The 57,671-nt window shown below is 48.1% G+C and carries 39 protein-coding genes (2 of these 39 cut by a window edge); 20 read left to right on the top strand and 19 right to left on the bottom strand.

Annotated elements, in window-relative coordinates:
- A protein-coding gene (locus L0659_RS14155; protein ID WP_235126778.1) for a glycosyltransferase family 4 protein crosses the window boundary here: on the top strand, window positions 1-1,140 show its 3' portion. It extends 1,104 nt beyond the left edge of the window; 1,140 of the gene's 2,244 nt are visible here — the last part of the coding sequence; its start codon lies off the left edge, out of view; its stop codon occupies window positions 1,138-1,140.
- On the top strand, window positions 1,137-2,147 hold the full coding sequence (locus tag L0659_RS14150) for a glycosyltransferase family 4 protein (protein ID WP_235126775.1): 1,011 nt from the start codon (window positions 1,137-1,139) through the stop codon (window positions 2,145-2,147). The genes L0659_RS14155 and L0659_RS14150 overlap by 4 nt, the downstream gene beginning before the upstream one ends.
- On the opposite strand, the gene L0659_RS14145 is transcribed toward L0659_RS14150, so the two are convergent.
- Window positions 2,136-3,617, bottom strand: a complete 1,482-nt coding sequence (locus L0659_RS14145; RefSeq protein ID WP_235126773.1) for a glycoside hydrolase family 130 protein — start codon at window positions 3,615-3,617, stop codon at window positions 2,136-2,138. The genes L0659_RS14150 and L0659_RS14145 overlap by 12 nt on opposite strands.
- Before the next feature lie 228 nt (window positions 3,618-3,845).
- Here L0659_RS14145 and L0659_RS14140 point away from each other — a divergent pair, with 228 nt between their 5' ends.
- Together L0659_RS14140 and L0659_RS14135 are read left to right on the top strand one after the other, a co-directional pair.
- Window positions 3,846-6,482: a cation-transporting P-type ATPase gene (locus L0659_RS14140; RefSeq protein ID WP_235126772.1), complete on the top strand. Its 2,637-nt coding sequence runs from the start codon at window positions 3,846-3,848 to the stop codon at window positions 6,480-6,482.
- 24 nt (window positions 6,483-6,506) lie between these two features.
- Window positions 6,507-8,900 carry a phosphoketolase gene (locus tag L0659_RS14135; protein WP_235126771.1) on the top strand — a complete coding sequence of 798 codons (2,394 nt, stop codon included), beginning with the start codon at window positions 6,507-6,509 and terminating at the stop codon, window positions 8,898-8,900.
- Here L0659_RS14135 and L0659_RS14130 read toward each other — a convergent pair.
- Complete coding sequence (locus L0659_RS14130; RefSeq protein WP_235126770.1) at window positions 8,897-9,571, bottom strand: BON domain-containing protein; 675 nt, start codon at window positions 9,569-9,571, stop codon at window positions 8,897-8,899. The genes L0659_RS14135 and L0659_RS14130 overlap by 4 nt on opposite strands.
- 296 nt (window positions 9,572-9,867) lie before the next feature.
- Here L0659_RS14130 and L0659_RS14125 point away from each other — a divergent pair, with 296 nt between their 5' ends.
- The 4 genes from L0659_RS14125 to nhaA all read left to right on the top strand — a co-directional run bounded on the left by L0659_RS14125 (window position 9,868) and on the right by nhaA (window position 13,399).
- Window positions 9,868-10,428 (top strand): AraC family transcriptional regulator, encoded by a 561-nt coding sequence (locus tag L0659_RS14125; protein WP_235126769.1) that lies wholly within the window; start codon window positions 9,868-9,870, stop codon window positions 10,426-10,428.
- 120 nt (window positions 10,429-10,548) lie between these two features.
- Window positions 10,549-11,742, top strand: coding sequence for a PAS domain-containing sensor histidine kinase (locus L0659_RS14120; protein WP_235126768.1), 1,194 nt, complete (start codon window positions 10,549-10,551; stop codon window positions 11,740-11,742).
- Window positions 11,735-12,127, top strand: coding sequence for a response regulator (locus tag L0659_RS14115; protein ID WP_310590704.1), 393 nt, complete (start codon window positions 11,735-11,737; stop codon window positions 12,125-12,127). Before L0659_RS14120 ends, L0659_RS14115 begins: the two co-directional genes overlap by 8 nt.
- A gap of 66 nt (window positions 12,128-12,193) precedes the next feature.
- Complete coding sequence (gene nhaA, locus L0659_RS14110; protein WP_235126766.1) at window positions 12,194-13,399, top strand: Na+/H+ antiporter NhaA; 1,206 nt, start codon at window positions 12,194-12,196, stop codon at window positions 13,397-13,399.
- 120 nt (window positions 13,400-13,519) lie between these two features.
- Here the strand turns inward: nhaA and L0659_RS14105 are convergent, their stop codons facing one another.
- From L0659_RS14105 to L0659_RS14075, 7 genes are all read right to left on the bottom strand, one after another.
- A complete protein-coding gene (locus L0659_RS14105) occupies window positions 13,520-13,915 on the bottom strand; it encodes a response regulator (RefSeq protein ID WP_235126765.1) in 396 nt (131 codons plus the stop codon).
- Between the two features lie 115 nt (window positions 13,916-14,030).
- On the bottom strand, window positions 14,031-15,275 hold the full coding sequence (soxC, locus tag L0659_RS14100; protein ID WP_235126764.1) for a sulfite dehydrogenase: 1,245 nt from the start codon (window positions 15,273-15,275) through the stop codon (window positions 14,031-14,033).
- A gap of 2 nt (window positions 15,276-15,277) precedes the next feature.
- Window positions 15,278-15,889, bottom strand: a complete 612-nt coding sequence (locus L0659_RS14095; RefSeq protein WP_235126763.1) for a c-type cytochrome — start codon at window positions 15,887-15,889, stop codon at window positions 15,278-15,280.
- Entirely contained in the window at window positions 15,870-17,522 is a 1,653-nt protein-coding gene (locus L0659_RS14090; RefSeq protein ID WP_235126762.1) for a hypothetical protein, read from the bottom strand. Before L0659_RS14090 ends, L0659_RS14095 begins: the two co-directional genes overlap by 20 nt.
- Before the next feature lie 23 nt (window positions 17,523-17,545).
- The gene (locus L0659_RS14085) at window positions 17,546-18,922 is read right to left on the bottom strand and encodes a DoxX family protein (protein WP_235126761.1); all 1,377 of its coding nucleotides are present in this window, start codon (window positions 18,920-18,922) and stop codon (window positions 17,546-17,548) included.
- 18 nt (window positions 18,923-18,940) lie between these two features.
- The gene (locus tag L0659_RS14080; RefSeq protein WP_235126760.1) at window positions 18,941-20,275 is read right to left on the bottom strand and encodes a RagB/SusD family nutrient uptake outer membrane protein; all 1,335 of its coding nucleotides are present in this window, start codon (window positions 20,273-20,275) and stop codon (window positions 18,941-18,943) included.
- Window positions 20,276-20,287: 12 nt separating this feature from the next.
- Window positions 20,288-23,341, bottom strand: coding sequence for a TonB-dependent receptor (locus L0659_RS14075; RefSeq protein ID WP_235126759.1), 3,054 nt, complete (start codon window positions 23,339-23,341; stop codon window positions 20,288-20,290).
- A gap of 500 nt (window positions 23,342-23,841) precedes the next feature.
- On the opposite strand from L0659_RS14075, the gene L0659_RS14070 reads away from it, so the two are divergent.
- Window positions 23,842-24,441 carry an HD family hydrolase gene (locus tag L0659_RS14070; RefSeq protein WP_235126758.1) on the top strand — a complete coding sequence of 200 codons (600 nt, stop codon included), beginning with the start codon at window positions 23,842-23,844 and terminating at the stop codon, window positions 24,439-24,441.
- Between the two features lie 18 nt (window positions 24,442-24,459).
- Here the strand turns inward: L0659_RS14070 and L0659_RS14065 are convergent, their stop codons facing one another.
- Window positions 24,460-28,431: a two-component regulator propeller domain-containing protein gene (locus L0659_RS14065; protein WP_235126757.1), complete on the bottom strand. Its 3,972-nt coding sequence runs from the start codon at window positions 28,429-28,431 to the stop codon at window positions 24,460-24,462.
- Window positions 28,432-28,680: 249 nt separating this feature from the next.
- Here L0659_RS14065 and L0659_RS14060 point away from each other — a divergent pair, with 249 nt between their 5' ends.
- The 3 genes from L0659_RS14060 to L0659_RS14050 are packed head-to-tail and all read left to right on the top strand — an operon-like array spanning window position 28,681 to window position 36,501.
- Window positions 28,681-31,695, top strand: coding sequence for a SusC/RagA family TonB-linked outer membrane protein (locus L0659_RS14060; protein WP_235126756.1), 3,015 nt, complete (start codon window positions 28,681-28,683; stop codon window positions 31,693-31,695).
- 19 nt (window positions 31,696-31,714) lie between these two features.
- Window positions 31,715-33,442 carry a RagB/SusD family nutrient uptake outer membrane protein gene (locus L0659_RS14055; RefSeq protein WP_235126754.1) on the top strand — a complete coding sequence of 576 codons (1,728 nt, stop codon included), beginning with the start codon at window positions 31,715-31,717 and terminating at the stop codon, window positions 33,440-33,442.
- Between the two features lie 11 nt (window positions 33,443-33,453).
- On the top strand, window positions 33,454-36,501 hold the full coding sequence (locus L0659_RS14050; RefSeq protein ID WP_235126752.1) for a PA14 domain-containing protein: 3,048 nt from the start codon (window positions 33,454-33,456) through the stop codon (window positions 36,499-36,501).
- Between the two features lie 85 nt (window positions 36,502-36,586).
- Here the strand turns inward: L0659_RS14050 and L0659_RS14045 are convergent, their stop codons facing one another.
- Together L0659_RS14045 and L0659_RS14040 are read right to left on the bottom strand one after the other, a co-directional pair.
- Window positions 36,587-39,829 carry a DUF4347 domain-containing protein gene (locus L0659_RS14045; protein WP_235126751.1) on the bottom strand — a complete coding sequence of 1,081 codons (3,243 nt, stop codon included), beginning with the start codon at window positions 39,827-39,829 and terminating at the stop codon, window positions 36,587-36,589.
- A gap of 44 nt (window positions 39,830-39,873) precedes the next feature.
- The gene (locus L0659_RS14040; RefSeq protein WP_235126750.1) at window positions 39,874-40,806 is read right to left on the bottom strand and encodes a D-2-hydroxyacid dehydrogenase; all 933 of its coding nucleotides are present in this window, start codon (window positions 40,804-40,806) and stop codon (window positions 39,874-39,876) included.
- Between the two features lie 243 nt (window positions 40,807-41,049).
- Between L0659_RS14040 and L0659_RS14035 the strand changes: the two genes are divergently transcribed.
- From L0659_RS14035 to L0659_RS14025, 3 genes are all read left to right on the top strand, one after another.
- The gene (locus L0659_RS14035; protein WP_235126749.1) at window positions 41,050-42,294 is read left to right on the top strand and encodes a condensation domain-containing protein; all 1,245 of its coding nucleotides are present in this window, start codon (window positions 41,050-41,052) and stop codon (window positions 42,292-42,294) included.
- A gap of 200 nt (window positions 42,295-42,494) precedes the next feature.
- Entirely contained in the window at window positions 42,495-42,818 is a 324-nt protein-coding gene (locus tag L0659_RS14030; RefSeq protein ID WP_235126748.1) for a nuclear transport factor 2 family protein, read from the top strand.
- 93 nt (window positions 42,819-42,911) lie between these two features.
- Window positions 42,912-43,841: a hypothetical protein gene (locus L0659_RS14025; protein WP_235126747.1), complete on the top strand. Its 930-nt coding sequence runs from the start codon at window positions 42,912-42,914 to the stop codon at window positions 43,839-43,841.
- A gap of 14 nt (window positions 43,842-43,855) precedes the next feature.
- Here the strand turns inward: L0659_RS14025 and L0659_RS14020 are convergent, their stop codons facing one another.
- Entirely contained in the window at window positions 43,856-44,764 is a 909-nt protein-coding gene (locus L0659_RS14020) for an NAD(P)-dependent oxidoreductase (RefSeq protein WP_235126746.1), read from the bottom strand.
- A 491-nt stretch (window positions 44,765-45,255) separates the two neighbouring features.
- Between L0659_RS14020 and L0659_RS14015 the strand changes: the two genes are divergently transcribed.
- Both L0659_RS14015 and L0659_RS14010 read left to right on the top strand, forming a co-directional pair.
- Window positions 45,256-46,191 (top strand): helix-turn-helix domain-containing protein, encoded by a 936-nt coding sequence (locus L0659_RS14015; RefSeq protein ID WP_235126745.1) that lies wholly within the window; start codon window positions 45,256-45,258, stop codon window positions 46,189-46,191.
- Between the two features lie 164 nt (window positions 46,192-46,355).
- On the top strand, window positions 46,356-46,817 hold the full coding sequence (locus tag L0659_RS14010) for a transposase (protein ID WP_235126744.1): 462 nt from the start codon (window positions 46,356-46,358) through the stop codon (window positions 46,815-46,817).
- Window positions 46,818-46,884: 67 nt separating this feature from the next.
- Here L0659_RS14010 and L0659_RS14005 read toward each other — a convergent pair whose 3' ends face one another.
- From L0659_RS14005 to L0659_RS13990, 4 genes are all read right to left on the bottom strand, one after another.
- Window positions 46,885-47,838: a cytochrome-c peroxidase gene (locus L0659_RS14005; protein WP_235126743.1), complete on the bottom strand. Its 954-nt coding sequence runs from the start codon at window positions 47,836-47,838 to the stop codon at window positions 46,885-46,887.
- 15 nt (window positions 47,839-47,853) lie between these two features.
- Window positions 47,854-48,309 carry a protein-disulfide reductase DsbD domain-containing protein gene (locus L0659_RS14000; RefSeq protein ID WP_235126741.1) on the bottom strand — a complete coding sequence of 152 codons (456 nt, stop codon included), beginning with the start codon at window positions 48,307-48,309 and terminating at the stop codon, window positions 47,854-47,856.
- A 435-nt stretch (window positions 48,310-48,744) separates the two neighbouring features.
- On the bottom strand, window positions 48,745-49,719 hold the full coding sequence (locus tag L0659_RS13995) for a peroxiredoxin (RefSeq protein WP_235126740.1): 975 nt from the start codon (window positions 49,717-49,719) through the stop codon (window positions 48,745-48,747).
- Window positions 49,720-49,728: 9 nt separating this feature from the next.
- On the bottom strand, window positions 49,729-50,061 hold the full coding sequence (locus tag L0659_RS13990) for a hypothetical protein (protein WP_235126739.1): 333 nt from the start codon (window positions 50,059-50,061) through the stop codon (window positions 49,729-49,731).
- An 823-nt stretch (window positions 50,062-50,884) separates the two neighbouring features.
- Here L0659_RS13990 and L0659_RS13985 point away from each other — a divergent pair.
- Window positions 50,885-53,638, top strand: a complete 2,754-nt coding sequence (locus L0659_RS13985; protein WP_235126738.1) for a TonB-dependent receptor — start codon at window positions 50,885-50,887, stop codon at window positions 53,636-53,638.
- Between the two features lie 28 nt (window positions 53,639-53,666).
- Window positions 53,667-54,461: a DUF4397 domain-containing protein gene (locus L0659_RS13980; RefSeq protein ID WP_235126737.1), complete on the top strand. Its 795-nt coding sequence runs from the start codon at window positions 53,667-53,669 to the stop codon at window positions 54,459-54,461.
- Window positions 54,462-54,522: 61 nt separating this feature from the next.
- Here the strand turns inward: L0659_RS13980 and L0659_RS13975 are convergent, their stop codons facing one another.
- Together L0659_RS13975 and L0659_RS13970 are read right to left on the bottom strand one after the other, a co-directional pair.
- Complete coding sequence (locus tag L0659_RS13975) at window positions 54,523-54,990, bottom strand: RES family NAD+ phosphorylase (protein WP_235126736.1); 468 nt, start codon at window positions 54,988-54,990, stop codon at window positions 54,523-54,525.
- Between the two features lie 2 nt (window positions 54,991-54,992).
- Window positions 54,993-55,427 (bottom strand): antitoxin Xre-like helix-turn-helix domain-containing protein, encoded by a 435-nt coding sequence (locus L0659_RS13970; protein ID WP_235126735.1) that lies wholly within the window; start codon window positions 55,425-55,427, stop codon window positions 54,993-54,995.
- A gap of 216 nt (window positions 55,428-55,643) precedes the next feature.
- Here L0659_RS13970 and L0659_RS13965 point away from each other — a divergent pair, with 216 nt between their 5' ends.
- On the top strand, window positions 55,644-57,671 hold the 5' portion of the coding sequence (locus L0659_RS13965) for a TonB-dependent receptor plug domain-containing protein (protein WP_235126733.1). The gene runs 444 nt beyond the window's last position; 2,028 of the gene's 2,472 nt are visible here — the first part of the coding sequence; its start codon is at window positions 55,644-55,646; the stop codon falls past the right edge of the window.

Raw genomic sequence — 57,671 nt, 5'->3', positions numbered from 1 at the left:
AAGTATGCAGAACTCGCGGAGCAAATCGTAGCCGAGCAACCCGATGTGCAGGTTGAAACGGAAACCATACTGGACCTGCTGGCATTGCCGCCGTTTTTGTTAGACCACGTGCAACGGCTTACCGACGACACGGGCATTATTCAGCATGCCAAGTACGGCATTCCCAACCTGAAAGAAGGCTATTGCCTGGATGATAATGCTCGCGCGCTGCTCATGGTGCTGATGACCTACAAAAGGAATAAAAATCCGCTTGCGCTTAAACTGTCGCCGACTTACCTTAGCTATATCAATTATATGCAGAACCCGGACGGCGCATTCCGGAACTTCCTCAGCTTCAACCGAAATTTTCTGGATGAAGTGGGATCGGAAGATTCGTTTGGCAGGACGATCTGGGCACTGGGTTACCTGCTTGGAAATGCACCGAATGATGCCTATTACCAAACCGGAAGGGAAATTTTCTTCGACGCATCGCCCAACTTTGTGAAACTGCAATCCATCCGCAGCATTGCAAATACAATGGTAGGGATTTGTTATTATCTGAAAAGCAACCCGACCGACGATGGGATGATCGAGGTGCTCCGGCAATTGACAAACCGGTTAATGGCAGACTATAAGCTAAACCGCACCGATGAATGGCATTGGTACGAGTCGCTGCTAGCCTATGACAATGCTTTTTTACCACTCGCGATGCTGCATGCTGCCGAGTTTCTGAACAATGAAAATGTCAATCAGATTGCATTGGAAAGCATGGATTTTCTTTCGGGAATCACCCTGAAGAATGGTTATCTTTCTATTGTAGGGAATGAAAAATGGTATCAAAAAGACGGAGAAAGTTCCATGTTTGCTCAGCAGCCGCTGGATGCGCTGGCCATGGTGCTCATGTTCCATCAGGCGTTCCGGCTTACGAGCGACCAAGCTTATGTTCAGCAGCTTAACACCTGTTTTATGTGGTTTTTAGGTGAAAACGATCTTCGGATCAGCCTGTACGACTTTGAAACAAAAGGTTGCTGCGACGGCCTGGAAAGATATGGTGTAAACCGCAACCAGGGAGCAGAGAGCACACTGGCTTACCTTATTTCACATCTGAGCGTTCTGGAAGCCTTCGAAGAGCTGACCAAGTTGAAATCAGCGCATTCATGAGGGTAGCGATCTTATCTTCGATTGCCTGGCGAACGCCGCCGCGTAATTATGGGCCGTGGGAGCAGGTTGCGTCCTACCTGGCCGAAGGCCTGGTGGCAAAAGGCGTTGACGTCACGCTGTTCGCCACCGCGGATTCAATCACCGATGGAAAACTGGATGCTACATGCACTGTTCCCTACGCAGAAGATCCAAATGTCGACCCTAAGGTGGTCGAATGCTTGCATATCAGCAATTTAATGGAAAAAGCAGATCAGTTTGACCTGATTCACAACCATTTTGATTTTCTGCCGCTGACCTATTCCAGGCTGATTAATACGCCGATGCTCACCACGATACATGGGTTTTCTTCGGATAAGATCAAGGAAGTTTACCGAAAATATAACCAAAACACACATTACGTTTCCATCAGCAATGCCGACAGGGATGCGGACCTGGACTACGCGGCAACGGTTTACAACGGGATTGACGACACCGCATTTCCCTACATCTCGGTCCCAGATGACTATCTGCTATTTTTTGGAAGAATTCACCCGGACAAAGGCGCAAGCGAAGCCATACAGATCGCCCGCGAGAGCGGCCGAAAACTGCTGATCGCCGGATTGATCCAGGATGAAGGTTATTTCAAACGCGAAATTGAACCGCATATCGATCTCAAAACCGTGTTTTACTGCGGAAATGTGGGCCCGGAAAAAAGGAGCACCTTACTGGGAATGGCCTATGCGATGCTGCATCCGATCAGTTTTGAAGAGCCGTTCGGACTTAGTGTGGCAGAATCAATGCTCTGCGGAACACCGGTAATCGCTTTTAACCGTGGTTCTATGCCCGAATTGATACAACATGGCAAGACAGGGTTTCTGGTCAATTCTGTAAGTGAAGCCGTTGAGGCTGTGGAACTTGTGATGCAGATAAATAGAAAGGACTGTGCCGATTGGGCACAGTCCATGTTTTCAAAGGATAAAATGGTGGAAGGTTATCTCGCTGTTTACGAATCCATTTTACGCAGGTAACCCCACATTCTTAGTCAATTCCTGCAACAGATCTTTCAGGTCAACAACCACATAGGTGGATGCATAGTCAGACATGGCATACGGGATGATCAGGCTTTCGTTGTGAATCAGCGCACCGCACGAATACACGACATTGGGTACATAACCTTCCCTTTCCTGGCGGTTCGGGATCAGCAGGGGCTGGCTGAGCCGTCCGATCTCGATCTCAGGATTGTCCAGTTCAAAAAGCGATGCGCCCAGCACATATTCACGCATAGGCCCGACGCCGTGGGTTAAAACAAGCCAGCCGGCTTCCGTTTCCAGTGGCGACCCGCAATTTCCGATCTGCACGAATTCCCAGGGATATTTGGGCGACTGGATCATGGTTGCCTGCCGCCAGACGCTGATGTTATCGGAGAAAGCAATGTAATTGTTGACGCCGTCTATCCGGCAAAGCATCGCGTATTTACCTTTGATTTTCCTTGGAAAAAGCGCCATGCCTTTGTTCTGGGCAATTTCTCCATGAATGGGCAAAACTTTGAAATGATAAAAATCGCTGGTCATCAGGATTTTCGGCAGGATCGAAGTTCCGTCATAGGCTGTGTAAGTGGCGTAGTAGATCGGCTCGTTGTCGTCCTGCTGAAACCGGACAAAACGGGCATCTTCAATGCCCCGCTTTTCGGTGTCGGCTATTGGAAAAATAACCCTTTCCGAAATATCCGTGTCCAGGGAAAAATCCATTTCGTAATGCGATGACGCCAGCCACATGGTCTCACGCAGGAAAATGCGGCTCGGCATGTCGAGTTCAATGGCCTTACTCGTTTCATCCACATAGCGTTTCAGCTCTTCGTAGGTAAAAGTCTCTGTAAGCTTTTCTTCGATCACAGGATATGCAGCATTTTCCGGGTTCTGCATTTCCCCCAGCTTGGCCAGGAATGATTTCTTTTTGTAAATATGGTTGCGGACATGCGCAGGCGAATCCAGCATTCTGCCGGGAGGTTCTACGGTGATCAGGTTATCCCGGTCAATGATGGCGGACCTGAAAACTATGGAAGAAATATGGCCTTCACCCGTTGCCCTGAAACTTAAAATAACCCGTCGTTCGTCGGATCCGGTGCCCGACTGGTCCGGATCTTCTACGATGGATGGATTGAAAAAAGCAGCGGCTTCAATGGAATATTCCATCGTAAAATAAGAACCTATCAGCATTTGCTCTGTAGTTCCCACTTTCTTGGAATCAATGCCCATGGACCTGAGCACAGGGTGAAGCTTGTGAAAATGACGCTCGAATACTTTCAGGATATTTCTGTGCCGCTTTGCGTATTTGCGTAAAACATTACTTAACACCTGCTTCTGTTCCTGCTCGGAGAGGTTAAGTATCGCAGTAATTAATTGTGTAGCCCTTTCATCGCTGCTAAACAGAAACCGCGCGATCACGCGGCTTGAATCGGGTTGAAAGACAATGTCCTTCCTCGTAATGTTAATTGACATTTTAATTTTTTTGGTAGGATCCACCGATTGACTCACAGACCTGGAATCGCAAACTTTTAGTGTTGAAGCAGATTGTAGAACAAGTTAGGCAATTGAATCCATGGGGTAAGCTAATAATTACGAAATACCGTCATGCATTACAGTGAATGGTTTTTGAAATTGGATTAAAACAAAAATTAAGGTTTCTAATTGCCTACCTTTAAGTAGAAGACATCCCGCGATCAATATATGACTGAGAACACCGGCAACCTTGACCGCACCGATCCGAAGAACGGCTTATCCAGCGAAGAAGCAAATGAAAGGCTCCGGCAATTCGGATTAAATGAATTGGAACAGGTAAAGCCCGAAAGCGTCTGGTCCATTCTGCTGCGGCAGGTTAACAGTGTGATCGTGTGGATCCTGGCAGCCGCGGCCGTCGTATCTTTTTTCCTTGGTGATGCCCTGGAAGGTTATGCTGTCATTGCTGTAATCCTGATCAATGCCATTACAGGTTTTGTACTGGAATATAATGCGCGGCAATCCATGGAAGCATTGCGCAAACTGGATATGACGCCGGCAAGGGTTTTGCGCAACAAACTCATCGTGGAGATCGCTTCCGAACAGGTCACCATCGGCGATATCCTGATCCTGGAAGCTGGCGATCTGGTTCCTGCGGATGCTGTGATCCTGGAAGTTAACCAGCTTACGGTCGACGAATCGGCACTTACGGGCGAGTCGGTCCCTTCTGCCAAAACCACGGACGCTTCACCGGAGGATGCTCCGCTCGGAGACCGGCATGACCGGTTATTCAAAGGAACTGCTATTACCAATGGCAATGCCAAAGCAATGGTAACCCACATTGGCCAGACCACCGAGCTGGGCAAGATTGCAACAATGGTGAACGAGGCCACGCGCACGGCTACACCGCTGGAAGCAAAACTGGATTCACTGGCAAAAGTCCTGATCTGGGTTACACTGGGAATGGCCAGCTTGTTCCTGATTGTAGGTTTGATAAGGGGACAGGAAATTAAACAGTTGATAGAAACCGCTGTCGCATTGGCCATTGCGGCTATTCCCGAAGGCATGTCGGTGGTTGCTACCGTGGCGCTGGCTTATGGAATGCTTCGGCTGGCTGAGAAAAAAGTGATTGTTAAACGCCTTTCCGCAGTGGAAACGCTGGGCGGAACCAATGTTATTTTCACAGATAAAACAGGGACATTAACCCAAAACAAAATCGAAGTCCATGCACTGCGGGTTGCCGGAAACGACCTGACTGTTCGCCTGAATGCCGACAATGCAGCGGGTCAAACATTGGAAGTTACCAAAGGCGATCAGGACCTCATCCATTCGCCCGACCTTGAAATGCTTGCCCGGATCGGTGCATTGGTGAATAATGCGCAATTGTCGTCCAGTAAATCCGAAAGGAAAGAATTAGGGGATCCGGTCGAAATCGCATTGCTCTCGTATGCGCGTGCAGCCGGGATTGATCTGCATAAACTGCATCAGGATTACCAGCGGCAAGCCGAACAGGCATTCAGTTCCGACACACGCATTATGGCAACCCTTGACCAGGTTGGCTCAGAATATTTCATTGGTGTTAAAGGCGCAGTGGAAGAAGTTTCCGCGCTTTGCCATTGGAATAGTCAGGAAGACCGGGATAAAGAGCTCGAAATTTCAGAACAAATGGCCGCTGACGGGCTGCGCACGCTTGCTTTTGCTTACAGACAATCCAGCAACAAACCGGAAAAGGATTTTACAAAAACAGAAAAACTAACCTACGCAGGTCTCATCGGATTTTTAGATCCGCCACGGAAGGAAGTCATCAAGTCGCTCAATGCTTGCCATGAAGCGGGCATTAAGGTGATCATGGTCACTGGTGATCATCCTGCGACCTCACTTAAAATTGCCAAGCAGGTTAACCTCGTTGAAGCGGAGGAGCAGCTCGTATTGACCGGAAAGGACCTCGAATCATTTGATTTCTCATCTTTGGAAGATCAGGAAAAGATGATGGAATGCCGCGTATTTGCCAGGGTTAACCCGGCACAAAAGCTGGATATGATCGATTTTTACCAAAAACAGGGAGACATTGTGGGCATGACGGGCGATGGCGTGAATGATGCTCCTGCATTGAAAAAATCGGATATAGGCATTGCAATGGGACTGCGTGGAACAGCTGTGGCTGCCGAAGCTGCGGATATGGTGTTAAAGGACGACTCGTTCGCTTCCATCGTCCACGCGATCGAACAGGGAAGGGTTATTTTTGAAAATATCCGAAAGTTTATCTTATTCCTCCTGTCCTGCAATATGAGTGAGATTTTCGTGGTCACTTTTGCAGGCTTCCTGAATGTAGGCAGTCCGCTCCTGCCCTTGCAGATCCTTTTCATCAATATCATTACCGATGTATTCCCCGCGCTGGCGCTGGGTGTGGGGAAAGACAATAAAAATGTGATGAAATCCGGCCCCCGCGACCCCAAACAGCCCATCCTGGAATTATCCGACTGGAAGCGTGTCGTGTTTTATGCGTTGGTGATGACGGGTTCCGTGCTGGGTGTATACTGGTATGCGATTGACCGGCTGGGGTTAAGTGCGGAAGAGGGAAACACCATCACATTCTATGCGCTTTCGCTGGCCCAGCTGCTTCATGTCTTCAATTTATATTCCGGAAAGCTGCGGTTTTTCGACAATGAGATTACGCGGAACAAGTTTATCTGGATGGCACTGGCCCTGTGCATTCTGATCATGTTCATAACCAATTATGCTCCTTTTTTCAGGCAGATATTATCGTTGGAGGAACTCAGCCTCCAAGCGCTGGAACTGATTTTGGCAGCCGGTTTTCTACCCGTTCTGGTGAATCAAATGCTCCGGGTTTTCTTCCCGGTTAAATAAGGTATATCATTTAAAATAAAGATTATGGAAATGAAAGATGTTGGTCTTGAAGGTAAATCTTTATCACCCGAACTGTTAAGAAAAATGAATGCTTACTGGCATGCGGCCAATTATTTGTCCGTCGGCCAGATTTACCTGTACGGAAATCCGCTGCTGAAAAAACCGCTGACGCTCGAACATATCAAGCCCAGGCTCCTGGGACATTGGGGAACTACGCCCGGACTGAACTTTATCTATGTCCACCTCAACCGCGTGATCAGGCAGAATGATCTGAACATGATCTACGTGGCTGGCCCCGGCCACGGCGGCCCCGGACTCGTGGCCAACACGTATCTGGAAGGGACTTACAGCGAAGTTTACCCCGACATTACCGAAGATGAAACGGGCATGCAGAAACTCTTCAAACAGTTTTCATTTCCCGGCGGCATCCCGAGTCACGTAGCGCCGGAAACGCCCGGCTCCATTAATGAAGGCGGGGAACTGGGTTATTCGCTGGTCCATGCATTCGGGGCAGTTTTTGACAATCCTTATCTCATCGCGGCTTGCGTGGTAGGCGATGGCGAGGCGGAAACAGGTGCACTGGCGGCGAGCTGGCATTCCAACAAATTCCTGAACCCGGCACATGACGGTGCGGTGCTCCCGATCCTGCATTTGAACGGCTATAAAATCGCCAATCCGACGATCCTGGCCAGAATTCCGAAAGAAGAATTGGAACAGCTTTTCCGGGGTTATGGCTATAAACCTTACTTTGTGGAAGGCGATGATCCCGAAACCATGCACGAATTACTGGCCTCAACCCTGGACATTGTGGTGGAAGAAATAAGGGAGATACAAAGCAATGCGCGGGTATATGGATTCAAAGAGCGGCCGATCTGGCCCATGATCATTTTCCGTACGCCAAAGGGATGGACGGGACCTAAAACCGTGGACGGTTTACAGATCGAAGGCACCTGGCGCGCGCACCAGGTCCCGCTGGCTGAGCTGTCGGGTAAACCCGAGCATGTGCAAATGCTGGAAACCTGGATGAAAAGTTACAAGCCAGAACTGCTTTTCGACGAAAACGGCAAACTGGTCCGCGAGCTGGCAGAGCTCGCGCCTGAGGGAAACCGGCGAATGGGCGCAAATCCGAGTGCCAATGGCGGTGCATTGCTTATGGACCTGAAAATGCCCGATTTCCGCGATCATGCCGTAGCTGTGCCCACGCCCGGAAACATCGAAGCGGAAGCAACTTCGGTAATGGGGAAATTTCTTCGGGATGTGATGAAAGCCAACTGGCACGAACGCAATTTCAGGATCTTCGGGCCGGATGAAACATCCTCTAACCGGCTTTCACATTTATTTGATATAACCGGAAGAACCTCAACGGCTGAGATCATAGAAGGCGATAACCACATTTCCCCCGATGGCCGGGTCATGGAAGTTTTGAGCGAACATCTTTGCCAGGGATGGCTGGAAGGCTATTTGCTGACCGGAAGGCACGGATTGTTTTCCTGCTACGAAGCATTTATTCACATTGTGGATTCCATGTTTAACCAGCATGCCAAATGGCTGAAAGTTTCGCGGGAGCTGCCGTGGCGGAAGCCGATCGCGTCGCTGAACTATCTGCTGACGTCGCACGTGTGGAGGCAGGACCATAACGGGAACAGCCATCAGGATCCGGGTTTTCTGGATGTTGTAGCGAACAAGACAGCGGAAATTGTGCGCATTTACCTGCCCGCGGATGCCAACACACTGCTTTCAGTTACAGACCATTGTCTCCGGAGCAGGGATTGTATCAATGTGATCGTCGCAGGAAAACAACCTGAAATGCAATGGCTGGACATGGACTCTGCCATCAAACATTGTTCCGCAGGGCTAGGCATCTGGAAATGGGCCAGTAACGATGAGGGCTTTGAACCGGATGTGGTCATGGCCTGCGCAGGAGACGTTCCTACGCTCGAAACCATTGCGGCTGTCCAGATCCTCCGGGAACATTTACCTGAACTGAAAGTCAGGGTGATTAATGTGGTGGACCTGATGTCGCTCCAACCGGAAAGCGAACATCCGCATGGCTTGAATGATAAGGATTTTGATATGCTTTTTACTAAAGATAAGCCCATCATTTTCGCATTCCACGGATATCCGCTCCTGATCCACCGCCTCACCTATCGCCGTACCAACCATAAAAACCTGCACGTGCGCGGCTACAAAGGGGAAGGCACCACCACAACACCTTTTGATATGGTGGTGCTTAACGACCTGGACCGGTTTCACCTGGTAAGCGACGTGATCGACCGGCTGACTGACTTAGGCTCAAAAGGCGCGTATATCAAACAATATCTGCGGGATAAGTTGCTGGACCACAAGGCCTACATTGAAATGCACGGAGAAGATATGCCTGAGATTTTAAACTGGAAATGGACATCATCCCCCGTTTAACTTACCAGCGAATATTCATATTCCACAACCAGCTCGTTATCGACAAGCTCAACGCCGGGCGCTTTCCATGCCTGGCGTTCTGCTTCGTCCCTTTCGTACCAGGAGCCCACTGTGCCGGTCAATAGGACCGTATTGTTGGAAACGGCCACATGAATGTCCTGTTCCTTGATAGACCAGTTCCGTGCAAGTGCACGCTCAATGTCTTCTTTCTCAACCTCGTCGGTTGAATCGGATTTGATCACAATGTTGTTTGAAATCCCCCGGATACCGACCAGTTTCTGGATCAGCTTGGCAGCTGCGTCTTTCTGGTGGTTCCATTGGAGTTCACCTTCCAGTGTAACCCAGCTCTTTTCAATTTTGACTTTAATCCGCTCACCCGGGATTTCATGGTTCAATTTAAATATGCTTAAAATCTCATCGGCAAGCTCATGATTGTCGCGGCTTTGCAGGTTTCGCGACGTTTTGACGTCAATCTGCTCAATCACGACCCTTACGCCTGCCACATTTTTTGCGGCATTTTCTGCTTCGGATTTTTTTGCGTAACTATCCACTGTGCCCAGCAGCGTTATCACACCGTCCCTTGCACAAACGCCAATTTCGGCGGCTGCCAATAACGGTTCCCATTTGATGGCGTCCCGAACGTCCTTCTGCAACTGCTCGTTGGTTTTCATTATTCCTGCTAGTTTTAACCGTTAAAGTGTAATTATGAAGTAAAGGTCTGTAAACCAATGAAGTATCAGTTACACTCTAAATGGAAAATGTTACATTAATCACTGATTGACACACCGCTGTATCGAGCTCATTTTGACGATACACTCGGGAATCTTTTTCATTGCACGCAACTGACATTCATCAGGTTAATGTATGAACGATGTCAACTTTAACTAACCATATAGGCATTACCTTCACTCAGGTCTGCGATAACATCCAATGCATCAAGGAAATAATCAACACTTAACGCATCATCATGATTCTTTACATTAAAAATATGGTCAGTCTGAGGTGCAAGCTTTGCGTTAAAGATGAGCTGAGAAGACTGCGGATCGGCTTTTTAAAGATCGAGCTGGGAAGCGTGAATCTGACGAAAAACATCACTGCCGACAAGCAACAGCATTTGAAAGAACGTCTTGCAAAATCGGGTCTGGAATTAATTGAAGATAAAAAGAGCATCCTGATCGAGAAGATCAAAGGCGTCATCATTGAAATGGTGCATTTTACCGAAGATATGCCCAAAACCAATTATTCAGATTACATCAGTAAAAAGCTGGGTTACGACTACACTTATTTGTCCAATCTGTTCACCGCAGCAAAAGGCATCGACATTCAGCATTACATTATCCATCACAAGATCGAGCGGGTCAAGGAATTGTTGCAATACAAAGAATTGAACCTCACAGAAATATCATATATGCTCCATTACAGCAGCGTGTCGCATTTATCCAACCAGTTTAAAAAAGTGACGGGCATATCCCCTTCCGTTTACAATCTTAGAAATCAAAACCGGACCTGGAATCTTGAAAATATTTGAAAACTGCTTTACACGTATTTCTCCCCAATATAAAAAACAAATCCCTCAGAATGAGATAGACAATAGCTGATCCTTGGTTATATTGCATGATATCAATTGCAGCATCTTGCGCAAAATTTCATGGAAAATTCAGCCCTGCTTAAAGCAATTGTTGATCACGCGATCGATGGGATCATTACGATCAGTGACAAAGGCATTATTGAAACAATCAACCCCTCCGCCTGTCGCCTGTTCGGATACCCTGAAAACGAAGTAATCGGGCACAATATATCCATGCTCATGCCAACTCCCGACCGCGAGCAGCACGACGAATATCTCAACCATTACCACCGGACGGCGAAAAAGAACATCATTGGCAAAGGCCGGGAAGTGACAGGGCTCACGAAATACGGGGCGGCTTTTCCGTTCAGGTTGGCGATCAGCGAAGTGCAGTTTTCGGGACGTAAAATTTACACGGGTTTTATACACGACCTGAGCCGCGAAAAGCGGGCCGAAGAGCAACTGCGGGAATATGCGCTGCACCTCGAAGAACAAGTGGAAGAGCGCACGCGGCTGCTGACGGAGACAGTCCTGGCGCTTGAAAATGCAAAGGAAAAAGTAAGCAGGTCCCTGGAAAAAGAAGTCGAATTGGGCCAGTTAAAAAGCAGGTTTGTATCCATGGCTTCTCACGAATTCAGGACCCCGCTCAGCGCCATCCAGCTTTCGTCTATCCTGATCGAAAAATACTCGGGAGAATGCATCAGCCCCAATATTGAACGGCACACCGCCAAGATCAAGCATCTGGTAACCCACCTTACGGGAATCCTGAACGACTTCCTTTCGCTCGAAAGACTTGAAGCAGGCGAATTCAAGCCGGTTTTTTCGAATTTTGATCTTGTTAAATTTTCAGAAGAAGTCACTGAGGATATGCAGCTGATGGCCAAGCAAAACCAGCAGATCATTTACCGGCATACCGGCACATCCGCATTTGTACATCTGGATCCGTCCCTTCTAAAAAATGCCATCATCAACCTCATCAGCAACGCGATCAAGTACTCGGGCGAAGACACCTTTATTGAGTTCAATACCGAAGTTACGCCCTCACTGGTGACGATTACCATTAAGGACGACGGCATAGGCATCCCCATTGACGATCAGAGGCATTTGTTCGAAGCATTTTTCAGGGCGCATAACACCGGCAACATTGCAGGCACGGGCCTGGGATTGAACATTGTACGCCGGTATGTTGAGCTGATCGGCGGTCAGGTCCGGTTTTCCAGTGAGGTAAACCAGGGCACATCATTCACCCTCTCCTTCCCTACCAGGCATGAATGAAAAGATCCTGATCATAGAAGACAATGATGATATCAGAGAAAGCACAGCTGAGTTGCTGGAATTCTCGGGGTATGTGGTAAGCCGTGCGAGTAATGGTCAAAAAGGTGTTGAACTGGCATTCCAGCACCGCCCGGACCTGATCCTCTGCGACATTATGATGCCTGAGCTGGATGGCTACGGCGTGTTGCATTTGCTAAGCAAAACTCCCGGAACCGACACAATCCCGTTTATTTTCCTGACGGCAAAAGCAGAACGGCTCGACCTGAACAAAGGCATGGAAATGGGCGCCGACGATTACCTTACCAAGCCATTTGACGAGACCGAGCTGCTGAAAGCCATCGAAGGGAGACTGGACAAAGCAAGGAAAATCAAAACATTCATGTAATGTAGATTTTTGCGGTAGTTCAATTTTTGGGGGCATTTCTGGGCCATACTTACTAGTTTTACCGCTATGGCTACTCTGATCAACATCCATTCTTTTAAGAAATTTTTCCAATCCAGCTCAACCGGCGGGATAATCCTGATCATTTGCGTGATCATTTCACTGATCATCGCGAACTCCGGGGCCGGACCGGGTTATGAAAACCTTCTGGCAACTGAGATCGGAGCCGATCTGGGAGGCGTTCACTTGCGTTACCCCGTGCTGCTGTGGATCAATGACGGGTTAATGGCGATTTTCTTTCTGCTGGTAGGCCTCGAAATCAAGCGGGAACTGGTGGAAGGTGAATTGTCGTCTTTCAAAAAAGCCTCCCTTCCTATCCTGGCAGCAATGGGGGGTGTGCTGGCGCCTGCCACCATTTACTACGCATTCAATGCGGGCACCGAAACCGCTGCGGGCTGGGGAATTCCCATGGCAACGGACATTGCATTCGCCATTGCGATCATTTCCATGCTGGGAAAACGTGCGCCATCATCACTCAAAATCTTCCTTTCAGCCCTGGCTATCGTCGACGACCTGATCGCGATCCTGGTCATAGCCATTTTTTATTCTTCCGACATACATTACACTTATCTGTTATATGCATTTGGGATTTTCGTTTTTCTTTTGGTGCTTAACAAATTGAAGGTCAAAAATCTGGCGGCCTATCTCATCCCGGGGCTTTTTATCTGGTATTTTATTCATCATTCAGGCGTACATGCCACTATCGCGGGCGTTCTGACCGCATTCGCGATACCCACCACCCCGGATGCAACGGAGTCCCCATTGGAAAAACTTGAACATTTCCTCGTCAACCCGGTCAACTTTATCATCATGCCGGTGTTTGCATTGGCCAATACCAACATTCAGTTTGAAGCAGGCATGCTGGCGGGATTGACAACGGTGCTCGGGCTGGGAATAATCGCAGGACTTGTGATTGGAAAGCCCCTTGGAATTACGATTTTTTCATGGGTTGCAGTTAAACTTGGGATTGCCAAAATGCCCAAACACGCCTCCTGGCTTCATATTATGGGCGTGGGAATGCTGGGCGGCATTGGCTTTACCATGTCGATTTTCATTGCGCTGCTTTCCTTTACCGGAAAAGAGCTGATCCTGTCAGAAGCTAAATTCTCCATATTAACAGCTTCGGTGATTTCCGGGATAATAGGTTACATCTGGCTGAGCCGGGTGGAGCAAAAAAGAAAAAAAATTGGTTTCACTACCCCCCGAGATGAATAATCAGCCGCGCTTCAAGCAGATCGGTGTTGACCAGTTCATTGAAAAGACCGGTTCAATTCCAGAGCTGGTGGATGAACTCAAACAACTGATGGCATCGGATTAATCATTTGCGTAGATAATTTAATGCAAATGACCCGCTATAATGGCTGCGAACTCAATGTAACCTTCAAAAGAAGTTGGTTTTACAAAAAACGCGGTTACTCCTTCCCTATGCGCCTGCTCGATCAAAGTTTGGTTGCCGGAGGTGGAAAACATGACAATCGGTAGCGCAGCAAGCGAGGGCTTGGTTTTGATCTTGCTAAGCGTTTCCAGTCCATCCATCCGCGGCATATTCACGTCCAAAAGGATCAATGCAGGACTATCCGGACTGGTATCGCCAATAAGTTCAAAGAAATGCTGGCCGTCAATTGCTTCAATAATTGTAATGTCAGCGCTTACTTGTGTGAGGGCTTCACAGACCAGATATCGGTCGTCCGGGTCGTCGTCCACCAAGTAAACCCTTTTGGGCTTTTCCATCAACAATAATAGAGTGTAGTTACTAACAGCAAATATACAAATATTAGCGTTCCTCCTATGGTGGGATGGCCCGGCCAGTCCGCATTATGCTGTTAGCTAAACATTTAACATTCCATTAAGTGGCCTTAAACAAAACCTGTCCGTCTTTTTGCACATACCAGGCCGTTATGGGATTAAAATGATAACCCATGTTTCCCCCTCTGGCTGCGAGTAATTGTTTCAAAAAAGGCTGGACATAACCTGTTTCATCCACAGCCCGGCTCATAATCTCGGTGGGGTTGCCGTCCCATTGCCACAAATGCCTGAATGCCGTAATAGCTTTGTCCAGGATTGGTTCCTGCAAGGCAGCCGTCTTCCAGCTTTTGCCTGCATCCGTGCTCACTTCTACCCGCGCAATTTTCCCGCGCCCGCTCCACGCAATCCCCCGTATTTCGATCCAGCCAGCCTCTACTTTTGCCGGATAGCTTGGATAAGTGATAACCGACCTGGCGTCCATTGTGAAGCTGAATTGCCTGATTTTTCCACCGGCAACGGTTTCTGTATATTTTGAAGTTTCTTCGCGGGTCATAAATGGCGCGTCCGAAAGCTCGATGCGGCGAAGCCACTTTACACTCGCATTTCCCTCCCAGCCCGGCAGGAAAAGCCGTGCCGGATAACCCTGTTCCGGCCTTACTGCCTCGCCGTTCTGCGCATAGGCAATGATCGCGTCGTCGAACCCTTTTTTAACCGGAACGCTGCGTGTCATGACCGCGGCATCGCCTCCTTCGGCCAGAAACCAGCTTGCTTTTGGGCTCACGCCCACTTCCCGAAATATAGTGGAAAGCTTCACGCCTGTCCATTCGCTCTGGCTTACCAGCCCGCAGATTTCCTGTGGCCTCAGCTTGCCATCGTTGCTGCCGCGGTAATTGCCCGAACATTCCAGAAATGCCGTTCGCGAAACGGAGGGAAAACGTTTGAGATCGGCCAGCGTGAAAACCATCGGTTTGTCCACCATGCCATGAATGACAAGTTCATATTTGGCGGGATCAATGGCCGGAACACCGCCGTGATGCCGTTCATAATGCAGGTCAGAGGGCGTTATCGTCCCGTACAGATCTTGTAACGGAGTGCGTGAAGAAGTGTCCGAAGGGGCTTTGACCGGCTTTTCAAATGCCGAGCGCGTTCCTAATGTTCCCGGAGGAACACCGGGCACTTTGGTAGGATCGTCGCTCATGTTTTCAGCCTGGGTAAGTGCTGCCTGAAATGCTTTCCCCTGCGCAGTTTGCACCAGCACCACAGTAGCCGCAGCTGCTCCGGCGAGGAGATTTCTGCGGCTGATTCTGATTCCGGCAGAGTCGTTCTTATCGTTTGTGGTATTCATTATTATTTGATTTCCGGCCCGTCGATGCGGTCGTCGGGAACGAATTTGTCCTGTGCCGGCATTTTAACTTTTGGCAGGTTTTTCGCATTTAATGTGTTTTTATCATCCCATAACCCGTTGGCATTGAGCAGAAAAGCCGTAATGCTGTACACTTCTTGATCCGTTAATGATCCGGGCTGGTTGAATGGCATGGCGCGGCGGATGTAGTCAAAAACGGTTGTGGCGTAAGGCCAGTAATTTCCGATGGATTTGATTCTTCGCGCCCCGCTGCTTTTACCAGCGGAATCCGGCGCTGCTACAAGCCGGTCATTCGGGCCCTCGGTTCCGGTTGCCCCGTGGCAGGCTGCACATTTCAACGCGTAAATTTCGCGGCCCCGGGAAACATTGCCCTCGCCCGCAGGCAATCCCTTTCCGTCGGGCGAGATGTCAATGTCCCATGCTGCAATTTGTTTTGCAGAAGCTTTTTTACCGAAGCCGAAGCTTTTAGGCCAGTCAAGCGTGTCGCCCAATGTTTTATTTGTTCGTCCAAAATGGTTTTCGCGCTTCACAGCGGCCACCAGCAAAAGCATGGCCAGCACGGACCATATGCTGTATCTAATCGTATTTTCCCGCATTTAATGTACTTTTCGCCAGGACATAAAGTCTTTCAACCCGATCCAGGACCACGTAAATCGTATCTTTCTTTTCATTAATCCCGTGCAAGATCACGCGTGAGCCGTCCTGTGTGGTGTAGTTCAAAATCATGCGGTTGCGCTTTTCGCGGCGTGGCTTCGTAGCAAATTCCTTATCGCGACGGGCCGAGTAGGCAATGGGATCGATCATTTTATTTTCATCACCGATACGGGCCAGTGCGGCCTTGCTGATCCAGTTTTTATCTGCATTACGATCACCTTCTCCGCGCACCCGTGCACCTTTTTCGGCGCGGCCGGCTTGTGGCTTTTGCTCCTGTCCTACTCCGTCACGGGCACCGCCTTTTGCATATTTATCTCTTAAATACAATGTATGCGCAATGGTGTCTGCAAGATAATGATAGACCCGCTGCCCGCCTGCTGTCCCGGTAAGCTCAAATGTGCGACCGATGTCACGCATAGGCGCGCCGCCGCCATTGGAAAGATCCAGCGGATGTGGCTTGTTCACTTTGAATGTCAGGGTAGTCCAGTTTTCAAAAGTCGCCCATTGCCATCTGAGTGTGTCTGTGGGCGAATAAGGGATGGTTTGGTTGTTGACTTTGAATTCAGTCACATTGTAATTCCCGCGCAATGTTTTTACGCCTGCAGTCGCTGGCTGCTTGTAGGGATCGTATTTAAAATTTATGTATTGTAAATAAAATAAATGCACGAGGAATAATGCGAAGACGCTGATTTTCAATGCGTAGCGTAAGTATTTACCGTTCTTTGAAAAGAACGGGTAGATGTTGTTTGGGGTTGTGAAGCGTTCTAGCACAATCAGGTTCCAGAGTTTTGGGGTGTCTTTGATCAATAGAAATGCGGCCAGCAGCACAAAGTAGGAACTGTATGCGTGTACGCCGCCGTCGTAGGCGAAGTTTACATAAACGATATCCCCCAAAGCGCCAAGCAGCAGTATCGCACCCAATGTTGTGGTTCCCCTGAAAAAGAGTAAAATCCCGGCGGTAAGCTCCACTACGCCGGCAAACACCTGGTACCAGGGCACAATCCCGACCGAAAGCCAGTAAATTTTCTGCAAAGTGAAGTCCCCGAAATTCGTGTTCAGCAACCCGAGCGAGGGATATGGCATTTGTGTAGGCAGCAATTTGGTAAAACCAAAACCAATGATGCCGATCCCGGCCCGGTAGCGCACCACGACCCTTAGCCAGTAATAAAGCAGATTGTAGTTAGCGGGCTGCGGCTTCCGCAACCGGTCAATGCCTGTCCAGATCAGCCCGACGACCGTTGCAGCCAGAAATGTGATGATCCAGGTGGCGTAACCATTGAGCGGGCTTCCGAAAATGGTGCGGCCAAAGAAATCGAGCCCGCTACCAAACCGGGCAATGTCATATACATCGCGGTAATGCAGCCGCGTCCAATCGAAACTGACCAGGGAAGTGTACCATTCCGCACTGTTTGGAATGCTCATGGCTATAAAAAACACGAAAGCGATCCGTAACAGAAGTTTCTGCCATTCAGGCCATTTTGCGGATCCGGTGGGGTTAAGCTGCGGGTTTGCCTGGCTGATTTCTTCAACCGTAGCCAATTCTGTGTCTGTATTTAATTTGATCGTCGACAACATATTCAATTAGGTTTGATCAATGATTAAAGTTTGAATTCTCCCCGGCGCCCCACTTTCTGAACTTCCTGGAACAAGTATTTTTTATTGATTTTTTTCAATGCCACAAACAGCGAGTCGTTCGATTTACTCACTCCTGAAAGCAAGATCGTCGTGGAATCAGGTCTGGAATAATGCAATGTCAGCTGGTCCGAAGCATCCACTTTATTGGTCAGTTTCAATGTCCTTGATCCCGAATCATGCTCGTAGCTGTAATAATGTCTGCCTCCCGAGCCTGCCTGTTCATAGTTGCGCTTGGCGTCATCAAAATCAATGTGCTCAACATTGGCTGAATCGATAACCCCCGGTGCCGACGAGCGAACGCTTAATGTGGCCCAATTCTCAAACACAACATCTTTCCACCTGACCGGATCAAGAGGCGAATAAGCCAGCGTATCGCCGTTGATGACAAATTGCTCGACATTATAAAGCCCGGCCGCTTTGGCTAGCCCTGGTTTGGTTGGATATTGATAGGAATACGTGTGATATCCTGCATAGCTTTTATATCCGTAAATGACCACAAAAAACAAAATAAAAGCGGCCTTGAATGCTATACGGGCATATTTCAAGTTGTTTTGTATAAAAACAGGCTTAAACCGGCTGGGAAAAGTCGGCTTGCCCAGTGTAAGCAGGTTGTTGAGCCGGTTGGCATCGAAAGCAAACAGGAACAATGCTAACACAATCAGGTAAAAACTGTAAATGTACTCGCCGCCTTCATAGGCAAGATTTGAGAAAAACACATTGCCCGTAAATGGAATGATGATCAGCGTGGCCAATGTTGTGGTACGGCGATGCAGCAACAGCAAACCGCCAACCAGTTCAACCAACCCCAGAAAAGATTGATAATCAGGCACAACACCCAGACTTAGTGCAAATAACTTCCACGCACTAAAATCACCGTACGCTGTATTCAGGTTGCTCAATGAAGGCAGCGGCGCTTGCAGGGGAAAGAATTTGATAAATCCATAGGCAATCAAACCAGCCGCCAGACGGTAACGAACGATCACGCGCAGCCAGTAATAAAGCTGGTTATACTCTTTTTTGTCCTTATCCCGGTTGCCCCAGACAATGCCTCCTATAACCGCGATCAGCAAAATGACCGCCCAGTTTGCCCATGTATCGGGCCCGGAGAAAAATCTCGGCTGATATCGTGATAGCTCGAAAATATCCCCGTAAGTCAGGTCGAACCAGTTGATCTGAAAAACCTGACGATAAAATTTCCAGTCAAGCGGGACGCATTGAATGACAAAATAGATGAATGCAATGCGGAACAACACTTTTTCAAACGGTTTCCATTCACCGGGAGCAGAAGTCAGGGGCTCGCCGGGACGGACCTGGGCTTCATAAATAGCTGCGCTGGACATAAGGTTTTGGTTTTGGGATTAATAACCTGGATTTTGTTTCAATGCTTTGTCAATCAAGAGCTGTTCGGCGGGCACCGGAAGCAGTAATTTGCTTTCGTCCGTAACATTCAGGACCTGTGCGGCACGGCCCGTGCGCACGAGGTCAAACCAGCGGTCAGGCTCCAATGCGAATTCGATTCTTCTCTCGTTTTCAATGGCCAGCAGCAACGCAGCCTTATTGGTAGCAGTAAGCTTTGCGATCTCAGCCCTTTCTCGAACAACATTCAGATCGGCCAGTGCGCCGGTAAGGTTTCCAATTTGCGCCCGTGCCTCTGCGCGGATCAGGTACATTTCGGCAATGCGGATGACGTAGGTCGGGTCCGTAGCCGGGCTGCGGTAATACAGGTTTCCGTACCATCGGCCCTGGTTGTCTTTGGCAACCAGCGTGCTGCGGTTCCCGCCAACTTTAGGATCGTTTGCCAATGCTACAAAAGCGTCATTTGGCGCCCATTGCCGCGTTCCTCCTTTTTCCTGAGGCTGCCATTGCCCGCGGTGGCTGTTGGTTTCATTGATACTGTAAAAAATCTCGAAAACAGATTCCGTCGTCCCTCTCGCATCATTGGCAAAAAACGCGTTGTAAGGCTTTACAAGTTGATAGTTGCTGGCATCCGCGATGATTTTGTCGGCATATTCCGCTGCTTTTGCGTAATCTTTCTGGTATAAATAAAACCGCGATTTCAAAGCCCATACCGTCTTTTTGGTCGCACGGAAACGATCGGTTGTTTCAGGCAAAAGCGTTTCTGCGGCATTCAGGTCGGCCAGTGCCTGGGCATAAACTTCTGCCTGCGAACTGCGCGCAACGCCCCGGTTATCCTGCGGTGTTAATGTTGGTTTGGTAATGATCGGCGCACCGCCCCATATCCTGGCCAGATCGAAATAGGCAAACGCCCTGAGGAAATAAGCCTCCCCGATGATCTTGTTCCTTTGCGCTTCGGTAAGTGACGGGTCCTGTACAGCAGGCACTTTATCCAGTACATGGTTCACCCGGTTGAGCATGCTGTAAATGCCCGTCCAGACCGAAGAAACGGTCGGGTTTTCTGCATTAACCTTGTGATTAATAAATTCCTGAACCTGCGATTGCGAGCCGGTCCATTGAATGTTATCGCCTGACAAATAGCCGATAGATTGCAGATTGACACTGTAATAGCTTCTGAATGAGTCGTATGCACCATTTATGGCCGTTTCTGACGAGGCTTTGTCAATAATGGTCTGCTGGTCGGAAATGGAGGCTTTGGGCTGCACGTCCAGGAACTGATCGCAGGACGTCAGGAACATCAGAACCCCGAGTATGGTAATATTTTTGAATGATTTCATGTAGGTCAATTTTTAAAATGTCAGATTAACGCCAACCAAAACGCTTCTCGGCTGCGGCGGTGTGCCCAGGTCAATGCCCTGTTCGTTTTGCACGCTTGAAGAGCTGGATTCTGGATCCAGACCCGTGTATTTGGTGATGGTGAAAAGGTTGGTTCCGGTTACGTAAAGGCGCAGCGAAGAAATCCCGCGCACCGGAATGGTGTAGCCAATGGCCAGCGAACGCAGCCTGATAAATGAGCCGTCTTCCAGCCAGCGGCTTCCGCCATCGCGATAATTATTGACATTCACACCATCCGGGCGAGGCACATCCGTGATGTCGCCGGGCTTTTGCCAGCGGTCGTTGTTGCTCGCAAAAATGATCCTCGCCGCATCCCGCGCGCCGCCGCCTTCACCGAAGAATTTGTTGTGGTTATAAACCTTGTTCCCGTACTGAAATGCAAGGAATGCATTGACGTCAAATCCTTTGTAGGTAATGCTGTTGGTCAGCCCGCCGAAGAATTTAGGCCAGATGCTGCCGTCGATCTGGCGGTCGGCGACGGTAATTTTGCCATCCTTATTGACATCTTCGTAAACGGTGTTACCCGTCTGCGGATCCACATAAAGCTGCTTGTAAACCCAGAAAGAATAAAGCGGCTGGCCTTGCTGTAAAAGGATCAGGCTCCGGCTGCCGTATTCCAGTGGATTTTCCAGCTTTTCGATTTTATTGATGTTCCTGGCCACATTGAAGCTCGTTGTCCAGGAAAATGTACTATTCTGAACATTCACCGAACGGATGGCCAGTTCAAATCCCTTGTTGCTGATCTCGGCCGTGTTGCTCCGATAATTGGCAAAACCCGTCGTGGCCGGAAGGGTGAGCGATAGTAAGCCGTTGCTCGTGTATTTTCTGTAAACATTCACTTCTATACCCAGCCTGTCGCCGAAGAATGCAATGTCTGCACCCGCGTTAAACTGGTTGGTGCGCTCCCATTGAAGGTCTGGATTGGCGAGTTGCTGTGGCGCTATGCCGGGATTTCCCTGATAAGGCGAGCCGCTGCCCCAAAGGCCCAATGCTGCAAAGCTGCCCAGACCATTCTGATTACCGGTAACGCCATAGCTTGCACGGATTTTCAAGTCGCTCAGGACGGCCACATTTTTAAGAAAATTTTCCTGCTTAACCCGCCAGGCGCCGCCTACGGAGGGGAAATAGCCCCATCGCCTATCCGCGCCAAAACTGGAAGAACCATCCGCACGAATGCTGAAATCGATCAGATATTTGCCGCCGTAATTGTAATCGATCCGTGAGAAGAATGATGCAAGGTTCTTTTTAGACCAGCTGTTAGAGCCCGTAGTCGTGGCTGCGGAAGAGATCAGTTTGAAAGCGTTATTGGCAAAACCCCGTCCCGTTGATGTCGTTCCCGTGTTCAGATCGCTTTGAATGGTGTTACCGATCAGGATGCCGAAGCTGTGTTTTGTACCAATTTTATGTCGGTAAGTAAGCGTTTGCTCGTTGATCCATGTCGTTGCCTGGCCATTGTTTGCGGTCGCCAGGCCATTCGGACTTCCTGAGATCAGGAATGTGTTCCAGTATTCGTTTTCGTCATAATTGTTGTAATCCAATCCCCAGCTTGTGCGGAATTTGAGATTAGGCAAAATATCTGCCTCAGCATACAGATTTCCAATGTACCGCAAGCTCACCGACTTCACATCGTAATGCTGCAACAGCAACGTTACATTATCAAATCCTGCACGGCCAACGAGTTCGCCGTTTTCATTGGTGGGTGACAAATAAGTAGGCGTATGCAAGGCAGCCTGCAAAAGTCCGCCCGCCGGTCCATCGCCTGCACGGGCCTGGTTACGGAATGTGCGTGCAAAGCTGTTGCTCACCCCGATCTGCACTTTATCGGAAATTTTCTGGTCCAGATTTACCTTGAAACTGGCGCGGTTGAAGTTGATAGGTTTCAATATCGACTCCTGGCTGTTGTAACCCCCGCCAATGTAATATTTGGTAGTGGCCGTTCCTCCTGAAACCGACAAGTCGTAATTTTGAACGGGCGCCGTTTGGAAAATTTCACCTAATCTGTCATACGTTTTCTGTTCCTCCGGCAGGCCGCGGCCTCCCTCGGAAGCGGGCCGGAATGGCCGATTTGCCTCTGTGCGGTTTAATGATGGCGTGTCCTTGCCGGTGTTGATCCACCATTCATTCACGAGCTGCGCGTGCTCCGGGCCGGTGGTCAGTTCCCATAGTTTTTCTGCTTTGGCCAAACCATAGGAAGCATTCAGGCTAACCTTTGCCTTTTGGTTGTATTTCCCTCTTTTCGTGGTGATTAATATAACCCCGTTCGCGCCCCGCGAGCCGTAAAGTGCAGTGGCTTCTGCATCCCGCAGCACTTCCAGGCTTTCAATGTCATTAGGATTAATGTCGGCAATAGGCGAAGTTGCTTTTCCACCGGTCCCGATGGTCTGCATACTGTTGCTGTTCATAAACACGCCGTCGATCACATACAACGGATCATTATCACCATTGATGGAAGTCGCACCGCGCACGCGGACCGTTACCGCTTCTCCCGGGACACCCGTATTGGAAGTGATCTGAACGCCAGGCACTTTGCCTTGCAGCTGCGCATCAAAACTCCCCGCGGGAATGTTTTTCACATCCGTAGGGTCCACTTTTGTAATGGAACCAATCAGATTTTTCCGTTCCTGTGTGCCATAACCGACCACCACAACCTCATTAAGCTGTCGCTGGTCGGCTGTCAGCGTGACCGAAAGTTGCCCTTTATTCCCCGGTTTTATTTCCTGGGTCGTATAGCCGATGTAAGAAACAACCAGAATCGCATTTGGCTCAGCCTCAATGCTAAATCCGCCTTTCGCATCTGTGGTAGTCCCTATATTGGTCCCTTTTAAATGGATATTAACCCCCGGCAGTCCTTCGCCCCCTGCGTCAGTTACATTGCCCTGAACTTGGGCTGAGTTCGACTGCTGGCTATAACCGGCCAGGGTGAAGAGCAGCAGGGCCGCAGTCGTGATGGTCTTGATAAGGCGACCTGCCTGATTGTTAGGCGATGGTTCCTTTTTTGTAAAAAACATACATTCAAATGGTTTAACTGGTGAAATATTTGCCTTAGTATATAGATTAAATAGTCTATGCGAATCAGTAAAAGTGGATATAGCGATCTTTTGAACAGACCTTATGGAGTCTTCAAAACTTGTGTATCAACTTTTATGGGAATTACTTTCCAGCATCAACTTTGGCCGAGGAGGCTTCCATTGTTGCCGGTTTAAATATTCACTTCAATAGAAGCGGATATTTAATTGAGATCCTGCTGGTGGTAACAAGATTACTCTACTAACTTAATAGACAAATATTATGCAAATATTTTATTCGTGCAAATGCTGACCCAATAAAAGCCGAAAATTTTTCATCACCGGGCGGATTTCCGAGTTTTTGATCATTATTTGCTTTTTAAAGGGCTTTGGAGGTATATTCTCAAAAAAATCCTTGGCCTGAACTGGCTCCGCGTCATCCGCCAGGTTACGGAAGAGAAATGACCGGGAAAAATCAAGTGTTTTAATTCAACATTAACAATATGGAAATCAGCAACCTGATCAAGCAAATCGAGTTCATCAAGGAAGTGGACAAGCTTAAATATATCCTTCGCAAAACGAAGCTGTTTAATAGCGACCGAAATGAAAATGATGCCGAGCATAGCTGGCATTTATCCCTGATGGCCATCGTTCTGGCGGGGCATGCCAACTTCCCCATTGACTTGCTCAAAGTGGTCAAGATGCTGCTAATCCACGATATTGTCGAGATCGATGCGGGCGATACATTTATATATGACACACAAAAAAATCATAGCAATACGGACGAAGAAAGACTGGCTGCAAACCGGATCTTCGGATTATTGCCTGCGGATCAAGCAAATGAGCTGATAGCGATCTGGGAGGAGTTTGAGGAAGGGCAAACGAATGAAGCCAAATTTGCAAGGGCAATGGACCGCCTGGAACCGCTGCTTCAAAACACGTCGAATAATGGCGGGACCTGGACGGAGTTCGGTGTCAGTTATGAAAAGGTGTATGCCAAAAAGCAAATCATTCAGCAGGGTTCCGAATCAATCTGGCAATATGCCGAGCAGCTGATCAATGAAAGCGTTGAAAAAGGAATCTTAAAAAAGGAAGCACCCTAACCCTCTCATTAACAAAGATCACACGCTGCGCCCGCGCAGTTCGTGAACGTAATTGGAAGGGCTGATGCCGAATTGCTTCTGAAAATCCCTCGAAAAGTTGGTTGGAATGCTGTATCCGACCATATCGGCCACTTCGTTGATCTTGTATTTGTTTTCAGCCAGCAACTCGGCAGCCCTTTTCAGTCGCGACAGGTTAATGAGCTCATTGGGCGTCATATCTGAAATGCCTTTGATCTTGCGATACAATGTCGGCCGGCTCATGTTCATCAGGGACGACAGCAAGTCCACGTCAAGGTTGCTGTCTGCGATCCGCTTGCCGATGATGGTGTTTAGTTGTTCCAAAAACTGCTTATCCGCCGTCGAGAATGCGATGCCCCGGATGTGCGTGAGCGGCGAGCGGGCGAAATATTCCTTGATAATGTTTCGGTTGTTGATCAGATTGGTGATTTGCGCAGCCAGATGGTCCAGTGAAAACGGCTTTTCAATGTAGGCGTCCGCCCCTACTTCCAGCCCTTCGATCCGGGAATTGATCGAGTTTTTGGCAGTCAGAAGAATGATCGGAATGTGGCTGAACTGCACGTCGTTTTTGATCTTTTTACACAATTCAATGCCGTCCATAACCGGCATCATAATGTCGCTGATCACCAGGTGAACATTCTCATGCTGCAAAATCTCAATAGCCTGCTGACCGTCCAGGGCACGCATCACATGGTAAGAAGCGCTCAGCTCGCGGCTCAGATATCCGAGAATTTCAACATTGTCTTCCACGATCAGGACGACAGGCCTGGCTGGATCGGCGGCATCATCCTGCCCGTTTGCTACCAGAAAATCACCCGGAATTTCCTCATTCAAGCCTTTCAAGTCCATTTCATAATCCTGGTGGATCGGCAGTGAAAGCAGGAATGTATTGGACTGCATATCCCTGTGTTTCAGTTCCAGACTGCCTTTGTGGAGCTCTGCAAGTGATCGTGACAGCGGAAGGCCAATGCCGGTCCCCTCCTGTTTCTGGCTGGCTTCCACGCGGTAGAATGGCTCGAAGATCTTCTCCTTTTCGTCATCACCAATGATCAGGCCATCGTTCGTAAACTCGATATGAAAGAGCAGATCATCGCTGCTGAATGGCAAAAGCCTGACCTTAACCGAATGATCGGCATACTTAATTGCATTGTTGATCAGGTTGCTGATGATCTTTTTACAAGCTTCAATGTCTACAAAAGCATTCAAAGTAATGCGGGGAAGTTCGATGTTGTAGGTTAAGTTCTTCTGTTCGGCTGCCGGCCTGAAAGTAGTAAAGACATCGCTCAGCAGCTCGTTCATGTCTGTTTTTGTAAAATTCAGACTAAAATTATTCGCCTCGGCCTTCCTGAAATCAAGCAGCTGATTGGTCAGGTCAATGAGGCGATTGGTATTTTTATTGATCATATTCAGGTTCTCAAATGTTTCCGCACCGGCGGTTTTGTCGGCAAGCAACTTGTCCAGCGGCATTTTGATAAGCGTTAGCGGCGTTCTGATTTCGTGGGCAACGTTGGTAAAAAAATCAATTTTAGCATTATAAATTTCGCGTTCCTTCCCGATCTGGATCGTATCAATCTCACGTTTATTCTTCTCCGTTACCGCCAGATGGTAGTAGCGCAAAAGGGTCAGCACAATGGCTGTTGTAAATGCTGCATAGAACAAATAGGCCCAGACCGTAGCCCACCAGGGAGGCAAGATTTCAATGTTAAGCCGCGTTTCACGGCTATTCCACAGCAGATCATTGTTCGACCCCTTTATCCTTAACACATAATTGCCCGGCGGGAGTTTTGAAAAATAGATTTTTCTGTTGTTGCTCACATTAAGCCACTCATTGTCAAGCCCCTCCATCTGATACATATAACGGTTCATCTGCGGGATCACATAACTGAGCGCGGCCACATCGAATGTCAGATTGGAACGGTCATAAGGCAGCCGGATCGATTTTGCGTAAACCGGCGATTGTTTTAACGGTGAATCCTTGCCGCCGATGCGGAGTTCCTGGTTGTTGGACTGAATGCCCGTAATGTAAACCGGCGGCATATAGGCGTTCTTCACAAATGTCTTCGGCTTGAAGCTGATCAGGCCTGCTACTGTGCCGAAAAACAAGGTGCCGTCATCATTTTTATAGGCAGAATTATAGTTAAACTGCTCGCTGGGCAGTCCGTTGGCTTCGTTGTAATTGGTAAATTTTCCAGTCTTTGGATCCAGCATTGAAAGGCCGCGCGAAGTTGAAATCCAGCAGTTCCCGGCCTCATCTTCCAAAACCCTGAAAACCTGGTTGTCAGGCAGGCCGTCCTCAATGCGGTAATTTTTGAATTTTTGTGAAATAGGGTTGTATCGGGACAAGCCATGCTCGGTGCAAAACCAGAAATCGCCATTCTTGCTTTGGTAGAGGCTGTTAATGTAATTATCAGGCAAGCCGTTGTTTTTGCCTGCCTCATATTGTATCCTGCCTTTTTTGTTTGTTTTTGGATTAAAATAAAAAATCCCCCCGCCGTAGCTAGCCACCCAGAGCGTGCCCTGCTTATCCTCATGAATGCTCTGGACCTGCGCATTAAAGAACTTCATCTGCGTAAAATCGTCCGTCTTTCGGTTATACTTGAACAAGCCCGACCAGGTGCCTACCAGAATGTCCGATTCACGCGTTTTGTACAAAGTGACGATGAAATTACTGCCAAAAGTATTGGGCATACTGGTGCTGTAATGCCGCACGACCTTGTTGGTTTTCAGGTCCATCACATCCAATCCATGCTCATAGGTGCCTATCCACAGCTCATTCCCGTCGGCTACCAGACCGTGCAGGTTACGGTAAGCAATGCTGCCTTTTTTCCCGTCGGGTAGAAAAGATCTGAATGTTCGGGTTTTCAGATCGAGCTGATTGAGGCCGGCGTCTTCGGTCCCGATCCAGAGTTTGCCGTGTTGATCTTTGGTAATCTCATGGATCAGATTGCCGCTGATGCTGTTGCCTGGCTGCTGGAAATATTTTTGAAAATGGTTGAATTCCGATGAATAATAATTGACGCCGCCAAACTGCGTGCTGACCCATATGCCGCCTTCCCTATCCTTGAAAATGGCATTGATAATGTTGTCTGTGATCGAATAGGCGTTGTATTTTTCCTTAACGATCTGATCCATTTTCTTCTTTTTCAGATCCAGGATATACAGCCCCGACTCCGAGCCCAGCCAATATTCACCCTTCCGGTTTTCAAAGAATGTGTGAATGTAAATGTCCTCCTTCTGGCCGGTTTGCGCGGAAACGTCGGACAATTCGCCGGACCGGAAATTGAACAGCATGATCCGCTTCATATTCCCGATCAGCAGCGTGGAATCCGAAACCGATTGCATGCGCATATTCGAAAAAATCTCATCCACACGGCCTGCAAGGCTGTACTCAGCAATGTTACCCTTTTCCGGACTGTAACAGCGAATGGTGCCATTGCTGCTGGCTACCCACACTTTGCCGCCTTTCGAAACGTGAATAGAAACCGTGTTATCCGCATTGGGAAGTGCTTTAACCTTCCCGGTTTTGGAATCGAACCGGTAAAGCTGGTTATCGGAAATGATCCAGACGCCTCCCACTTTATCGCCGCGGATGACGCGCACTTCGCCTGAGGGAATCAGCCGGAAAGGTTGAAACCGGTCAGCAACCGGGTCGTAAATGTAAATGCCCTTATGCGTGCCGATCCATAACTTTTCATTGTGATCCTCGTACAACGAAAAAACCGAGTTGCTGCCCAGGCTTGCGGAGTCGCCCTGTATGCTCCTGAAAATCTTGAATGCATTGCCGTCAAACCGGTTGAGGCCGTTGCGGCTGGCGATCCAGATGAAGCCCTTTTTATCCTGGACAATGTCGCCCGTCGTGTTGCCGGAAAGGCCGTCGGAAACCTTGTAATTTTTGAAATAATACGGAACGTCCTGGCCGTGGCTGGTCAGGAAGAAAAACAGGCAGCAGAACGTATAAATTAGATTTTTCACCAAAGCATCGGACCAAAGCCAGGCAATGTGCCGACTAGATTCTGATTAAACATTTTATAAATATATCCCTGCAAAATCACTGATAAATAACAAAAATTATAGTTGAGACATTTTGATCTAAAATTGAGACTCACAGATCATTTCATTAATGAACAAAGAAGGAACTTCGCGGCAGTTTAAATAAGTCCAATTAATTAATCAGATAGTAACAAGTCGGCGAGTTTCAAACCTACTTAAACAACAATTTTAATGAAAAATAATTTGTACAAACCGGCACAAGTTGCTAAAAAGCAGGCGTTCATGCGCTGGTCTGCAAAGACTGCGATGGCGATGTTTTTGGGCCTGCTTTGTGCCATGTCCGGTGTAGCCCAGGCGCAGACGGGCACCGCACTTACTGGTAAAGTTACTGATAAACAAGGAGCGCTGCCTGGCGTTTCGGTAGTTGAAAAAGGAACATCCAACGGAACCACGACCGACGCGGAAGGAAAGTTTACAATACAACTTTCGGCGGGCGCCAAAGCCATCACGGTTTCGAGCGTAGGTTACGTTGCTCAGGATGTAGATGTTACCAACAAGTCGAATGTGGATGTCACATTGGCAGAAGATCAAAAAACCCTTAACGAAGTGGTCGTGATCGGATATGGATCTTTGAATAAAAGAGAAGTTTCGAGCGCGATCACGCATTTATCGTCCTCGGATCTGCTCCGTGTGGGCAGTAACAACCCGCTGATGGCGATTCAGGGTAAGGTGGCCGGACTTTCGGTAACCAACACTTCTCCGGCGGATCCTAACTCCTCACCCAACATTCAGCTGCGTGGTGCATCCTCCCGCAGCGCAGGCTTGGGACCATTGTATGTGATCAATGGAATTCCGGGCGGTAACATTGATAACATTAACCAAAATGAGATCGAATCCATCGATGTGCTGAAAGGCGGCGCGGCTTCGGCGATCTACGGAACGCGTGGAAGCAACGGGGTTATCGTGATCACCACGAAAAAAGGCTCAGCCGAATCGCGTTTATTTTACGATGGTTACACCACTTTCGATTATCTGAGCAACCAGCTTGAAGTGTTGTCCAAAGATCAGTTCCTGGCGAACAAACGCGGCGTTGATTTTGGCGGAAATACAGACTGGATGAAGGAAGTAAGCCGTCAGCCATCATTTTCGCACAAGCATACATTGCAGTTTTCAGGAGGAAATGGTAAGACGAATTATTTCAGCTCGGTGGATTTCCGCGATGCGCAGGGTGTTGACCTTCGTGCCGGAAAAAGAGAATACGGTGGCCGTGTGAACATTAATCACACCACCGCAAACGACATGTTTGCATTGACATTCAGCGTAGCGCCGCGTTATGCCAAAACCAGCGAAGCGGATTACAGCGGTTTCAATTATGCATTGACATTGAACCCAACCGTTTCAGTACGGGATTCAGCCGGTCGCTACAACTACATTAACTCCGGTTTTTTTGCGAATAACCCTGTTGAAAATGCCAAAACCGTGGTCCGCGATCAGGAACTCAAATTACTGGACATGAACGGATCTGCGAAATGGAACATTCTTGAGAACCTGAACACGACGATAACATTCGGAGAAGTTAGCAAATCGCTGCGGAAATTCTGGTTTACGCCATCCAACAATACGACGGTTATCAACGGGAACAAGCGGAACACGGCGAGGCAATTTTTAGAAGAAAACGATCAGAAGAGCCTGGAATGGTTGGGAAATTATTTCCTTGACCTTGACAAACATTCCATCAAGCTGCTTGCAGGTTATTCTTACCAGGCATTTACAAACTCAGGTTTCGATGCTGCCAACGAGAAATTCCCCTCGGATGTGCTTACTTACAATGGCCTGGGAACCGGATTATGGAATTTGGAAGAAGGCGTTAACGGTGTAGCCTCTTACAAAAACACTTCGAAGCTGATTGCCTTCTTCGGACGTTTGAATTATGATTTTGACCAGAAATATTACCTGTCTGCCAGTCTTCGCCGCGAAGGTTCTTCCAAATTCGGCTATGACAACAAATGGGGATATTTCCCGGCTGCATCGCTGGCATGGCGCGTGACGCAGGAAAGCTTTTTGAAAGACATTCCCTGGTTAAATGAATTGAAAGTGCGCGCGGATTACGGTGAGACGGGTAACCAGGATTTTGACAGCTATAAATCCCTGGACACCTATGGCGGCTATGGTTACTATCCGTTTAACGGCAGTCCTTACCAGGTGTGGGGACCAAACCAAAACACCAACTACAACCTGCGCTGGGAAAAAGCAGTCAATTTCAATGCGGGTGTTGACTTTGAGCTTTTCAGCAATAAGATCAATGGTAGCATCAATTACTATGTGCGCACGAACAAGGATCTGCTGGGGAACTACAATGTGCCTAATCCCCCGAACATTCAGGGGCAGACATTTGCCAACGTAGGAACAATGCGGAATACGGGCGTGGAACTGCAATTGAATGCAACGGTCATTAACAAGGAGGACTTCAGCTATAACCTGGGCATTACCGGCGCCTGGAACGACAACAAATTCGTTTCGTTCTCCAACGATTTGTATAAAGGACAAAAGTTCGTTGACGTTGTGGGCATGCCTGCACCCGGAAGCCCAGGAACCATCCAGCGTTTGCAGGAAGATCAGCGGATCGGAGGTTTTTATGCGCTTAAATCTGCGGGTGTAAACGACAACGGTGCATTGCTGGTTTACAACAGGAATGGGGACATCGTGCCTGCCAACGAAGCCAATAACGATGATAAGCAATTTGTCGGAAATGGTCTTCCTAAGTTTACAACAGGGATTACCAACTCATTTAGATACAAAAACTGGGATCTGAGCGTGTTCCTTCGCGGTGCATTCGGCTACAAGCTTTTCAACACGTATGCATTCTATCTGGGAACTCCGGCTGCCCAGGAAAATGCGAATGTGCTTACATCCGCGTACGACGGCAGCAAATATTCGAAGCTGACGAGCACTTCCACTTATTCGTCGCTTTCGGATTACTTCCTGGAACCAGGTGGATTTTTGAAGATCGACAACATTACGCTGAGCTATACGCTGCCGCTGAAAACCAAATTCATGCAGTCGGCGCGGATTTATGCGACCACCAGAAACCTGGCAACATTCACGAAGTTCACAGGCGGCGATCCTGACCTGATCCAGGTGAACGGACTTTATCCTGGCATTCGCACCAATGGCGACAACAATGGTACGCTGGACTACTATCCTTCGACAACGCAGCTGTTGCTGGGCTTACAACTTACATTCTAATTCGCTGATTTAATTCAAAATGAAAAGAAATCATATTTCAAAATACATGCTCCGGTTTGCTGCCTGTGCGCTGCTGTCGGTGACGGCGGGCTGCACAAACCTGGACGAAGAACTATACGACCGGATTACTTCCGAAAACTTCCTGCAAACGCGGGATGACGTAACGCGCGACTTCTTGCGGGCGTTCGAACACAGTTACTGGAGCATTCAGGGCGGCGGTACATTTATGCTGCAGGAAAACAGCTCGGACGAAATGATGACGCCAAACCGCCAGGGCGACTGGTTCGACGGCGGACAATACCAGCGCGTACATTACCATACCTGGACCCCGCAGGACGGCTTTACAAGCGATGCCTGGAACGCACTTTACGGAGGCGTGACGCTGGCAACCAACTCATTGGAAGATTTGGAAGGCATTACGGATCCGTCAAAATTTGACATGACACGTGAAGAACTCGACGGCATGATCGCGGAATTAAAAGTGCTCCGTGCCTGGCTGAACATTCGTTTGCTCGATTTTTACAGGAACATTGTTATTGTTACCAAAGTAAAAGGCCAGACCGAAGGCGGCGCGCAGGCGACCCCGCAGGAAGCATTTGCATTTATCGAGCAGGAACTGAAAGATGCGCTTCCCAAGCTTTCGACCAACACGACATTGGGCAATAATGTGGTAGGACGCTGGACAAAAGGCGGCGCGGCTTCGCTGCTGGTCCGTTTGTATTTAAATGCAAAGGTTTACACCGGAACCGACCGTTTCAAAGATTGTGAAACACTCGCACAGGAGATCATCGACGGAAAACATGGTGACTATGCATTGGAAACACGCTGGGATGCACCATTTGATTATACCAACCCGACTTCGAAAGAAACTATCTTCGGATTCCCCGGCAGCTTTGCACAAACGCACTGGCAGTATGACGGCGGCATGTATTTCTGGATGCTTCCTAATCTGGCACCAAGCTATTTCGGATTCACCGACTTCGGCAATGCCAACCCGAAATTTGCCCTGCAACCAGGCCGCGACGTGGATAGCGTTGAATACAGCTTTGCTTTGGGAAAACCATTTATTAAGTTTCAAAAATACAAGGATGACCTGCGTTTGAAAAAATACAAAAACCTGGGTGGCAGCAAGCGTGAGGGAATGTTCCTGTACGGCTATCTGCCTTACAGGAATGCAGCGGGCAAGCAAGATACGGTAAGAGGTTTCAAAGGCCCGTATCCCCTGTTCCTGCGTGATCAGGTTGGTAAATTCCTGGATGCAAAACCAGGCACCAAAATCGCAGATAAGGTTTCAAACATGAACAATGCCGACAACAATTCGGGCCTTTACCCGGTGAAATATCCTTTCTACCCAAGCGACGACCAGAACAAAATTTCATCGGCTTATGCCGAAATCCGTTTCGCGGAAATCTATTATGCGCTGGCTGAATGTAAATATCGTGCAGGTAACAAAGCGGCAGCTGCGACATTGCTTAATACGGTCCGCAAACGCAATTATCCTTCCGGCTCGCCAAGCCTTTACAAAGCTAACGGCAGTGAGCTTACCGACCAGGAAATGCTCGACGAATGGATGCGTGAATTCCTGGCAGAAGGCAGAAGAAGAACGGACCTGATCCGTTGGGGCGTGTTCAGCACCGGAAGCTGGTGGGATAAAAAACCGGATACCGATAACCACACGGACATTTTCCCGATCGGCCAGAATGTGCTGAATACTTCACCGAACCTGAAACAGAATCCAGGTTATTAAAACTTATTTAAATGAAATTCAATAAGCCTTTGGCTGTGCTGGGTGCTGCAATGTTAGTTGCAGTGCTCGGCTCAGCTACCACTTTCAACATAAAGCCAGCAACCCATGCTGGCTTTTCAGACGTTAAGCGTCCCCGCGAAGCATGGGTGCTGCGTTCCGTGCTCGATGCCAGACCGCGGATCCTCAGCATTGCCTTGCACGACAATCTCTGGCTCGCCTACAACACCAAAACTGCCGCTTTATACAAAGCCTGGACAGGAAAAATTGATTTCAATGGTCCCGTCTATACATCGTCACACGGCCCGCAGCCGGTTTCAGTAGGAACCACTTACATGGAAGAACCGGATGGAAATCCATGGCGGATAACTGCGGACGGTAAAGAAGTAACGCCTGAAATCAGCTACAAAGGCCACACTGTGCTAAATAACCAGGTAACATTGAAATACGACCTGGATTATCAGGGCAAAAAGATTTCAATGGAAGAAAGACCTGAGTTTTTCGATGCTGGAAATGGTAAAGCGGGTTTTGAGCGTGTGTTTACCATTGCTAATGCGCCTGCTGATGTTCAAGTGGCATTGAATGTGCATTTGAATTCGCTTACCGCAGCAACGGACTACAAAACGGACGGCAAGTTTTCAGTTGCTAACGAGCGTGACGAAACTGCCGGAAACAAAGCCTTCAAAGCGATCGACGGAAAATTGGTTTTAAATAACAATGGCAAAACAACGCTTACAGTTAACCTCACCGAAAAACCAGCACAGCCGCAATTCGCACAACAGGAAAGCAAAGCCGATATGGTGGCCGGACTTTTTGCAAAAAGCGACTGTAACACGTGCCATAACCAGGAAGTAAAAACCGTTGGCCCGGCTTACAAGGCCATCGCCGAGCGTTATGAAAACAATGATAAAAACAAGAATGCGCTGGTTACCAAAGTGATCAAAGGCGGCGCGGGGAACTGGGGACAAATCGCCATGTCGCCGCACCCGGACTTGAAGAAGGAAGACGCCGAAACAATGGTGTCTTACATCCTGGAACTGGACGCGGATAAGGAAAAGGCGCAGGCAGCAAGCAAATTAATGCCTAAGCCAGCCTATCCGATTGTACTTAAATCCATTGCTCCTGCAACAGTCGCTTCCGCAATTGACAAGTCTAACGCGGCCCGGCCTGGCGACGCGCGGCCTAACGAGGCCCGGCCCGGCATTGCTGTCAACATTTACCAGTTTGCCAGCGGCATAGGTGCTGTTCCTGAAATCAATGATGAAATGTTACCGGTGAAGTCCGGCTCCATCAATGCATTGCATCTGGACGAGCAGGATTTTGGTGACCTGAAAGACAATTTCGCCATTTTCGCAAGCGGTTATATCAACATTAAGAAGACGACCAACATCGTTTTCCGACTGGTTTGTGACGATGGCGGTAAGCTTTTTATTGATGATAATTTGGTGATCGACAATGGCGTCAATCACGCATTGCAGCCTACCGACGGTGAGATTATCCTGAAACCGGGAAAGCATCCGTTCAGGGTAGAATATTATCAGGGCGCTTTCGGAAAAGGTCTTTCTTTACAATGGCGGCCCTACGGCAGCAAGGAATTTGTTGTGGTTCCGCCATCTGTTTTCACCTATAAAGGTGCAGACATTAAAAGAACCGGACAAGCTCCCGTTGACGTCAAAAAGGAGGACATACCAGGCGATAAGTCGCCGCTTGTTGCCGTGCATCCAAGCTTTACGTTGGCCCAGGCGCGGCCGGATAATTTCCAGCCAAGAGTTGGCGGAATGGATTTTCTGGCGGATGGCAGAATGGTGGTCAGCACGTGGGATTCGCTTGGATCTGTTTACATTGTAGACGGCCGCAAAGCAGCTACGCCGAATGACATTAAAGTAAAACGGATTGCGTACGGACTTGCCGAGCCGCTGGGTTTAAAAGTGGTGGACGGGGAGATTTACATTATGCAAAAACAGGAACTCACCAAGCTGGTGGACCTGAACAATGATGAGCTCATCGACGAATATCAAACCATTTGCAATGGCTGGAAAGTCTCTGCCAACTTCCACGAATTCGCATTCGGGCTGGTTTATAAAGATGGCTATTTCTACGGAACATTGGCAACAGCCATTAACCCCGGCGGCGCCAGCACCAAACCTCAGATCCCGGATCGTGGGAAAGCGATAAAAATCTCCAAAAAAGACGGATCATTTACATTCGTGGCATCCGGCCTGCGAACGCCCAATGGCATTGGCCTGGGCGTGGATGACGAGATATTCATCGCCGATAACCAGGGCGACTGGCTGCCTGCAAACAAGATCATTCATTTGCAGGAAGGTGCGTGGTATGGCTCGCGTTCGGTGGATTTTGAAGGAACGGCCAATCGTAAGGAAACGCCTCCGGTGATGTGGCTTACACAGGATGAGATCGGCAACTCCCCGAGCCAGCCTGCCAAGCTGAATGTGGGACCTTACCAAAACCAAATGATCCACGGTGATGTGACCCATGGGGGAATCAAACGCGTTTTTGCTGAAAAAGTGAATGGCGCTTATCAGGGGGCCGTGTTCCGGTTTACGCAGGGACTCGAAGCTGGCGTGAATCGCCTGGCATGGAGCCCGGACGGCTCGCTTTACATTGGCGGCGTGGGTTCTACCGGAAACTGGGGACATGCAGGCAAGCTCGGTTACGGACTTCAAAAGCTTACATTCAATAATAAAGTGGCCTTTGAAATGCTGGCGGTAAGGGCAAAATCGGACGGTGTCGAGATTGAATTTACAGAGCCGTTGAAAGAAGGGATTGGTGAAACCGCATCCGATTACGAGATCCGTCAATGGTGGTTCAAGCCTACGGGAGATTACGGCGGGCCCAAAATGGATGAAGAAAGCCTGGCAGTCAAATCGGTAAAAATTTCTGCTGACCGTAAAAAGGCTTACCTGCAACTCACAGGTATGAAGTCTAAACATATGGTTTACATTCATTTGAATAGAAAAAACATCATCAGCCAAAACGGCAACAATTTATGGAGCACCGAAGCCTGGTACAACATGAATGAGATTCCCCGTACTATGAATTAGAGAGCTAAATTTTGTTTAGTACAATCAAAAAAACGCCCGGAAAGTGATTTTTCCGGGCGTTTTTAACTTAATAAATCAGGTCATTTCACTGTTTTGCAAAATGAAAAATCGAAACCTTCTGATTCGCACTGGTTGTTTTTATTATAAAAATACCGGATGGAAATGCGCTCACGTCAAGACCTGCACAGGTATATCCGCCTGCATAATGCAGCACACCAGAAGCTGAATAGATCTCCACCGACTGTACGCTTTCTGCTTGCGCGACATCCAGAAATATCCTGTCCGTAGCCGGGTTAGGATAGCTCCTGATTTGCTCTCGTGAATTCGAAAACCGAACCTGTTCGATCTTGCTGAATGCAAAAGTGCCGTCGGCATCCACCATGCGGAGGCGGTAAAAGTTGTCGGCGGGCAAAGGAAGAGGATCGGTGAATTGGTAGCGCTGGATTTCTGCGTTCCCGTTGCGTGTGGCAATTGTGCCGATTTGTTCCCAAACCTTTCCTTCTGCACTGCGCTGAATTTGAAAATGGCTGCTGTTTACCTCGCTCGAAGTACTCCAAGCCAGCTCAGCCGCCAATTCATTCTTTGAAACCTTGAAACCCACAAGGGTAACCGGCATAGGATCATTGATGGCCTTGATCGTGAATTTTCCCTCAGCATAAGAGGTTTCCCAAACCAGCGGCGCTATTTCCGGCAGATTTACCGTTTCAAATGTCCCGGCAATTGTTCCAGCGTCCAAAAGGATAAAAACAGCATCGAGTACAGGCGTAAAACCATTGATCAAGGACACCGTCAAAGTCCCTCCTGCCGTGAATGACCCCGACTGAACCTGATCATAACCGGTGACAGCGGTTGTTCCACCGATCTCCATCAGCAATGTTCCCGAATTGGCGAAGTCGCTGGAAAAGGCGAGCTTGCCCGGCGATTCGCCCGGTGCCAGCGTACCCGCATTGGTAAATGAATTAAGTGAAAATGTGGCATTACCACGGATCTCGCCATTGTTGTCGAAACTTCCGCTGACCGTATGCGCCCCGTTACCCGATTGCAGCAACCCATTCACGGTAAGGTTATTAACATCGAAAGAGTTATTGTCCGGCATCCGCATTGTATGCCCGCTGAAAATGCTCGTGCTGGCCGCGCTGGCGTTGGGCGAAGAAGTTGCTGTAATCCAGAAGCTATTGTCCTGAGAAGATTGCCAGTCACCGGGTGTGTTCCAGGTGCCGTTTTCACCGGCGCTTTTGTAATAATCTCCGGCATTTGAAACCTTATAGATCGTATAAGCGGCTGCGGTGGTGAATGCCGCATTCAGATCGGGGGTCGTGCCGGTTAGGCCTGTGACTTCCAGCTTAATCGTTCCGTTACCGCTTCCTGTATTCACGGAAACATTATAAGTTGTGCCCGAACCTGTAATGCCGGCAACAAATGCGCCCGTAACGCCGCTGGTCGACAGTGAAAAAACGGAAGCGTCATCAATCGTTACGCTCTGTGCAAACTCAACCTGATAACTGACAGTGCCCTCATTCGTCGGATTAGCTGAAAGCTGGGTGACAGAAGTTACACTCGTTACGGCAGGTACACCAGTAGTAAATCTCAGCCAGGTAGCATCACTGCCCGCACCCTCGAAAATACGGCCTTCGGTGTCGGCAAATGCGGCTTTGTCAACAATAACATAGTAAGTCGTGCCGGCCTCGAAGTCTGTTGCCGGGTCAATCGTAATCGTATTTGAGCCATTGCCGGTCACTTGTGAACTGTTTGCCTCAATGGTGGCAAAGACGGCATTGTCATAGAGGCGGCGGATCTGAATGTACTTGGCTGCTGCACCGTTAACTGCCTGGTTAAATGTTAGCGAAATGTTGCTGCTCACGGAAATCCCTGTTTCGGCGTTGGTGGGGCTGGTAGCAGTGATCCGGGGTGGCGAGTCGTTTTGGCGGAAGAAATATTTCTGGTTGGCGGCGGTATAGTTGGTGGTAAATACGTCCACATCGCCATCATTATCCCAGTCGGCCACAAAAGCTTTCGTAGCATTATTGTAAAAGGCCCCCGAGTTTGGCAGCGTATTAAATGGGTTTTCTGCACCAGTAACCTGCGTAAAAACACCACTGCCATTGTTCCGCTGGAAGACCACCATTTCGGAGCCATCGGAAGTTTGCAGGTCGATATCACCATCCGCGTCGAAGTCCCCAAAAATGAGTTGGTTGTCGCTGGCTATGGCCATCCCGTTAAACGGATTGGCGCCTCCGGTTTGTTGCGTATATACACCATTATCATTACGGAAATAATCCCGCACCGAAGTGCCGCCGATCCTGCTCATGAAAATATCGACATCCCCATCATTGTCCCAGTCGGCCACGTAGGCATACTGTGCACTTGAAAAAGCCGCTTTACCCGCCAGGCCATCGAACGGGTTCCCCGCACCGGTCACCTTGCTGAACCCACCGCTGCCATTATTGCGCCAAAACTCGTTATCGAGGTCGTTCCCGGGATAGTTGTGCAAATCAATATCCCCGTCAACGTCAAAATCACCGAAGATCAGCTGATTGTTTCCACTTACATTAATGCCGTTAAACGGGCTTCCAGTGCCGCTCAATAACTCGTATTTGCCGTTGTCGTTGCGATAGAAAAAGTTTTTCTCATTTTGATTACTATCCCGCATCGGAACGTAAATATCATCGTCGCCGTCATTGTCCCAATCTGCCACAAATGCTCCCGACGCGGCATAAAAAACCGCGTTTTCGTTGATTTTTTCAAACGGGTCCGCAGCACCGGTCACCCTTGCAAATGATCCGCTGCCATTGTTTTGCCAGAATTGGTTAACCGTGCCGCCGGGATATAAATGAATGTCGATATCTCCATCCGCATCGAAATCCCCATAAATAAGCTGATTATCAGTGGATATTGTCATACCGGTGAACGGACTCGACGCGTCCGTCAGCTGCGTAAAGGTCGGAACAAGCAAGCCCTTGAAGTCCAGGAGTTTCAATATGTGCTGTTTGATTATTTTACCCGCAACATATTCCAGATCCCAGTCCCCGCCACGGCCATATGAACCGGTCTGGTCGTCAGAGGCGGCCACGGGCACACCGAGCATGCTGTGCAGGCGCTCCACGAAATGCTTACCACTGCGGCTTGCAGTAAGTTCACAGCTGTAAATCAGCAGGCTTGATTTGCCTTCTTCGAGCACATTCTTCAAGCTTTGCCAAAAGCTTTTATGTGATGCGACGTTGGCGTCGTTGAGCTGGGTTTGTCCCAGGACAAAGTTACCTTCCGTACCATGGGTGAGAATGTGCACCCGCGCCGCTTTCCCGTGCGACGCCAGTTGTTTGGTCAGCAAACCAGTGGCCCATCACGAAAGGGAGGCGGCGATAACAGGTCAGATCAATAACCTTTCGCAAGCTCAACCTCATCGTCAATTTCCTCGTTACTCAAGTATTTCTGTACATTATCGACAAACTTGGCCACCTTATCGCGGTCCCGCATCTTGTGCGCTGCGCCTGTATGCTGTGTCAGGATTACATTCGTCATCGGCCATAATTTTGAATCCTTCGGCAGCGGCTCTTTTTCAGTTACATCCAGAACAGCTCCGGCCAGTTTCCCGCTTTCCAGGGCTTTGATCAAGGCGTCTTCATCAGTAGTGTTACCACGGCCAATGCTTGCATAAAGGGCACCTTCTTTGATGGCATTAAAGAAATCTTCGCCCGCATATTTATCCAGATTTCCCGGTAATGTGTTCACGACCAGATCCGTTTCTGAAAGTTGAGATAGTAAGTCGTCATAAGCGTGAATATCAGCATCCGGATCGCTTTTAGCGGTCATTTGTACGCTGCATCCGAAGGCTTCCAACATTTTACGCACATTCTCGCCGATGGCGCCGGATCCCAGGATGATCACCTCTTTTTCACCCAGAATGGAAAGCTCATTTTCGACCGCCTCGCCTTGCCATTCCGCATTGACCTGGTTTCGGACCATCAGATGCACGCCCCTGTAAAAGCCAAGTATGCCTGCAACAATGGTCTCGGCACACGCAGCGGCAGACATATCTCCAACATTAGCAGCCTTCCCTTTAAACTCCAAGTCCTTATACTGCTCAAAACCGACATTTTCAAGTTGCCAGAATTTGAGACTCTCCGGAATATCTTTGAAAGAATCGGCAGGAGGATTACCGATTAAAATTTCTGCGGAATCAATTTCCTGCATGACTTCGTCATCGGAAAGCTCGCCTTTTATTACGATTTCGGCATCGTCAGGAAGCTGGTTTTTAAGTTCTTCCAGATATTTTTCTTGCAGGTCTGCATAAATTACAATTTTCATAAAATTCAGTTAATGTAAATATTATTGCCTCCTCATCGGGGCGTTTGCTTGCGGCTGCCCGCTTAAATAACCGCGCCAGCGGGACACTTGCCACTTGTTTCCAGGGAAGGCATTGAAATCAAATCCCGCAAATGCAGGAACATGTGTCCCAAGGCAAAATGTGCATGACTGCTCGACTTTTGTCCATTCTATCCGGAGTTGCAACCCCCCAATTTTGCAGTCTCATCATAACTCAAATACATTATGAAAAGACAACAGAACCGCACATTGGGCGCATTCGAAAAAGCATTCTGGCTGCTTGACCAAATTGATTCCAAAGACTTCGCACTCGCCGCAGACATTTCAGGGACACAGCCCGTTGAAAAATGGCGGAATGCCTTGGATATGGTGCAAAAACGCCATCCGAACTTGTCGGTAAGGGTTACCCTGGATTCGTTGGCAAGACCCACATTGCAGCATGTGGAAAACGTCCCTATCCCGCTCAGAGTGGTGCATGTGCAGCAGGATTACCGCTGGGAACAGGAGGTTGAAAAGGAGCTTTCTATAAGATTTAATACAGAAGAAGCTCCACTTTTAAGGGTTGTTTTGGTGCAAAAAACAGAAAGCACTGTGCTTATTTTGGTAGCCAATCACACCGTGGCTGACGGGTCATCCCTGAGCTATTTGACGCGTGACATATTGCTTGCCGCTACCGGAAAAACGCTTGAACCTATGGAACCGCAAGTATCTAACGATCAAACGCTTGACCTCCCGGAAGATGCGCCTGCCCAGACTGTCAGTGAAGTGCTTGAACTGAAAATGAAGACTGATATGGCCAAACCATTGGTGTCATCCATCCGCATTTCTGAAAACATTACCCGGAATCTTCTGGAAAAAGCCAGACAGGAAAATACGACGGTCCATGGTGCCATTTGCGCAGCAGTGCTGCTGGCGTCCAGACAAATGCGTCCGGACTGGGACGAGGCCAGAATGGAATTGGTATCCCCCGTTTGTACGAGAGGACCGCTGAACCTGGACGATAACTTTGGCCTGAACATCACCACGCAATCCGTGTTTTTTGAAAAACAGGAGCATTTAAATTTCTGGGATCTGGCCAGACTGGCGAAAGCCGGGCTTGATGGGACGAACTCTCCCGAATATGTGAACGGCTATCTGTCTTTTTTCCGCGACATTGTTTTTGGTCACAATGATATACAGCAGATGATCGACATTTTAAAAACCGCATTCAATCATCACATTATGGTCACTAACCTGGTGAAGGTGAGATATCAAACGGATTTCGGGCCATTGAAACTGGAAGCATTATATGGCCCGATGGTGCGGTCGGGAAAAGGAATGGAGCAGACCATCGGCGCATTGACGACCAACGGTGCGCTCTGCCTGACCAACACCAGCGACAATCCTATTCCAGGCCTGCTTGCTGAAATGGAGCAAATGCTTCGGGAAGCTTCTCAGATGAAAGCCCGGGCTGCGTGTCCTTTTGGATAAGGACTTCGCCGATCAGGTCGAGCCCGCAGTTCAGGTCGGGCATTGTGTTTCATTCGTACATATTGCAATTATAAACGTATGCTAACAGCGATTCAGATAGGGATAAATTTATCCCTATCTGAATCGTAAATCCCTACTTGTCAGTAACAAGCATTGTGCTGAAATTTGTCCTAAACAAATGAACAAAATTTATAGTAATCATGAAACTTCCTGATAACATTGAAGGATTTATCCAGGCACAAAATAACCTGGACAGCTCAGCATTCGCTGCATATTTTACGGAACACGCAACCGTTTCCGACGAAGGTTCGTCTTACACAGGCATGGCGGAAATCAAGGAATGGATACAGCAGGCGACAGAAAAGTATAGAATGCAGCTCAAACCAATTGATTTCAGTCAAACCGGCGCAAAAGGAAAGTTAACCGTGGAAGTAACCGGCACATTTCCGGGAAGTCCGGCGGTAATGCATTATCATCTCGGTTTTGATGATGCATTAATCAGTTCGTTGCAGATTACGGGATAAGGTTGAATGCATACATTCGCAGGAAAGCTTCGGGTTAATTTATCGCGGAGCTTTCTTTGAATCTTTACAGGTTTATACATTTTAAAATAACATATGATCGGAAAATTAAGGTTAAAATTGATCCTTTCAGCATGGGTAATGCTGCTTTTCTCAACATGGATCTCGGCCCAGAAGCTGGATTCGACTTCTAAAAGTGACCCTGCGAACCGGGTTAAAATTGCACCTGAAAGTGTTTTCAAAATGTTCCGCGAAGCCGGAATGCAGCCCGTGAACCGCAAACTGACGCCAGCGGAAAATGAAAAGGTGCGCAATGCGTTTGCTTTGCTGCCCCCTTTGCATCAGCGGATTTTGAAGGCGCATCTGCATAGCATCAGCTTTATGGATAACATGCCGAACACGGCATTGACATCGCCGTTGGATTCAAGCACCGGACCGAAGATGTACAACATTACTTTTCGCGCGAGCTTATTGAATGAGAATATTTCGGAATGGGCTACCTGGAAAGAGAATTCCTGCTTCACAACGGGCGCCGATTCAAGTTATAAATTACGTGTCGAAGGCGGCAAGATGGATGCCATCATTTACGTCCTCATGCATGAAGCCACCCACATTGTCGACTTGGTAACAGAAATCACCCCACATCCCGACGATAGAAATGCAGTAGTAGAACCGACTCCTTTTACAAAAAATATCTGGCGTAAAATGAATCTGCCCGCCGAGGCATACATGGATCCTCTTTTGGAACAAACCCGTTTTCGCAGCGGCAAGCCGATTTCAATAACCCAGGCACCCGAGGTTTATGCAAAGCTCTCGCAGACACCATTTCCGTCCCTATATGCCATGGCAGCCTGGTCCGAGGACATCGCCGAACTCGCAACCATTTACCACCTCACAACAAAAATGAACCAGCCATTTCAAATAGTCGTCACCCGTAACAATACAGAGTTAACAAAATTCGAACCCATGAAAAACACGCTGGTAAGGCAGCGATTAGCGCAAGTTGCGGGTTTTTACGCTCCGTAGTATTTGCACCATAGCTAGGAAATATATTCCTGAACACTATCGACAATTGAGATCTTTGGTTCGGAACCTGGTATAGCCATCATTAACTTTGACGAGTCCAAAGCGAGATATTTCATAGATTCATCGTAACGATCAAGCGAACTAACATTGGGAGCATGTTGCCGGTCAAGCGCACGATATATGGTAGCGACAATATCCTTGACCTGAATGGTCTCACAACAAGGGACATTATAAATTCCGGACTTAGCTTGCGAATTGATCAACTTAGATACGATAACTGCCACATCCCTGGCATGCACATATTGTCTGGTTTGCGTGCCGCTGGTGAGTTTGGGGGTTTCGTCTTTCAATAAGCTATTTAGTAAATAAGGGACAAGCCTGTTGGTGTTTTCTCCTTTGCCGTAAACAGTGGGTAAAATGAGATGATAGAATTTGATATTTAAGTTTGCGCTTTGAAAAAAACGGGACAAAAGTCGTTTGGAAACAACATAAGCATTGGGAGCTCGTTGCATTGAACTTAAAAGTCCGTTCTCTGAAAAAGCGATTTGCTTGGCATTGTCACCTATTTCAAAATAAGACCCAAAGGTGGTAAATGTGCCTTTATAAGATAGAGCTTCTAACTTTAATGCTATTTGAATGGGTAAAAAGGCGTTTAGATCGAAGACAAACTTTTCTTCTTTCCCGGATTGAATGCCGCTTCCTGCGCAGTAAATAATATGATCGAACCTGACTAAGCTTTCCAGATCCAAATTTGTGGAAGGCATGTCGAACAAAATGTGATTTTTAAGGCCGGCTATATTATTTCGCCCATAACCGGTGATGTGGTTCTCAGATCCAAGCTCTTTAATCAGATATTGTGCTAAAAATGAACTGCTCCCAATTATTGCCACATTTCCAAAAGATGCCTCCGTAAAAGTTGTCATAAATTAAATTGTTCGATGATTTTGATATGAAAAGGGAATACGATCTGTCTGATTGAAAGGTAGATAATATCGCTGCCTGAAAATAGAACTTGTTATTGAACGGAAAATAAAGGGATTAGCTGCCGGCGGCTTTGACTGAACTAACGGTTTAAAATATACCTGCTGGCAAATATTCCACCTCCCGGGAAGAATGTACAAGGTGCTTGGCCTTTTATCCATTCTTCCGGGTAATTAAAGGTGCCACTTTTGTTATGTCGGAACGGAACGACAATTGGCTAAGGGTTAGCTGATTAAATAAGGAAAATTAAAATTTACTACTCAAATGAAAACGATTGCCCTGACCATCGCATTCCTCTTCTCCGACGACATTAAAGTGGTTTTGGAAAAACTAAAAATTTGGGAAAAGCGGACATGGTTTATTTATTGAAGAAATGGATAAATTTAACACCGAACATGAAAAATTTGCCACACTATAAATACCTGGTAAAGCTGTGAAATGGTCAACCGCTTCACAGCTTTTCTCCATAACATTTGGAACAACACAACATTCACTTTCTTCTGCGTATATAGCTATGAGTACAACGGTGTTTAACAACAATTCAAAGACATTAGGATTGCTGCAAGTAACGCAAAACCAAATGGACGCCATCAACGGCCCGGATTATAAGCAATACATTAAAATCCTTTATCTGCCAGCCGGATACAAGCTCAGGGTAGATTTTGCGTGTTACGAGACGGAGCAGCCGACGCTTTTCTTTATTAGTCCCAATCAATATCTCGAATTGGAAGCAACCGGTGAGGAAAGTGGGTTTTTCATTTTTTATAACCGTGATTTTTATTGCATTCAGATTCACGATCAGGAAGTTGCGTGCGATGGCTTGTTATTCAATAACATCAGGAACATGCCCAAAGTGGAAGCTTCGGAAGATGAAATCGCTTTTCTCGGCGGCCTGTTCAAGGAAATGATCCAGGAATTTCAACTCAAAGACAGCTCGCTGGAAGAAATGGTGCGGACGTATCTCAAACAACTCCTCATCCGCGCCACGCGCTCCTGGAAACGCCAGCATCTGGACAATGAAGTGACAGATCAGCAGAGCGATCTTGAATTTTTCCGGAAGTTTACGAGGCTCGTGGAAGAGCATTACAAATCCAAACACACCGTAGCCGACTACGCCGATTTCCTGTGCATGGCACCCAAGACCATCACGCACAAGTTCAACCGCCTGCGGTTACCACAGCCCAATGAAGTAATAAAAAACCGCATTATACTGGAAGCAAAACGGCTGCTCGTTCACACCTCCCTCACGGCAAAGGAAATTGCCTATGACCTCGGTTACAATGATCCTGCTTATTTCAGCAGACTTTTTATGACCAAAACGGGCGAATCCCCATCCAGTTTCCGCACAAACTTTTTGGGACAGAATTAGCATCCGATTTCTCATGAATTAGACATCGGTTTTACAACGCAAAATCTCATTCGCAGCCGCACATTTTTTTAAAAGCTATCAACTTCTTAGCGTTATGTTGAGATCAGAAATATTTTGTATAGTAATTCGATAGATTATATATTTTGTAATTAAAAAACGTATTTTTGAGCATCAAAACGAAACATTTGAATATGTCTTTCAGGGATGCATTAAAACTTTACAGGAACGAGGCGCTGGCGACAGAGGCATTTAAGGAATACCGGCTGCAAAAAGGGATTACATGTAAAAAATGCGGGGGCTCGCACCATTATTGGCTTGCTTCGAAGCAACAGTTTCAGTGCAAAACATGTCGGTTTCGGACGACCCTGCAAAGCGGCACCATACTGGAAGGCAGCAAGTTGCCGATCTCATATTTTTTTATTGCTTTGTATTTATTGAAAAACAACCGCAACGAGCTCTCGATCGCTGAGTTTCAGTTGCAAACAGGACATAAATACAGCGAGCCACTTTATGATTTTTTGAGAAAAATAAAGGCATACATTAAAACAGAAGATCAGAATTCGATCCTGATCACGTTTCTGGAAGTAGCCAGCCTGGCCGTGCGGGTTACCAATGATGAAGTTTGAGAAACTTCATTTTTAAGATATAAATCGCTGATGTATGCGGTTCAGAAATATTTTTTCCTGAACCGCATTATTTTCTCCTGAACCGCTCATCGGTAAGGGCTTCAAGGAATGAGACGACATCATTCACCTCGTCATCGGAAAGGTTGAGCGCTCGGCCGAGGGACAAATCACGGTTAATGCTGTTGCTTACAAACTGATCGGGTGTGTTATAGTATTGAACCACTTCTTTGAGTGTTTTAAACATAGCATTGTGCATGTAGGGGGCAGTTACGGCCACATTCCGCAAGCCCGGAACTTTGAACATACCAATGTGCGCACTGTCTTTGGTAATTTTAAATCGGCCCGGATCGGTCAGCTCTTTGCCATTGTACAGGCCAATGCTTTTGAAACGGTCGGCAGTAAAATCTTCGCCGGAGTGGCAAGTGGCGCATCCCGCCTTACCGATGAACAATATACGTCCGCGAATGGCTTCGGGCGACATGGCTTCTTCATCTCCGTCGAGATAGCGGTCGTAGGGGGTGTCGGTGGTTTCCAGTGTTCTTTCAAAAGCCGCGATCGCGCTCAGGAGGTTTTTCTGGTTCACCTCTGATTTGAATATTTTTTGAAAAGCAGCACTGTAAAAAGCGTCCTGCTTCAATCGTTTTACGGCCTGCTCAACGGGCAGGTCCATTTCGTCGTGTGCAGATAGTGGTCCCAGGACCTGTTCTTCCAGCGAAGCTGCCCGGCCGTCCCAGAAAAAGTCGGTCCTTCCGGAAAGGTTGGTCAGCGCCGGGCTGTTCCGGGAAAGCAATGTGCCCTTGTCACCAATGCTGAACGCGGCCGTATCTGCAAATGCGAATGCCGGAATGTGGCAGGAAGCACAGCTAATGGCCTTTCCTCTGGACAAAATCGGATCGGAAAACAACTTTTCGCCCAGCTCGGCTTTGGTAGTAACATCATTTTCCTGATGCTGAAAAGCGACGGTTACGATGAAAATAAGCGCACCAAGGATCACCGCCGGGATTTTTCTGAATCTGAACATGGTAGTAATGCTAAATCAATATACTTGAAAAGATTCCTGGAACGGGATGCAGACACCATCCACATTGCTGCACAAAAGGCCCTTAATGGTCCCTTTGGCCACGAAATCCTTTCTGGAAACTTTAATTTTTTGCCTGAACTCCGCCTTTTCCGCAAAGTAAGTGTAAGCCACGTCCCAGGTCGGGTCCACCGTTTTCTTTGGATTAACCGGCGTAATGTCGCCCACCAGCTTGTAGGAATCCGCTGCACTAAATTTAAACTCCGTAGGCAACGGCCCGATATCATTCTTGAAATCAGAAGAATACAACTTCCAGTTCTTATCAATCGTCGCCAAAAAAACCAGTTCCACCTCATCACCCGCCTTAGCATCGGGATTAGAGACGGAGACATTCCATTTGGAAATGGAAGCTGAGTCTTGCGCGGCTAGGTTTAGGGAGAGGAGGAAGAAAACGAGAAAAAATCGCTTGGTCATTAGGTAAATGTGTTGTTAGTGAAAATATTGTGGTGCCGCCCAACTCTGCTCAAAGTAGCAAGGCGTTGATGGTAAGGCGTTGTGCCGCCAGGCTTCGACTCCGCTCAGCCTGACAAAACGTTTCGCCTTCGACCTTCGGGTAAATTTTTAGACCGCTCGGCGGTCTGGCTCGTCCAACGTCACCAGAACATGCCCTGTCAGTCTGAGCGTAGCCGAAGACCTAGCACAAACGCTGCTCGCGTCCGCTCAAAGTCACAAGACACGCCTTGCCAGTCTGAGCGGACCCGGCCGCCGGGCGGTCGAAGACCTAGCACAAACGCAACCAACCTACGCTCAAAGTCACAGGATACGCCCTGTCAGTCTGAGCGTACCGGGCCGCCGGGCGGCCGAAGACCACCAACGCTGCTCACCTCCGCTCAGACTGGACAATAGCTTTTATTTCGAAGCTTTCTTAGGCGCAGTCGTGTTTGCGGATGAGAATGATGCGGGAACGGGCTCCGCAATCAGCTCGTCCAGATCCTTGTTCCACTTCTTCACGTACTCCGTATAGTAGTCACCGGTAATGGTTCCGGTGTAGCCGGTGTGGATCTGGCGGACCTGGCCGTCGCGGCCGATGAGGATCGTGGTTGGGAATGCCATCATGCGGTTTAATGCTGGCAGTTTTTCCGAGGCAACCTTCTTGTCAGCGATGCCGCCGAAGAGGATGTCGTATTCAATGCCATACTTTTTCTTCAATGTTCCCAAAGTGTATTTGGCGTATGCAAGGTCATCTTTTTGTTCAAAACCGATGGCAATCGCTTCTACGCCGCGGGCTTTATTTTCCTTGAACCAGGGTGAAAGGAATGCAGTTTGGTCTGTGCAGTTCGGGCACCATGTTCCTACGATCTCGACGATCACCACTTTGCCTTTGTATTTATCATCGCTCAGCGAAACCTGCTTGCCGTCCAGGTCGGGCAATGTAAAGTCCAGTTTGGTATAACCTTCTTTCAGATAAGTCAGTTTGTAAGGATCGGGCAATGCGGCCTGATCGTTTTTGCTTCCTTCGAATTTGGTGTTGTCATAAATCCTGGAGCTGATCACGCCCGTGATCGATCCGTCTTCGTTGATCTTTCCTTTGTAAACGCGCGGGTTTGGACCGGAAAAATGCGAAAGTACAAATTCATCGCCCTGCACAACGCCTTCCAGCTCGCGGCTGTCGCCTACTGTGCTCATAACCACGCCGGTAAGCTTGTTGCCTTCCTGTTTCAAAAGCGCCACATTATCAGGCATTTTGGCTTTGCTGTAAACCTGCAAATCCCATTTGCCAGACAAATTATGCTTTGTAGGCTGCTCTTTTCCTTTTTCTACAAACCGGTAATCCTTGCCATGTTCGGCAGTGAAAGGAAGGGAGTTGCCGCGGAAACCAGGCACAAGGCTTCTCTATTCCCCCGTGATTTTGCCATCCGATTCCACCTTAGCGACCAATGCTGCATCATAAGTGTTCATTTTGACAAAAATCGAGTCGCCGCTTAATTTGGTAACATGAAAATCGTCACGGCGTGTTCCGTTGAGCAATGTCAGGATCGGATCGTTCTGATTTTTCGCGTTGTACTCAAAATTAAAAGGAATGTGTGTTTCGCTGATGATAAATTCACCGCGCCAAATGCCTTGCTTGGGTGCTTTTGCGCCGGGCTGATCTGCCGCGCTTACGTAGCTGCTCAAAATGGTTGCACCTGCCAAAGCCACCGCCTTCACCTTGTTGTTGATTTTCATACAACTTGATTTGTTTAAATAAATAATAGTTAACCGTATTTTCTTGTCAGATAACCTGAAAGAATTCGCACTGGACCGGAAACATTTGCAGGATTTTTTCCGGTGTTTGTTAACTAATCAAAGGTGGTTTTTAATCAGTCGTTTCTTGAACATGAACAAAAGTAATTGAATGCTCTATCAATTTTATAGACTTTATAGAATTATTTGATTTCGTACCACTAAAAACACCATTGAAGATCAACACGAACAATTCGATCAGGACGACGGAATTATGGAAATATCGACGAGCAAACTTTTCCTTAGGTATGAAAAACCGGATTCGTCCAAATTTATTCTCTCTGGCATTAATGAGCAAAATGATTCTGTTTATGTTGTTTTGAATAAAATAAACAAGAATTACCCCCTCTAACTAAAAAGAAAGTAATTGGCAAAAAGCCCGATCTGGTGGCCTGATTCCCGATTTTATGCAAAATATCACCTACAAAAATTGACAATCCGAAATTCTTGCCCCTACCTTTGCCCCTGTCTAAGAAAGTCGATTTGAAAAATTAGTATACAAGTTCACTAGACTAAATAGGATTCATTGCAATTTAAAGTCAGCCATTAACCTCCTGATTTGGCGACGGAGGATGCTAAGTGCTACTTATTTGTTGAGATGCGGATTGAAGCGGGCAGGAACTGCAGGCTCCCCCGCCCTGCCGATTTTTGTATCCCAACAAAATTCCAACGTCGCCAGATCGGGACTTATGGCATATACAACCACCGTAAATGTCTACCCGACTTAATTCATCAGGCCCCGCAAGGCCGCTTAACACCTCATTGGATGAAAAATTATTTTTTACTCTTATTCATCACGGCTTCTTTCACTGCATTGGCGCAGCAGCGCATTATCACGGGAAGCGTTACCGATGCACAGAACGCCGACGCACTTCCGGGCGTGAATGTGTCGATCAAAGGCACCCGGCAAGGGACATTGACCGAGGCTGACGGAAAATTCACATTGAACCTCGTGAAGGGCGAAACGCTGGTTTTCTCCTTTGTAGGCTTTGCCGCGCAGGAGGTAAAAATTACCGACGGGAATAATTACAATGTTGCATTGCAGGCCAGCACGCATACACTCGGCGAAGTGCAGGTGGTAGGCTCTCGCAACGCCAACCGCACAAAACTCGACTCGCCTGTTCCCGTGGATGTGATCGACCTTAAACCCCTGCTTGAATCTGCGCCGCAGGTGAGCATTACACAGCTTTTACAATATGTTTCGCCTTCTTTTCACTCGGTCAATGGCAGTAATGCCGGTGACGCGGGATCGGCGCTCAACCTTTCGCAGCTGCGCGGCCTGGGTGTGGACCAGGTTTTGGTTCTGGTCAATGGAAAACGCCGTCACAAAAGTTCAAACATCAACTGGGGCGGACTGGGCAATGGTGCAACCGGCTACGACCTGAACTCCATTCCCACCGCAGCCATCGAACGCGTGGAAATCCTTCGCGACGGCGCAGCGGCACAATATGGTTCGGATGCAATTGCGGGTGTAATCAATATTGTTTTAAATAAAACTACCGAACAACTTACGCTCAGCTCCACGGCCAGTACGAGGCGCCGGGGCGACGGCACCACTACCAGGACCAATGCCAATTATGGTTTTGCACTCGGAAAAACGGGCGGTTACCTGAACACGACGGCTGAGTTTGCCACGCAAGCCATTGCGTTGTTACCTGGCAATGATGACGCCGGTTTGTATCTCGGCCCGGTTTACGGCGGCGGCGCGAACACCAGAAATTATGATGCCATTTATACCAAAGAAATTGACGAAGAAATCCTTAAAAACCGCGGAATCGACCGCCATCATTTTGACCGGCGCGGCGGCGGCTCCAACAAAGCCAAAGATGCATTGCTCTTTTTCAATGCGGCCATTCCGCTCCGCCAAAACGCCGAAGTGTATGCATTCGGCGGCATCAGTCACCGCAATTCGCAGTTTACTGCTGTGTATCGCCTTCCCGGCTGGACGGAGCGTAACAATGCATTCCTTTACCCGGATGGTTTTTTGCCTGCCATGGAAAATATTATTTCAGACAAATCACTGTCGGTGGGCATTAAGGGCAAGATCCGTGACTGGGACGTGGACATTTCCAACGTGTACGGCAGGAATAATTTCGGTAATGTGATCACCAATTCCCTGAATGCAAGTTTGGGACTGAAAACACCAAGAACCTTTGATGCAGGAAGTTACAATGCAAGCCAAAACACAGGGAGCATCGATATCAGCCGTTATTTTGGTAAAGTATTAAAAGGAATCAATGTGGCATTCGGGGCCCAATACAGGGTGGAAACTTACCAGATCGTTGCGGGTGAAGAAGCTTCCTATTCCAAGGCCGACCTGAGGACCATTTACGGTCTGGACACAACCGGAACGGGGATTATCTACAACACCAAAGAAGGCCAGATCGGCTTGAACGGCCTTTCGCCCGGCTCACAGATCCATGCCGGTTTCCGGCCGGAGAATGCTGTGAATGTAAACCGCTCGGTGCTGGCCGGTTATGCGGATGTGGAAGCGAACATTACACAGGAATGGCTCGTTTCAGGAGCATTAAGGCTCGAAAGTTTCTCAGGATTAGGAGATGTGACCACGTACAAGATCGCCTCCAAATATCGCTTCGGCGACTGGTTGGGCGTGCGCGGCTCACATAACACGGGTTTCCGGGCACCGGACCTTGCCCAATATTATTACACCGAAACATCCACAAGCTTCCAGCAGGGACGTGCCATTGACCAGGTAACGGCTTCGAACCAGAGTGCAGCCACGCGGGCACTGGGAATTCCTACATTAACACCTGAAAAATCGAAGGGTTACACATTCGGGATCACGTCGCAGCCTCTCAGGAATTTCGAATTCACGGCGGATGCTTACCTGGTGGACGTAAAAAACCGGGTGGGTAATACAGGGAATTTTTCGGCAACGGATGTGAACCTGCCGCAGGAAGTGCGGACATTATTCGTGCAAACCGGAACCACGCAAGCCAAATTCTTTTATAACTCATTCAGCACGAGGACAAAGGGACTGGAACTGACCGGAAGTTACCGGACACCATTCCGCAGCGGCGCGCTAACATTATTATTTGGTGCCAATTTTGTTAAAAATGAAGTGACAAGCGTCAATACGCCAAAAGGGCTGGAAGCTTACCGCTACATTATTTTCAATGATGGTGAAAAAGCGCGGGTTACATCCAACATTCCAGGCAAAAAAATTAACATTCAGGGAAGCTTTAAAGTGGGCAAGCTCACTTACATGGTCCGGGGGATATATTTTGGCTCTGTAACCAATGCATCGGCATTGAATGCGACATTCCCGAAACCCGATTATTTTTTCCAGAAACTAAGGCCTATCTGGGTGGTCGACGCGTCGGTTGCCTATGCATTTACCAAATCCATACAGGGTGTGATCGGGGTTAATAATGCATTTAACCAGCTCGGCGATTATTCGGACCCGAAACTGACTGCATTGAACAATCCTTCCATTATCGGCATTCAAAACGGCAGCGCGGGCATTCAGCCTTTCATCAGGATCACGGCCAGGCTTTAAGTTGACAAAACATCAAAAATCGAACAATATGAAACTGAATTTCTCTCCCGGAAAGATAATGATTGCCATAGCAGCAGCTGCATCCGCATTAACAGGCTGCGAAGATGCCGGTTACCTCGACATTGACGCCGCCGACCGTCCGCCGCTGAGTGCGTACATTAGTTTTGTCAATGCCAGGCCGGTAAACACTGCACTGAGTTTCTGGACATTTACAGACAAGATCACGCCCACACCGGTTACGATCAACACGGCTTCGGACTACTATCCTACCGTGTTCGGCAATGTGCAGATCAACTTTACGGAAGGCACCAATACGAGTTATAAAGCTTCTTATCAATTTGGCAACAGCGCAACATTCAGCGCAACCGGTCGCCCGAATGGCCCTATCGCCACATTTTATCACACTGTTGTCGCAGCCAGGACGGCGAACAACAAAGCCGATTCGCTCATCCTTTTTTACGACGATCTTAAAACGCCGGAAGCCGGTAAAGCGAAGCTCCGCTTTGTGAACCTTGCCGTTGGAAGCGGCACTTTGAATGTGCTGAATGGCAATACGCCTTTGTTCAGTAATGTGGCCTATGGTCGCGCCGCGAACTCTGCATTGTCTGGTGAGGCATTGAGCGCATGGTCGCTGGGGCCATTCCAGAATGTCAGCCCGGGCTCATATCAGCTCAGTTTTGTCGATGCCGCGAATGGTAATGCCATCGGAAATCCCCAAACCGTCGCGCTGGAAGCCGGAAAGATTTACACCATCTTCACAAATGGCCTTATCAACGGCAGTCCGGCATTCGGGGTAAAAGTGCTGGAACATCCTGTAAAATAGGTGATTGGATTGGTGAAATGTTAGCGCAGAGCCGGGCATCAACATAAGTCCCAGCTCTACGTTAATGATACCTTTTCAAAATATCATCAATCCTGGGATCAGGAACCAGGTTAGTGGTGCCGGCCAGCACAACATCCTTATAATCCGGATGCATGGTATTGATGACGTAATTAAACGCTTCGGGCATCACTGCGGACGGCACTTTCAGGGCGATGGATTTTGCGTCCTGATACCATTTGTCTCCTATCGGTTGACATGCAGCGTAGTCATTTGGGTTCCTCCACGTAGGGCCTAAATCAGCTACGCTGATTTCCTCGACAGACACGGGATCAGGAACCGAGATAAACATAATCTGGAAATCGTCGTTAAACCCAACGCCTTGCCGCCTGACCATGTTTTCAAGAAATGCCAGCGGAATTGATTCTGCTGCATACAACACTTTATTACCAGCGCTATTCCAACGTCCCTGCATCCCGGATGCGAAAAAAGTTCCGCTATATATTTTATGGACAATCCTGTAAATCAGCATCCTTACACCGGATATCCTTGCGCCAACTTTTCCAATTCTTCTCCCAGAAAGTCGACGCCGCCCCCGGTTCCGAGCCAATCTGCGGGTTTTTCACTGGAGTTCCAGAACGGCTTTTGAAGCCAGTATTTAAATTCGTCCACATTGCCGAAAATCTGCTCGCCTTTCTCGAACAGCGCAATCAGCTTCAACAAATGCTCCCCATATAGTGGATCAAGATTTTTTTGGGATTCTTTATAATTGCTGATTGTCCTGGAAGAAAGATTGATCAAAGCTGCGAGATTCTTTTCGGGCATTTTGATCGCTTCGGCAAAATCATAAAACACCTTCGGCCTGAGGCCTTTACGCGCCGAAATCACCATAGCGAAGTTACTTCCAGTGTCAAGGTAAGTGAACTTTGCTTTCAGACTATGGTATGGTTGATTGCCGGATGTCTTCATGATTTTGAATGGTTTATACGAATATAAGAAATCTTTCTCTTTCAGAAACGAAAAATTTCAATATTTCCAGTTCTGCTGATTTATTTTGCTATTCCAGATGTCGGGGCCTATATTTGCCCTCAATAGACTTAGTCTAAATAAGACTTACAACACACCCTACGCTCTTGAAACCTGGCAGTGGCAACGGCCGGGCACTTAATTAAGTCAAAAAATCTGATGTTATTGAAGCCTTCTTTACTCCTCACAGCAATTGTTACCCTACTTCATTTTTACACGTTTGCGCAGACAACCGGTTCAAAAACGGCGACCATAAAAGGCAAAATCAGCGACGATAAGGGTTCTGTCGTAAGCTTTGTGACGATCCGGGTTAATGGGACCAGTATTGCTACTTTTTCTGATACTGATGGAACATTTACGCTGAAAGAAGTGCCTTACGGACATCAGGAGATCATGATTACGTCCGTCGAGATCAAAGCCAAAACCGCCAAATTTCACGTTCACAAACCTGCTCACGAGTTTAATGCGGTCGTTACCAAAACCGCCCAGGACCTGAACGAAGTGCAGATCGTTCAAAAAACAGAGAAGAAACAAATTGAAACACAGGGGTTTGCAGTTGCAGTCATTGAAACAAAGGAAGCTTCGCTCCGAAATTTAACCACCAATGAACTTCTGGACCGTGCCGTAGGCGTACGTGTCCGTCAGAACGGTGGCATCGGGTCGCGGGTGGAGTATAATCTGAATGGAATGTCGGGCAGTGCAGTTGGGATTTTCCTGGATGGAATTGAGATCTCGACGTACGGATCTTCTTTCAACTTGAACAACATTCCACCTGCCATGATCGAACGCATTGAGGTGTACAAAGGCGTGCTGCCTTCGCACCTGACGGGCGATTACGTTGGCGGGGCCATTAATGTGGTGTTGAAAAAAGATGCTTCTCAAAATAACATTACAGCTGCGGTTGCCTACGGGTCTTTCAACACATTCCAGGCTGACCTTTCCGGAATTTATCGCAACAAGCAGACGGGTTTCACCACCAGGGCTTCGGGCTTTTATACGTATACAGATAACAGCTACACCACATGGGGTAAGTTTTCCAAATTTGTGCATCCGGACAGAACATTGGAGCGTTATTACCGGGCCAAAAGATTCAATAATGCCTATAAATCCATCGGTGGCAGATTTGAAATCGGCTTTACGAATGTGAAATGGGCGGACCAATTCTTCCTGGGCTACAACATTTCAGACACTTACAGCGAGATCCCGCACGGAACCACCATGGCCAGGCCATATGTCGGCAGGTTTGGTGAGTATCAGGCGCATGTGGTCAGTTTGAATTATAATAAGAACAATTTTCTGGTTAAAGGCCTGGCGGTCAATGTGAATGCTGTCCGCAGTTATAGGAGCACATATGTTCAGGATACGGTTGGCCAGGTTTACAACTGGGACGGAAATCCCAGAATGCTGATCAGGAACGGCGAAGTGGTTCCCGTGCCGCCTACCCCCGGAATGGGCCAGCAAGGCGCCAAGAGCATTGTGGAAGTAAACCGGCAGATCACCAACATGCGTTCGAATTTGGGATATACCCTTTTTCCCGGACACCGGATTTCCCTGAACCATAAGCTCGAAACCACCGATAGGGACGACAATGATCTGCTGAACCCGGAAAGAAAGGAAATGGTCACCGTGAGCAGTGTGATGAATAACATTCTCGCCCTGAACTATGAAGCGCAGTTCCTGAGCGATAAGCTGAAAACCAATTTATTGGGAAAATACACTTCCAACCGCACCATTCAAACCCGCCCCGAGCTGATCGAACAAAACAGTGAGAATGTCATCAACAGGGTCCGGAACAAAACTGTAAACCATAACAGAGGATATGGTGCCACGGTTTCTTATAATGTATTTTCAAAAATGTACATCATAGGCTCCACCCAAAATGCCTACGTAACGGCCACAGAAAACCAGCTGTATGGAGATCCTGAGAACAATATCCTTGAAAACCCGGGCCTGATCCCTGAAAAGAACATCAATTACAATCTCGGCTTCCGCCACGGCCCTGTCCAGCTGGGAAAACATAAACTTACGCTGTACGCAAGCGCATTCTGGCGAAACGGCTTTGATAAAATTACCCAGCAGGCAGTCGAAAATGCGATTGTTCCGGGAAGGGAAAGCGATGCCGATATCCAGGTTACCAAATATGTGAATCTTGGACGGACACAATCGAGGGGATTTGAAGGTGAAGTG

The organism is Dyadobacter sp. CY347, from assembly GCF_021502655.1.
Classification (GTDB): domain Bacteria; phylum Bacteroidota; class Bacteroidia; order Cytophagales; family Spirosomataceae; genus Dyadobacter.
Note: the sequence above shows the minus strand (reverse complement) of the source record. Positions and strands in the feature narration are given on the sequence as shown.

Coding starts and splice junctions, on each gene's coding strand:
- L0659_RS14150 (WP_235126775.1), top strand. CDS start 1,137: ATGAGGGTAGCGATCTTATCTTCGATTGCCTGGCGAACGCCGCCGCGT.
- L0659_RS14145 (WP_235126773.1), bottom strand. CDS start 3,617: ATGTCAATTAACATTACGAGGAAGGACATTGTCTTTCAACCCGATTCA.
- L0659_RS14140 (WP_235126772.1), top strand. CDS start 3,846: ATGACTGAGAACACCGGCAACCTTGACCGCACCGATCCGAAGAACGGC.
- L0659_RS14135 (WP_235126771.1), top strand. CDS start 6,507: ATGGAAATGAAAGATGTTGGTCTTGAAGGTAAATCTTTATCACCCGAA.
- L0659_RS14130 (WP_235126770.1), bottom strand. CDS start 9,571: ATGAAAACCAACGAGCAGTTGCAGAAGGACGTTCGGGACGCCATCAAA.
- L0659_RS14125 (WP_235126769.1), top strand. CDS start 9,868: ATGATTCTTTACATTAAAAATATGGTCAGTCTGAGGTGCAAGCTTTGC.
- L0659_RS14120 (WP_235126768.1), top strand. CDS start 10,549: ATGGAAAATTCAGCCCTGCTTAAAGCAATTGTTGATCACGCGATCGAT.
- L0659_RS14115 (WP_310590704.1), top strand. CDS start 11,735: ATGAATGAAAAGATCCTGATCATAGAAGACAATGATGATATCAGAGAA.
- nhaA (WP_235126766.1), top strand. CDS start 12,194: ATGGCTACTCTGATCAACATCCATTCTTTTAAGAAATTTTTCCAATCC.
- L0659_RS14105 (WP_235126765.1), bottom strand. CDS start 13,915: ATGGAAAAGCCCAAAAGGGTTTACTTGGTGGACGACGACCCGGACGAC.
- soxC (WP_235126764.1), bottom strand. CDS start 15,275: ATGAATACCACAAACGATAAGAACGACTCTGCCGGAATCAGAATCAGC.
- L0659_RS14095 (WP_235126763.1), bottom strand. CDS start 15,889: ATGCGGGAAAATACGATTAGATACAGCATATGGTCCGTGCTGGCCATG.
- L0659_RS14090 (WP_235126762.1), bottom strand. CDS start 17,522: ATGTTGTCGACGATCAAATTAAATACAGACACAGAATTGGCTACGGTT.
- L0659_RS14085 (WP_235126761.1), bottom strand. CDS start 18,922: ATGTCCAGCGCAGCTATTTATGAAGCCCAGGTCCGTCCCGGCGAGCCC.
- L0659_RS14080 (WP_235126760.1), bottom strand. CDS start 20,275: ATGAAATCATTCAAAAATATTACCATACTCGGGGTTCTGATGTTCCTG.
- L0659_RS14075 (WP_235126759.1), bottom strand. CDS start 23,341: ATGTTTTTTACAAAAAAGGAACCATCGCCTAACAATCAGGCAGGTCGC.
- L0659_RS14070 (WP_235126758.1), top strand. CDS start 23,842: ATGGAAATCAGCAACCTGATCAAGCAAATCGAGTTCATCAAGGAAGTG.
- L0659_RS14060 (WP_235126756.1), top strand. CDS start 28,681: ATGAAAAATAATTTGTACAAACCGGCACAAGTTGCTAAAAAGCAGGCG.
- L0659_RS14055 (WP_235126754.1), top strand. CDS start 31,715: ATGAAAAGAAATCATATTTCAAAATACATGCTCCGGTTTGCTGCCTGT.
- L0659_RS14050 (WP_235126752.1), top strand. CDS start 33,454: ATGAAATTCAATAAGCCTTTGGCTGTGCTGGGTGCTGCAATGTTAGTT.
- L0659_RS14040 (WP_235126750.1), bottom strand. CDS start 40,806: ATGAAAATTGTAATTTATGCAGACCTGCAAGAAAAATATCTGGAAGAA.
- L0659_RS14035 (WP_235126749.1), top strand. CDS start 41,050: ATGAAAAGACAACAGAACCGCACATTGGGCGCATTCGAAAAAGCATTC.
- L0659_RS14030 (WP_235126748.1), top strand. CDS start 42,495: ATGAAACTTCCTGATAACATTGAAGGATTTATCCAGGCACAAAATAAC.
- L0659_RS14025 (WP_235126747.1), top strand. CDS start 42,912: ATGATCGGAAAATTAAGGTTAAAATTGATCCTTTCAGCATGGGTAATG.
- L0659_RS14020 (WP_235126746.1), bottom strand. CDS start 44,764: ATGACAACTTTTACGGAGGCATCTTTTGGAAATGTGGCAATAATTGGG.
- L0659_RS14005 (WP_235126743.1), bottom strand. CDS start 47,838: ATGTTCAGATTCAGAAAAATCCCGGCGGTGATCCTTGGTGCGCTTATT.
- L0659_RS14000 (WP_235126741.1), bottom strand. CDS start 48,309: ATGACCAAGCGATTTTTTCTCGTTTTCTTCCTCCTCTCCCTAAACCTA.
- L0659_RS13990 (WP_235126739.1), bottom strand. CDS start 50,061: ATGAAAATCAACAACAAGGTGAAGGCGGTGGCTTTGGCAGGTGCAACC.
- L0659_RS13985 (WP_235126738.1), top strand. CDS start 50,885: ATGAAAAATTATTTTTTACTCTTATTCATCACGGCTTCTTTCACTGCA.
- L0659_RS13980 (WP_235126737.1), top strand. CDS start 53,667: ATGAAACTGAATTTCTCTCCCGGAAAGATAATGATTGCCATAGCAGCA.
- L0659_RS13975 (WP_235126736.1), bottom strand. CDS start 54,990: ATGCTGATTTACAGGATTGTCCATAAAATATATAGCGGAACTTTTTTC.
- L0659_RS13970 (WP_235126735.1), bottom strand. CDS start 55,427: ATGAAGACATCCGGCAATCAACCATACCATAGTCTGAAAGCAAAGTTC.